Source organism: Nocardia kruczakiae NBRC 101016, assembly GCF_001612965.1.
Classification (GTDB): Bacteria; Actinomycetota; Actinomycetes; order Mycobacteriales; family Mycobacteriaceae; genus Nocardia; species Nocardia kruczakiae.
Map to the genome: position 1 here is coordinate 1 of NZ_BDBL01000052.1, position 52,183 is coordinate 52,183.

The window sequence follows — 52,183 nt, forward strand, 5'->3', positions numbered from 1 at the left end:
GGCGGCGCGCCGTGCCGCGCGGCTGCCGCGCGCGTCCCGGTAACATAGGCTGTGCCGACCGGCGGAGACTGCTCCGCCGACCGGCATTGCGTTTTTGTTCGGCTCGTCCACTTGCGAAAGGAACCAGTTGTCACCCGCGTCCGAGGGCGCCACACAGGAGGGCTCCTCTACCGAGCCGGGTGACCAACCCGGCGCCTCCGTCTCCGCAGATCCTCCGTTACCCGGTGGGCGGTGCCGATCGTGTCCGTAGTGCTCACCATCGTCAGCCTGCTGGGATTCATCGCGCTCACCGCGGGCACGGCGATCTTCGTCGCTGCCGAATTCTCGCTCACCGCACTCGAGCGCAGCACCGTCGAGGCGCACGCGCGCGAGGGTGACCGTCGCGCCCGTCAGGTTCGCCACGCGCATCGCACCCTGTCGTTCCAGCTCTCGGGCTCGCAGCTGGGCATCACCATCACCACCCTGGTCACCGGTTATATCGCCGAACCGGTGCTGGCCCGGCTGATCGAGCCGATCTGCACCGCGCTCGGCGTCGCCCCCGGGACCGCACAGGGCATTTCGCTGGTGATCGCCCTGGTGCTGGCGACCTCGCTGTCGATGACCTACGGCGAGCTCGTCCCCAAGAACATCGCGATCGCCAAACCGCTGACCACCGCGCGGTGGACGGCCGGTCCGATGATCGTGTTCACCACGGTCTTCTCCTGGCTGATCAAACTGCTCAACGGCGCCGCGAACTGGGCGGTGCGCCGGATGGGCATCGAACCGGCCGAGGAGTTGCGGTCGGCACGTTCACCTCAGGAATTGGGTTCGCTGGTGCGCACCTCCGCCATGCGCGGATCGCTCGATCAGCGCACCGCCCTCGTGGTGGACCGCTCGCTGCTGTTCGGTGAGCGCAGCGCCGAAGACCTCATGACGCCCCGGGTGAAGATCGAAACACTGGATCAGAACGACACCATCACCGATCTCATCGCCGCCGCCGGCCGCACCGGACTGTCGCGTTTTCCGGTCGTCGACGGCGATCTGGACAACACCCTCGGCATCGTGCACGTCAAACAGGCGTTCCTGTTTTCGGGCGGGCAGCGCGGCACGATCGCGCTGTCCTCGATCGCGCGGCCGGTGCCGATCGTGCCCGCCAGCCTCGACGGTGACACCGTGCTGGAGCGGGTGCGCGCCGACGGGATGCAGCTCGCGCTGGTCGTCGACGAATACGGCGGCACCGCGGGCCTGGTGACCATGGAGGACATCATCGAGGAGATCCTCGGCGACGTCCGCGACGAGCACGACGAGGAGGAACTCGACGTGCGCCGCACCGCCCTGGGCTGGAACTGTTCCGGCCTGTTGCGCATCGACGAGGTCTCCCGGGCCACCGGCTACGACGCGCCCGAGGGCGAATACGACACCCTCGGCGGACTGGTTCTGACCACCCTGGGCCGGATTCCGGTGGCCGGCGACGAGGTGCTGCTGCCCACCCCCAGCCCCAGCAACGGGCATGCGATGCAACCGCATACCCACGGCGGCTGGCTGGCCCGGGTGGAACGAATGGACGGACGACGCATCGACCGGGTGCTGATGCAGCCGGTGGACGCCGATGCGGTGACGACATGGGAGCTCAGCCATGGGTGATCTGTTCGGACTGCTGCTGACCGTCGTCCTGCTCGGCACCAACGCCTTCTTCGTCGGGGCCGAGTTCGCGCTCATCTCCGCCCGCCGGGACCGGCTGGAAACCCTTGCCGCCCAAGGTAAACGGGGAGCCGGCACGGTGATCCGCGCGGCCGAGCATCTGTCGATGATGCTGGCCGCCGCCCAGCTGGGCATCACCATCTGCTCGCTGCTGCTGGGCCGCATCGGCGAACCGGCGATCGCGCATCTGCTCGAGCGCCCGTTCGATCTGGTCGGCGTGCCGGATCAGCTGCTGCATCCGGTGGGATTCGCACTGGCCCTGGGCCTCGTGGTGATCCTGCACATGCTGATGGGCGAGATGATCCCGAAGAACATCGCCCTGGCCGGGCCGGAGCGGGTGGCGTTGCTGCTGGTTCCGATCATGCTGTGGTGGTTACGCCTGGCCCGCCCGCTGATCGGCCTGTACAACCTGGCCGCCAATCTCACCCTGCGTGCACTGCGTATCGAGCCCAAGGACGAACTCGACGCCACGGTGTCGTCGGTGGAGCTGGCGGAGATGATCGGCGAGTCCCGTTCGGAGGGTCTCATCGACGAGGAGGAGCATCGCCGCCTCACCCAGGCGCTGGGCACCACCGACCGCATCGTCGCCGATGTGATGGTGCCGCTGGCCAAGACGCGGTGTGTGCCGCTGCGCGGTGACGGCACCACCCTCGGCGATATCGAATCCGCGGTCGCCGAAACCGGCTTCTCCCGCTATCCGGTGCGCGCCACCGACGGCTCACTGGTGGGCTATCTGCACGTCAAGGACGTACTGGACAAGGTGGCCGACGATTCGGCCGGACCGTCGACACCGATCCCGCGCACCGATATCCGGCCGCTGCCGACGCTGAGCATGGGCACCACGCTCTACGAGGCGCTGGCCCGGTTGCGCCGCACCAGTAGCCATCTGGGCCGGGTCATCGACACCCGCGGCAATACCGTCGGCATCGTCGCGCTCGAGGATCTGGTGGAAGAGTTCGTGGGCACCGTGCGCGATGCCACCCACCGGGTGGCGGAATGACCGTGGACGCGACACCGGCTGCGGCGCAACGGCTTCGGGTCCTGACGCCGGACCGGTGGCGGGCCCGGGCACGGGCGCATCGGGAACGGGTCGACGAGATGGTCGGCCCGTACCTGCGCCGACGCGCCCATGGCGGCAAACATCCGGTGATCGACTTCCTGTTCACCTACTACGGCCACAAACCGGCCCAGCTGCGCCGCTGGCATCCGGGTTTCGGCGTGGCGCTGGCCGACGCCGAGGAGTACGGGCAGCGCCGCGGCTATCACCGGGTCGAGACGCCCGACGGACCGGTTCACACCGCCGACCCGGCCTTTCTGGACCGCCGCCGCGACACCGTGGAATTCGTCGCGGCCCTGCTGTCGGCGACCGCGGACCGGCCGGCGCACCTGTCCTGCTTCGGATTACACGAGTGGGCGATGGTCTACCGCAGCGACGACGTGCGCCACCGGCAGGTCCCGCTGCGGCTCGGACGTGCCGGAACCGACGCCGTGGTCGATTCGATGTCGTTGCGCTGCACGCACTTCGACGCCTTCCGCTTCTTCACCCCCGAGGCCGCGCCGCGCAATACCGAACGACTCACGCGCGAGGATCAGGTCCGACGGGAACAGCCCGGCTGCCTGCACGCGGGCATGGATCTGTACAAATGGGCGTTCAAACTGGTGCCGCTGATCGATTCGGATCTGCTGCTGGATTGTTTCGCCCTGGCCTGCGCCGCCCGCGAAATCGATATGCGCGCCAGCCCCTACGACCTCACCGACTACGGCTATCAGCCGATCGCCATCGAAACACCCGGCGGCCGTGCGGAATACGTCCGCGCGCAATCCGAGCTGGCCCGGCGAGCGCAGCCCCTGCGCACCGAACTGCTCGGCCGCTGCCGGGCACTGCTCGCGTCGTCCTGATCGTGCGGTGAGCGGCTCAGCTCGCGCGCCGGATACTCAATTCCGCTGTGGCATCGTAGATCCACGACATATCCGCCGCTGCGAAGTCCGCCAGCCAGGTGGACGGCGCGGCCGAGGCGAGCGTCTCGAAGTTCCAGTAGTCCTTCCACAGCGAGACGCGCCCGTCCCGCACGCGGTGCACCGAGACGAAGGGCAGTTCGGCACGCTCGCCGGTCGGCCACACCCAGGTTTCGGAGTGCTCGTAGATCACGTCCGGTCCCTCGGCGACCAGCAGACCGTCGTGATTGGTGTATTCGGCCAGCCCCGCCAGCCCGATGCGCAGGCGTTTGACGGTGTCGGCGGGGCCCTTCGCCGCCAGCGTGGGACCGGTCGGCACGTCGAGGTAGATACAGTCCTCGGTGAGCGATGCGGCCACCGCGTCCCAGTCGCGCCGGGCCAGCGCCGCCCACAGCCGCAGCACTACCACCCGCGGTTCGTCGTTGTCGGACATACTTTTTCCTCGCTCTCCGGTTGCGTTCCGGCGCTTTCCGATCCCACGCCGCGCGCGGTCACACCACCGGGTCGATGGTGGCGTTGATGGTGTGGATGGTGCCGTCGGGAATGACGAAGGTTTCGGTGATGTCGACGGTCATCAACCGCACTCCGGCGACACCGGAGTCGAGCAGATAGCGTGCGGTCACCACATCACCGCATTCGGTCATCCGCAGATCGCGAATATCCTGAATTACCGAATATTGGACGCCGTGATTCAGCTCCTGAGTCAGCTGCGGCCCCGAATAGCCCGTTTTCAGCCCGGCTTCGACACGGGTGGCGTCCGGCGCGAACGGCACGGCACTCGCATCGTGTGAAACCAGAGCGTCGATATATGCGCGGGCGACGGCCTGCCGGGGCGTATCGGCCGGATTCGGTGCTGCCGCAGCCATTCCCACTCCGGCGTTCAACGCGGCAGCCACCGCACCCGATATGACTGCAACGTGTTTCATTCCCATGCGCAGAGTTTGTCTCACGTGTTGCTGCGGCGCAACAGCTCGGAGCACCCGGACCGCTTTCTCCGAAAACCGACCCGATGAGAAGGTGGCTGAGCTACCGTTTCGATGCGTTGCCCGCAACCGGTGGTACCGAGTATCTCGGCGGCGGTGACGCCCAGCCCGTTTCACTGTGGAAAGTGGGGGTCCCGCAATGGCGCGGAGCTCTGGCAGACGCACGCCCAAACCACTCATCGCCGCGGCCGCCGCCGTACTCGCCGCCGCGATCCTGCCGGTCGGCGGCGCGTCGGCGGATCTGCAATCCGATATCGCCACCCAGGTGCAGGAATTCCTCGATATCGGCAAGGTCGCCGTGCCGCCGGCCGACTGCGGTCCGGGCTCGCGGCCGGAAACCGGTATGCAGGGCGATGTTCCGGCCGCAGACCGCGCCTCCGGTCGCAGCACGCAGGGCTACACCTGCAATATGTCGTTCGTCGGCGGATATGCCGGGCACGGCGCCGGCATCACCTCGACCACCTACGATCACTGCTCCTACACCGGCTCGTTCTTCCCCGGCGATCTGCTCGGTCCCGCCCAGGGCGTGCAGGTGATCGATGCCTCCGATCCGGCGCATCCGGTGTTGAGCACCACGCTCGCCGAACCGGCGATGATGGCCGGCACCTGGGAGAGCCTGAAGGTCAACACCGCACGGAAACTACTGGTGGGCACCGGAGTTCCGTTCCTGGAGGGCACGGGATACCTGTCGGTCTACGACATCTCCGACTGTGCGCATCCACGACTGCTCAACCCGGGACCCGGCACCAATCTGGCCATGCCCCTGCCCATCACCACCCATGAGGGCGGCTTCTCCCCCGACGGCCGCACCTACTGGGCCTCGGGCATCGCGCCCGGATTCGTCAGCGCGGTCGACCTCACCGATCCGGCGAACCCCCACGTGATCTGGCAGGGGCTCACCGGCATCGAGGCGCACGGCTTCGGCATCAGCCCCGACGGCAACCGCATGTATCTGTCGGCACTGGGCGGATTCACCGTCCTCGACATCAGCGCGGTGCAGCGTCGCGATCCGAATCCGCAGGTCAACCACATCGGCCGGGTGTTCTGGACCGACGGCTGGGCGACCCAGCACAGTGTGCCGGTCAGCTACGACGGCACACCGTATCTGTTCACCGTCGACGAGGCGGGAGCCGGCGGCGTGAAGCTGGTCGACGTCTCCGACGAGAACAACCCGAAGGTCGTCGAGAAGATCAAGTTGCGGATCGACCTGCCGGAGAATCAGGACAGCATGCTCGCCTCCTCGATGGGCGGGTCGGTGTTCTCCTACGATCCGCACTACTGCGCGGCCGACCGTCCCGAGAATCCGACGGCGCTGGCCTGCGGATGGGAATCGTCCGGCATCCGGGTGTTCGATGTGCGCGATCCATTCCGGGTGCACGAGATCGCCTACTTCAATCCCCCGGCCCGCACCGGACAGAATCTGCAACTGTGGAACTCCCCGCACGCACTGGGTTCCCTGATCGGACCGCCTGCGCTGGAAGGGTTCTCGGTAGCGCGCGCCATTCTGGACGGCAAATTCGATCCCGCACAGGCCTTGTCGCCGCGCACCGGGATGCTGGCCTTCGGTGACGTGTCCTCCGACTGGTGTTTCGCGCCACCGGAATGGCACGGCAGCCAGCTGTGGACCTCCTGCAACGACAACGGATTCATGGTGTTGCAACTGGACAACGACGTGTATTCACCACCCGCCGACCAGCAGTCGATCGTGGGGTCCTAGATGTCGCGGTGGCTACGCTGGGGGTCCTATGCGGCCGCCGCGTTGATCCTGCTGGTGATCGGCGCCGCGTTGCGTCCGGTCGTCCTGCCCGAGAAGCACACCGCCGCACCGGTTCTCGATGCCACCGAGATCGGTTTCGCCCAGGACATGACGGCTCACCACCAGCAGGCGATCCAGATGGTGCAGCGCCTGGATCCCGGGGTGGATCCCCAGGTATCGCGGCTGGCGCAGCAGATCGACCAGTCACAGCGGGTGGAGATCGGCACCATGCTCGGCTGGCTGCGCCTGGCGAACGCCGCCCCGACAACGGACCGGCCGATGGCCTGGATGACCACGGATACGACTGCGGCTCATCATCATTCGATGAGCGCGGCGCCCACAGCCGCCTCGCCCGCCATGCCGGGAATGGCGTCCATGGCCGAACTGGATCGGCTCTCGGCCGCTCGCGGCCGTGATGCGGAAGTCTTATTCCTGCAATTGATGTACCGCCACCACCAGGGTGGTATCGCGATGGCTCGCGCCGCCGATCAGCAGATAACCTCCGGTCCGGTGAAGGAGCAGGCCCGGGCCATGCTCGTCGCCCAGAGTCAGGAGACCGGGTTGATCGCGCTGATGCTGAACCAGCGCGGGGCACAACCGCTGCCGTAGGCCCCTTCTGCGCGGCGCAGGGCACACCACTGCGGTGTCCGCCGGCCGTCGATCCTACGAGACGGCCGGTGGGCCGAAGTGACTTCCCCGGCCGGCGCAGGTTTGTCGGTGGGTGCCGCTATGGTCGCTGGGGCGGCACACAATCGAGAGGTTCGGACGCGAATGACTGTCGGTACGGCGATCACCATTCCCCCGCATATCCACGGTTATCCGGATCTGGCGTTCGGCGGTTACGTGGCGGGCATGCTCGCCGATCGTGTCGGAGGTGAGGTGCGCGTCGACTTCCGGCGCGGTGTTCCGGTGCGGACGCCGGTACAGGTCACCGATACCGAATCGGGCTGTGTACTCACCGATTCCGACGGCACGGTCCTCGCCGAGGCGAGTCCGGGTTCGGTGGAATTGGCCGTCACGCCGCCACCGACATGGGAGGACGCGGTCGTCGCGTCGCGCGATTCGTTCGCCGCGGGCCGTGCCATACCCGACTGCTACGGCTGCGGCACCGCGAACACACCGGGCCGGGGCCTGCGGCTGTATCCGTGGCGGCTGCGCGATCAGGACCTCGTCGCGGCCGCCTGGGTTCCCGATGCCGAATTGGCCGGGCCCGGCGGACATCTGACCACGGAGAACATTTGGTCGGCCGTCGACTGCCCCGGCGGCTGGGCCGCCATCGAACTGTCCGGAATGTCGCCCGGGGGCCTCACGGCCGCCCTCACCACCCGTCGCATCGGACCGGTGCGCGCGGGCGAGAAATACCTCGTGTGGTCCTGGCCGATCGCCGCCTCCGGCCGCAAACACACCGTCGGCGTGGCCATTTCCACCCCGAAAGGCGACCTGCGCGTCCTGGCCGAAGCGCTGTGGGTCGAGCCCCGGCAGTAGCGTCCTCCGGTTCCGGTCAGGGATGGTCGTCGAGTTTGTCGAGATCGGCGAGAACCTTCTCGTGCCATGTATCTGCACCGCCTCATCGGCCGCAATCACCGCGCGGCCCGCCGCATGATCCGAGACCGCGGATGGAATCAGCCGGGCAACTCCTGGCTGCCGGACGGCACCGAACAGCGCCCCGCCTGACCCGAAACGCATTGCGGAACAGCACATCCCACATATCGTCATGACAGATCGCGAGTCCGGGACGCGCATTCCGCGACGAATCTCGCGGTCGTTCCGCTACTCTCGGGCGCCCGCGAGACTGCGGTAGGCGGCAGCGTAGGAATCCGGGCGAACGTCGCCCATGAGCAGGTACTGCTGCAGGAACCCCATCATCGCGCCGAGCATGATCTGGGCCAGCGCATCGATATCGGTTGCCGCGGAAAGTATCCCGGCCTCGCGGGCGCGCAGGAGCAGCTCCCGCCAGGCGGCCCGGACTTGCGTCAGCCGTTCGCGGACGATTCCGGCCACCGCCTCGTCCCGCCCCGCCTCCGCCCACGCCTGCACCGCGACGCGCGGAATATCGCCGTCCCGGGCCAGATCCGCTATCTGCCCGAGAACCGATTCCAGCGCGTCGATCGGCGCCACCGGCGTTTCCCCTTCGGTGAGCCGCGCCAGATTCGCGGTCATCCGGCCGAGCACGGAATCGGCGATCGCGCGGATGATGTCGTTTTTGGATGCGAAGTAGCCGTAGACCGCGCCGGCCGACATTCCCGATTCGGCGATGACCGCGGACATCGTCGTCTTGTGGAACCCTTCGCGGGCCACACACCGCACGGCGGCGGCGATGAGCTGGTCGCGCCGGGCGGTACGACGCTCTTCGGTCAGTCGCGGCATCACCGCATCATAAAAAGAACGTTCGTTCTTGACAATCTCGACGCGTCCGGCGCATGCTCGAACCACAAAAAGAACGTTCCTTCTCTTTGGAGTTGCGATGCGACCGTCGCCCGCCACCGTTCTCGGACCGGTTCTGGCCCTGTCCGCCCTGATCACCGTGCTGGTCACCGCCTTCGCCTGGCCGACCAGCAACCTGGCCCCACGCCATCTCCCGGTCGGCGTGGCCGGCCCGGCGCCCGCCGTCGAACAGGTGCGCCAGGGGCTCGGCGCCCTCGGCGACTCGGCGATCGACGCCACGACGTATCCCGACCGCCCCGCGGCCGTTCGGGCCATCGAGCATCGCGACATCTACGGCGCCATCGTGATCGGCGCGAACGGGCCGGAGGTGCTGACAGCCTCCGCAGCCGGTCCCGCGGTCGCCCAGGCCTTGAGCGACGCCGCCCGGAGCATGAGCCAACGGATGCAAAACTCAGCGCCGCAACAGCTTTCGCCAACTCCGGCGATCACCGATGTGGTCGCGGCACCCGCCGCCGATCCGCACGGCGCGGTCTTCGGCCTCACCCTGGTTCCGATGGTCATCGGCGGCCTGCTGACCGGCGCCGCCCTCTCACTGCTGACGCTGGGCCGAGCGGCCCGGATCGGCGCGGCCGTGGCCGTCGCACTCGTCGCCGGATTCGCGGTCACCGCCGTCCTGCACACCTGGCTCGACGTGCTGACCGGGAATTATCTCGCCAACGCGGGAGTGGTCGCCCTGGCGATCGGCGCGACCGCACTGACACTGCTCGGCCTGCGCGCCGCGATCGGCCTCGCCGGACTGGGAGTGGGCGCGGCAACCTTTGTCGCACTGGGCATTCCGCTTTCCGGTGCGATGTCCGCACCGGAACTACTGCCCACCGGGTGGGGCACCCTCGGGAGCCTGCTTCCACCCGGCGCGGCGGCTACCGCGCTGCGCTCGACCGCCTTCTTCGGCGGCTCCGGCTCGGCCGCGGCGCTGGTGGTGCTGAGCTGCTGGGCCGTGGGCGGATTGTTGCTGGCAACTCTCCCCTGGCGCACCCGCCACGTTCCCGATCAGGCGCACGACACCGCACCCGCACAACTCGCCCCGACGGCGTGATTGCCCCGTTGCCGGCAGTTGAACCCGGCGGTGGGGGCATCTCGGTCTGGGCGAGGTCAGGGCTCGAAGGTGACTTCGGTGAGTCGTTCGCTGTCGGCCCACAATCGCGCGCCCAGTTCGGTATCGACGATGCCTTTCGGGAGTTTCACGGACCTGGGGCTGCCGGAGGTCTGGTCGCGTCCGGCCGGACCGATGAATTCTCCGCTGATGACATCGGGGCTGGTGGCGGCGTAGAGCGAGGGCCAGGCGGCCCCGGCGGCGGACCCCATCAGCAAGCGCGCTGCGAGCGGAGTGAACAGGCGCGTCAGCGGTCCCGTGCCGTGTTGCTGGAGACCGGTCATCGCCGCACCGGGGTGAACGACGACGGCGTCGACGGGGATGTGGGCGGTACGACGGGCGAGTTCGAGCGAAGATCGAGGCGATCGAAGAGGCTCAACAACGCGGGACGGTGACCACCGCACACCCCGCCGCGCACATCCTGGCCTTGGTGTTGACGGTCGCGAACATGTGGCATCACCCCGCGGAAGACATCGCGCGATTGGTACCCGAGCCCCAACGCCGTAGCCTCGTGCTCGACGCGGTCACAACCTTGATCTCACCCACGATGCCGGGATAAGAGCCGGAAGTGGCCGGTACCGCATCCCAGGCCGCGCGGCACACGCACCGACACCTCCGACGGGAAAGCGCACATCGCCGTCCCTCGACGCCTCCGCGTCCTGCCGGATTCGGCGACTGGATGCCGACCCGAGGCACCCGACCGCAGTTGTGGCCCAGGATACAATCGGGCCTGCTCAATCGATGCCGACGGCGACCGCGCAACTACCCACGGGTAACATGACAGGCGTACTTTTTCCATCCGGCTTTCTCGAAATGAGGCAGTAGATGACAGAGCGGATTCAGGTCGGCGGGCTCCAGGTGGCCAAGGTTCTTCACGATTTCGTGGAGAACGAGGCGCTCCCCGGCTCCGGCGTAGATTCCGCCGCGTTCTGGACCGGTGCGGAGAGCGTCATCAACGACCTCGCTCCCCGCAACCGCGCCCTGCTGGCCGAACGCGACGAGATCCAGGGCAAGTTGGACGCCTGGCACGCCGAGAACCCCGGCGCCGGCTACGACAAGGCCGCATACAAGCAGTTCCTCACCGAGATCGGTTACCTGCGCGAGCAGCCCGCCCCCTTCGCCATCGACACCCAGAACGTCGACGACGAGATCGCCACCACCGCCGGCCCGCAGCTGGTCGTGCCCGTGAGCAACGCGCGCTTCGCCATCAACGCCGCCAACGCGCGCTGGGGCTCGCTCTACGACGCGCTCTACGGCACCGACGCCATCTCCGAAGCGAACGGCGCGGAGAAGGGCACCGGCTACAACAAGGTCCGCGGCGACAAGGTCATCGAGTGGGCGCGCAACTTCCTCGACGACGCCGTGCCGCTGATCACCGGTTCGCACGTCGGCTCCAAGGCCTACAAGATCGTCGACGGTGAACTCGAGGTCACCCTCGAGGACGGCACCGACATCGGCCTGGCCGATTCCTCGGCCCTGGTGGGCTACCTGGGCGATCCGTCCGCGCCGAGCTCGATCCTGCTGCGCCACAACGGTTTGCACATCGACATCCAGATCGACCCCGAGTCGCCGATCGGCAAGACCGACGACGCCGGCGTCAAGGACGTCGTGCTCGAGTCCGCGGTCACCACCATCATGGACTTCGAGGACTCGGTCGCCGCGGTCGACGCCGAGGACAAGGTGCTCTGCTACCACAACTGGCTGGGCCTGATGAAGGGTGATCTGGCCGAAGAGGTCAGCAAGGGCGGCAAGACCTTCACCCGCACCATGAACCCTGACCGCGTCTACACCGGCCTCGACGGCAAGGACGTGACGCTGCACGGCCGCTCGCTGCTGTTCGTGCGCAATGTGGGCCACCTGATGACCTCCGACGCGATCCTCGACGCCGAGGGCAACGAGGTGCCCGAGGGCATCCTCGACGGCCTGATCACCTCGCTGATCGCGGTGCACTCGCTCAACGGCAACGCCAAGGTCAGCAACTCGCGCACCGGCTCGGTCTACATCGTGAAGCCGAAGATGCACGGCCCCGACGAGGTCGCCTTCGCCAACGAGCTGTTCGGCCGTGTCGAGGATGTACTGGGCCTGCCCCGCAACACCCTCAAGGTCGGCATCATGGACGAGGAGCGCCGCACCACGGTCAACCTCGCGGCCTGCATCGCCGCCGCGAAGGACCGCGTGGTCTTCATCAACACCGGCTTCCTGGACCGCACCGGCGACGAGATCCACACCTCCATGGAGGCCGGCGCGATGATCCGCAAGGCCGAGATGAAGAAGCAGCAGTGGATCCTCGCCTACGAGGACTGGAACGTCGACAACGGCTTGGCCGACGGACTGCAGCACAAGGCGCAGATCGGCAAGGGCATGTGGGCCATGCCGGATCTGATGCACGACATGCTCGAGCAGAAGATCGGCCACCCGCGCGCCGGCGCCACCACCGCGTGGGTCCCCTCCCCGACCGCCGCCACCCTGCACGCCACCCACTACCACCTGGTGGACGTGTTCAAGCGGCAGGCCGAGATCGCCAAGGGCGGCCCCCGCGCCACCGTCGACCAGATCCTGGAGATCCCCCTCGCCACCGACACCAACTGGTCGGCCGAGGAGATCCGCAACGAACTGGACAACAACTCGCAGTCCATCCTGGGCTACGTGGTCCGCTGGATCGATCACGGCGTCGGCTGCTCCAAGGTGCCCGACATCAATGACGTCGCGCTCATGGAAGACCGTGCGACCCTGCGTATTTCGAGCCAGCTGATGGCGAACTGGCTGCGCCACGGCATCGTCACCGAGCAGCAGATCGTCGAGAGCCTGGAGCGGATGGCGCCCGTCGTGGACCGGCAGAACGCCGGCGACCCGGCCTACAAGCCGATGGCCCCCGACTTCGCCGGCAGCATCGCCTTCCAGGCCGCCAAGGAACTGATCCTCGAGGGCACCCGCCAGCCCAACGGCTACACCGAGCCCATCCTGCACCGCCGCCGCCGTGAGGCGAAGGCGCTCGCCGCGAAGGGCTGATCCGGAGACTCGTCGCGACTCTGTCGCGGCGAACTCGCCGTACATCGCAACCCCGGTCGTCGTCGGCGACCGGGGTTGCGCCGTATCCGGGATCGGGTCGTGTCGAGGTCGGTCTTCGCCGACGCCGACCGTTCAACTCGGGAATGCGTGCCGGCATCGAGCCGTTGTCGGCACATATGCGGATTCTGATCGTGTACGCGCATCCCGAACCCGATTCGCTCACCGGCGCTCTCAAAGATGTTGCGGTGCAACACCTCCGCAGCATCGGTCACGAGGTGGTGGTCAGTGACCTGTATGCGATGGGGTGGAAGGCGCAGGCCGATGCCGCCGATTTCGGCGAGACCGGCGCGGGCACCTTCATGCAGGCCTCCGGCGAGGCGTACAGCAACGGCACGCTGACAGCCGATATCACGGCCGAACAGGACAAACTGCGCTGGGCAGAGGTCGTGCTGATGCACTTTCCGCTGTGGTGGTACTCGATGCCGGCCATCCTCAAGGGCTGGGTGGACCGGGTGTTCACCAACGGCTTCGCCTACGGGTCGGGCAGCACGGCGCTGCCCCGATACGGCGCCGGCGCGCTGAGCGGGCGTCGAGCCATGCTGGTGGTATCCATCGGCGGACGCGAGCCGGCCTATTCCGAGCGCGGCATCAACGGCCACATCGACGACCTGCTCTTTCCCATCCACCACGGCATCCTCTACTACCCCGGCATGGATGTGCTGCCGCCGTTCCTCGTCCACGGCACCATCCGGGTCGACTCCGAACGCTTCGCGGATATCGCCGCCGACCTGCGCGAACGGCTGAGCCGGATCGAGACGATCGAACCGATTCCCTACCGCACCCAGGCCGGTGGCGACTACGACCGCAGCCTGCGACTGCGCGACGGTCTGGGCCACGACGAGACCGGGTTCGGGCTGCATCGCGCGAGCTGATTCGGGTCGCCGCCGTGGTCGAGCGCACACTGGCCGTTCGCGAGATCGGGAATAGTTCGCATACCGCCGGTGCTGTAATCACCGCACCAGGGGGTTGACGCGCCGCCGGATCGCCTGCGGTGGCAAAAAAATGAGCCGACAACGGCGGTAACGCTGTGTCACCATGACAACGATGATCAACCGGTCCCGCCGGCACAGCGGGACCACTCGACGAGTAACGGGAAGGAGGAGGTGGCCGATGTATCCGAAGAGTATGCGCGACGAGATGAACAGTGCTGCCGGGCAGCGACTTTCGACCGGCGTCGAGCAGTCGCAGCCCATGCTGCGGCACGCCGACCGGGAATCCGGCCCCCTCTTCCAGCACGCCTGACCGGCTCCCGCCTTCCTTCTCGTTCCGCCTTTTCACGAAACATGGTGACTCCCATGCTGTCTCGTCACGCCGAAAGACCCCTCACTCCCGACAACTGGATACACGCCCAAGTGCTGGTCCTCAACGCCTCCTACGAGGCGCTGACCGACATCGGCGCCGACCGCGCGGTAGTGCTGGTGACCAGCGGGACCGCCGAGACCGTGGCCGAGCGGCAACCTCATTTCCCGATTCGTTCCAAGCATCTGGAAATCGCTCTGCCGCAGACGATTCGGCTGCTGCGCTACGTCTACCTCGAGCACAGCGTGCTCGTACACGACGAGAGCCGGGCCACCCTCGCGGGCGTGCTGCGGCGCGACGACCACCGGTGCGGATACTGCGCCGGCTGGGCGCGCACCGTCGACCACATCCGCCCGCGCAGCCGGGGCGGACCCAACACCTGGAACAACCTGATCGCGGCGTGCGGACCGTGCAACACCCGCAAGGCCGACCGCACCCCGGACGAGGCCGGGATGCGGTTGCTCTGGGAACCCAAGGCGCCCACCGACATGCAGCGGCGGCAGCGACGGATCTGGAAGGACCTCGTCGCCACCGGCGCACAGTGAACGGCCACCGGCGCACAGTGAACACCCCCATATCCCGAGAAAGGAGGGATCCGATATGACAACTACGACTCCGGCACTCACACTGGTGGATCTGCTCCCGGTCTCGGATACGCAGAGCTGGGAACAGGCGGCCTGCAAGGGCGACCCGAACCACGATGCGTGGTTCCCGTACCCGTCGCAGGACTTCGGCTACGCGCGCGGAATCTGCGCCGGCTGCCCCATTCGCCGGCAGTGCGCGGAATTCGCGGCCACCACCGGCCAGTCCGGTGTGTGGGGCGGTCACGAATTCGACCGCGGCAAGCTGATCCGCGACTGACACCGACACCGTGTGAGTGGTCCACGCCACTCACCCGATCCGCGAGCCGGCGCCCGACCGATCCTGGTCGAGCGCCGGTTTTCGCGTGACCATACACTGGAAAATCGTGGGCACACATCGCAGCGCGGACGGATCACGGGGCGTCAGCAAAGGTTTGGTTATCACCGTGGTAGCGGTCCTGCTGCTGATCGCGGCGGTCGCCGGTTGGTTCTGGCTCAGCAATCGCTCGGCATCGGAGAACCGCAGCGCCGCCGGTCAGTGCATCGAGGGTCCGGTCACTCTCGCCGTCACCGTCGATCCCGATATCGCCGCTCCGGTGCGCGCCGCCGCCGACCGCTACAACGCCACGCACCCCCAGGTGCGCGACCACTGCGCGAAGGTCTCCGTCACCGAACGCACCAGCGCCGCGATGGTGACCGGGCTCACCGCCCCGAACTGGGACGCCAAACTGGGCCCGCAACCCGCTCTCTGGATTCCGAGTTCGTCGCGCGCGGTCGAGCAGATGCGGGTGCCGGGACTGGTCCAGGGCACGCCGGCGTCGATCGCCGTCAGCCCGATCGCGGTGGCCGCCCCCGGCCCACTGGCCCAGGCGATGGAGAAGGCCAACCTCAGCTGGTCGGATCTGGCCCGCCTGCAGCGCGGGTCGCTCGGTGATATCGGCCTCGGCAGCTGGGGTCCGCTGCGGATGGCGATGCCTCCTGGTGACGATTCGCTGGCCGCCGCGGTGGCGGTCGGGTCGGCCGTCTCCGGCTCCGATCCGCTGACCGATGAGGCCGCCGCGTCCGGTCAGGTCGTCGCCGCCATCTCCGGATTGGCCGCCGACGCACCGGAATCCGGCGACACCGCCTCCGCGCTGGCCGCGGTCGCCGATTCCGCACAAGGCCCCAACTCCCCCGTCCACGCCGTAGCAGTTACCGAGCAGCAAGCCAAAACGCGGCCGAACGTCGCTCTGTTCCATCCGACCGGCGCCGCGCCAGTCGCCGATCACCCCGCGGCGATGCTCACCGGAAGCTGGGTGGACAAGACCCAGAACCTCGTCGCCGGCGTGTTCGCCGACTTCCTGCGTGCTCCCGATCAACAGAAGCTGTTCACCGACAACGGTTTCGGCGCCGCGGCCGCCACACCCGTCGCGGTGCCGGCGAAATCGGTGCTCGATCGCGTGCAGTCGGTCCTCGCCCATCCGGTGCTGGGCGTGCAGGCCACGATTCTCATCGACACCTCGGCATCGATGGCCGCCAACGACGGTTCGATGTCGCGACTGAACAACGCGCTCGCCGCGGTGCAGTCGACCCTCGACACGATGCCGCCGGATTTCGGGGCCGGCGCCTGGATCTACGCCAACCAATTGACCGACGGCAACCCCTATCGCATGGTCGCGCCCACCCAGGCTCTCACCCCGCAGCATCGCAGCGAATTGTCCACGGCCCTGGGCAATGTCACGCTCGCCGGTTCCAGTACCGACCGCACCTATCCCTCGCTCGAGGCCGCCTATCGCAGTGCGGTGAAGAACTACTCCTCGGGTAAGACGAATTCGGTTCTGCTCATCACCGGCGGCCCCAACGACAATTCCTCGGTGACCGGGGATCAGCTGATCTCCGATCTCACCGGCGCCACCGACCCCGCGCATCCGGTGCGGGTGGACGTGATCGTCATCGGCGGTCAGGGCGCGCAGACCCTGCAGAATCTGGCCCAGAAGACCGGCGGCACCTACACCAAGGTCACCACCTCCGACGACATGACCTTCGGCACCGCCGTCAACCGTGCGCTGACCACGCCGTAGCGCTCCAGCGCGTCGAGTGCTTGCCATTCACTAGCGCCCGGCGGCAGCAGCCGCTAGTGCTAGTAGGATGCAAGCAGTTGACGAGGAGGTGCGGTGTCCGAGGAACAGCGGCCGGGAGAACAGCTGCCGGCGCAACAGCGGTCGGGCTGCCCGATCAACGCCGCCATCGAGGTGGTCGGCGATCGGTGGACGATGCTGGTCGTGCGCGACATCATGTTCGGCGACCGCCGCCATTTCCGGCAGCTGCAATCACAGTCGGAAGAGGGCATCGCCTCCAACATCCTCGCCGACCGGCTCAAAACCCTCGTCGACGCCGGACTGCTGACCCGCGACGAGGTCCGCCGCGGCCAGCGAGCCACCTACAGCCTCACCGAACCCGCCATCCAGCTCGTTCCGGTACTGGTCGCCCTCGCCTCCTGGGGGCTGCGACACCGTCCGACAACCCACGAACTGCGGGTCCGCGCGGAACTGCTCGAGGCGGGCGGCCCGCAGCTGTGGGCGGAATTCATGGACGAACTGCGCGAACGCCATCTCGGCATCGCACGCCCGGACACCGGCCGGCCGACCGCCACCCAACGCCTTGCCGAGGCATACGCGCAGGCGGTCGCCGCCGGCGAGTGACCGCCCCGCGCTCGGCAGGTACTCAGTCGGTGTACGCCTCGAGCGGCGGGCACGAGCACACCAGGTTGCGATCACCGAACGCTCCGTCGATGCGCCGGACCGCCGGCCACACCTTGGCCCGCCCGGAGTGCACACCCAACGGGTAGACGGCGGTTTCCCGGCTGTACGGATAGTTCCAGTCGCCGACGAGGGCGGCCGCGGTATGCGGGGCGCCGCGCAACGGGCTCTGCTCGACCGGCCAGGTTCCGGCGGCAACCTCGTCGATCTCGCCCTTGATCGCGATCATCGCGTCGGCGAAAGCGTCCAGCTCGTCGAGGTTTTCGCTCTCGGTGGGCTCGACCATCAGCGTGCCGGCGACCGGGAAGCTCATGGTCGGGGCGTGGAATCCGTAGTCGGCCAGGCGTTTCGCCACATCGTCGACGGTCACGCCGGTGCGCTTGGTGATCTCGCGCAGATCCAGGATGCACTCGTGGGCGACCATGCCGTTCTCGCCGGTGTAGAGCACCGGGAAATGCGGATCCAGCCGTCGCGCAAGGTAATTGGCCGAGGCGATCGCGGTCAGGGTGGCCCGGCGCAGGCCGTCGGCGCCCATCATCCGGATATAGGCCCAGGTGATCGGCAGGATCGAGGCCGACCCGTACCGCGCCGCCGACACCGCGTGCGAATCCAGCTGCAGCGGATCGCCCGGCAGATACGGCGCCAGATGTTCGCGCACCGCGACCGGACCGACACCGGGACCGCCGCCGCCGTGCGGAATGCAGAAGGTCTTGTGCAGGTTCAGATGCGACACGTCACCGCCGAACCGTCCCGGACGGGCAAGTCCCACAAGGGCGTTCAGATTCGCGCCGTCGACGTACACCTGCCCGCCCGCATCGTGCACGAGCGCGCACAACTCGGCCACCTCGTGCTCGTACACGCCGTGGGTGGACGGATAGGTGATCATGATGCAGGCCAGCCGATCGGCGTGATCGGCGATCTTGGCTCGCAGATCGTCCAGATCGACGTCGCCGTTGTCCCGGCATTTCACGACCTCCACCCGCAGTCCGGCCATGGCCGCCGAGGCGGCGTTGGTGCCGTGCGCGCTGGAGGGAATCAAGCAGGTGTCGCGGTGGGTGTCGCCACGGTCGAGGTGATAACGGCGGATCGCGAGCAATCCCGCGTACTCACCCTGACTGCCGGCATTGGGCTGCAGACTCACCCGGTCGTAACCGGTCACCGCGGCCAGCCAATGCTCCAGATCCTCGATCACGCGCAGCATCCCGGGCGTGTCCTCCACCGGCGCGTACGGATGCAGCCGCGCGAAACCGGGCCAGGTGATGGGTTCCATCTCGGCGGTGGCGTTGAGCTTCATGGTGCACGAACCGAGCGGAATCATGCTGCGGTCCAAGGCGATATCCTTGTCCGACAGCTGCCGCAGATACCGCAACATCGCGGTTTCGGTGTGATAACGGGTGAACGCCGGATGGGTCAGATAGGCCGAGGTCCGGGTCTCGATCGAGGGCAGCACGGCCGTCTCCGGCACACCGTCGGCGCCGAAGCACTCCAGCACGATCGCGACCTGCGCCTCGGTCGTCGCCTCGTCGCAGGCCACCGAGACGTGATCGGCGTCGACCAGGCGCAGATTGATCCCGCGTCCCTTCGCCTTGGCGACCACGGCCTCGGCTCCGCCGGGCACCGAGACCAGCACGGTGTCGAAGAAGCGTTCGTGCACGACCGCGTCGCCGAGCCCGGTGGCGAGCCGCTCGGCATGGCCGTGCACCCGCCGCGCGATCGCGCGCAGCCCGTCGGCGCCGTGATAGGAGGCGTACATCGCGGCCACGATCGCCAGCAGCACCTGCGCGGTGCAGATGTTCGAGGTCGCCTTCTCACGGCGGATGTGCTGTTCGCGGGTCTGCAGTGCGAGCCGGTAGGCGCGGTCGCCGTCGGCGTCCACCGAGACGCCGACCAGGCGGCCGGGCAGTTGCCGCGCATGCGCTGTGCGCACCGCGAGATATCCAGCGTGCGGACCGCCGAAGCCGAGCGGGACACCGAATCGCTGCGTGGTGCCGAAGCAGACATCGGCGCCCTGTTCCCCGGGCGGGGTGATCAGCGTCAGCGCCAGCAGGTCGGCGCCGACCGCGACCAGCGCACCCCGATCGTGCGCCGCGGCGATCACCGCGGCCGGATCCGCGATGCGACCGGACGCGCCCGGCGTCTGCAGGACGACCCCGAAGAAGTCGCCCTCCGGCAGCTCGCCGGAACTCAGATCCGCCTCGACCAGGGTGATGCCGAGCGGTTCGGCCCGGGTGGTCAGCACGGTGCGGGTCTGCGGGAAGAGGTCCGCATCGACGAGCAGTCGCTGCGAGGTGCTCTTGCGGTTGGCGCGCTGCAGCAGCGTCATCGCCTCGGCGGCGGCGGTCGCCTCGTCCAGCATGGAGGCGTTGGCCACCTCCATCCCGGTCAGATCGGAGACCATGGTCTGGAAGTTCAGCAGCGCCTCGAGCCGGCCCTGGCTGATCTCGGGCTGATACGGCGTGTAGGCGGTGTACCAGGCAGGGTTTTCCAGCAGATTGCGGACCAGCACCGGCGGGGTCAGGGTGTCGTAGTAACCGAGGCCGATCATCGACGTGGCGACGGTGTTCGAATGTGCCAGCGCCGCAAGCTCGGTCAGCGCGTCGTGTTCGGAGACCGCGGGCGGCAGCACGTCCAGCCCGGTCTCGCCGGCGGCGTCCAGAATGCTCGCGGGAACGGCGCGGGCGGCGAGTTCGTCCATCGACCCGACGCCGACGGTATCGAGGATCCGATCGAGTTCGGTGGTGTCGGGTCCGATGTGGCGGTCGGCGAAACTACGGGTCACGGCAGCTCCAAGGCTCGGGCGGGTCGACCGGCACCCCGGGTGCCACCGTCGACGACTGTCGGCCCTCCCCCTCTGTCGTGGCGCCTGAGAGATTCGGGGTCGCGCGCGATCCCTTTCCCCATGGGCGGGCGGCCCGCATTGTGTGCGGCCGCCGCTTTCCAGAGGCGTCGAACTCCGTACGGTCCCTGATGCCTGAGAGATTGACGGGGAGGTGCTGCTCCTTCGGCGTCCGGGACGAACCCGGAACTCTCCCGCACGGCGGCGACGCACCCTCAGTCTAAGCGGTGCGCGGTGAACGCCATGTTTCCGACCCAGCTCAGCGCGCAGTCGGCTCCGTCACATTCGGCGCGAGACGCTTATCCGGTCTTGCGGTTCTCGCGGGCCTTGCGGCGGTAGGCCAGTTCGTCCTCGGGCCGGTCACTCGCCTCATGCGTTTCGGCGCGTTCGGCCGGGAAGTTGGCGATCGCGCCGGTCAGCTCGCGCATGGCTCCGCTGACGGCGATACCGAACACACCCTGCCCGCCCTGCAGTAAATCGACGACCTCTTCCGGGGAGGAACATTCGTAGACGGTGGTGCCGTCGGAGAACAGCGTGATCCCGGCCAGATCCTCGACCCCCCGGCTGCGCAGATGATCGACGGCGATACGGATGTTCTGCAGGGAGATGCCGGCGTCGAGCAGCCGCTTCACGATCTTGAGGACCAGGATGTCCTTGAAGGAGTACAGACGCTGGCTGCCGGAACCGGTGGCGCTGCGGATCGAGGGGACGACGAGCCCGGTGCGGGCCCAGTAGTCGAGCTGCCGGTAGGTGATACCGGCCACCTGGCATGCGCTGGGAACGCGGTAACCGACCAGCTCGTCGGGCACCGTGTCGTCAGGGAACAGCCCTGGCTGCACGACCGCGGTGGGCCGCGGGTCGGGTGCTGGTTGCTGCGGTCGGTCTCCCACTGCTACTCCCTCACTGCATCGCCGAAGAAGAACAACGGCCTAACTGTCGAGGCTACTCTGTCGATTGTCTCGGCAGCACGGGCATGGAGCCAAACTCCGCGTGCGGCGTGTTTCTCACCCTCTACGTGAGGTATAGAGCACAGTCCAAGATCATCTCACCCCCCCACAAGGCGGCCGATGATCCAGCCGGACGCTTCCGAACAACTCAGCTGTCGGTGGCCTCGAAACAGCTCAGCTGTCGGTGGCCTTGAAATCGTCCGGTGACACCGACTCGAGGAACTCCTTGAACTTCTCCACCTCGTCCTCGCGTTCGTCGGGCATCACCAGCCCGGCTTCCTCGAGGACCGGCTCCTCCGCGTAGATCGGGCAACCGACCCGCAAGGCGATAGCTATCGAATCCGACGGACGTGCGGAGATCCGCACGTCGTTGTCGAAGACGAGGTCGGCGTAGAAGGTTCCCTCCTGCAAATCCACGATTCGCACCTCTTTCAAGGTGTGGCCGAGGTCGTGGATCAAGATCTTGATCAGGTCGTGGGTCAGGGGCCGGATCGGGGTCACCCCCTCCTGCTCTAGCACGATGGCGGTCGCCTCGGCCTGACCGATCCAAATGGGCAGATAACGGTCGCCCGACTCTTCACGCAGCAGCAACACGGGCTGGTTCTGGGGCTGCTCGACCCGGATGCCGATCACACGCATTTCACTCATCGCACTGGCCTCCCATACTCGCCGGCCGCCCGCACGAGCCCAGCTGGGCAGGCCGTATCACCGAGTCTAGGCGAAGAATTCAGCCGCCGAGGGAAGCCCGCACCGACGTCTTCACCAAGCTGGTATGCAGCGTCAGCGACAGCGCCGCCAACTCGCGTACCGTCTCCTCCGCGCGGGCCCGGGCGTCGGCGTCGCGACTCTTGGCTATCGGCGCGGCGATCTGCGCGATCATCGCCGCCTCCCGGTCCGCTGCCAGCTTGAACGCCCGCAGATGCCGTGCCTCCAAACCGAATTCGCTCATCGCCTGGGCGGTGCGAGCCAAGGTGACGGCCTCGGCGTCGAAGAATCCGGCAGCGCCGGGCGTGATGAGCCCGGCGCGAATCAGTTCGGTGAGAAATTTCTCATCTATCCCCGCCTGCTCCAGCAGATCGGCACGCGTGACCCGGATTTCGTGATCGAGACGCAATTCGTCCGGCGACACCTCACCGGGCACCACGCCCAGCCGCCGGGGCGCCGCGGGGGTGCCCACCGTGCGGGTGGTCTCGGGCGCACGCCCCGAGCCGTCCACACCGGCGCCGTCGGCCCGGGCCCGCGCTTCACGCACACCCAGGGTCGCCGCGCCGCGGTCGATCGCTTCGAGTTGCTCCTTGATCACCTTCAGCGGCAGATACTGATCCCGCTGCGCGGTCAGCACGAATTTCAGCCGCTCGACATCGGCGACCGAGAATCTGCGGTATCCCGAAGGCGTGCGCTCCGGGCGGATCAGCCCCTCGGATTCGAGGAAGCGGATCTTGGAAATGGTGATGTCCGGAAAATCCGGACGCAGCAGGTCCAGCACGGAGCCGATCGACATTCCTCCGCGTGTCCATTGCGCTGCGCCAGTCATCAGTTGGAATCCGCCTCGGCCGTTATGCGCTCGGCTCGTTGACCTGCGGCCGCGGTCCGGTCAGGAAGACCAGCCGGAACTTGCCGATCTGCACCTCGTCACCATTCTGCAGCTCCGAGGAATCCACCGGCTCGCGGTTGACGTAGGTGCCGTTCAGGCTGCCCACGTCGACGACCTGGAAGGTGTCCTCGTCCTGCCGGAACTCCGCGTGCCGACGGGACACGGTGACATCGTCGAGAAAGATGTCGCTGTCGGGGTGACGGCCCGCCGACGTGGTGGGCTGATCCAACAGGAACCGCGACCCCGCGTTGGGACCGCGCTTGACCACCAGCAGGGCGGCACCCGCGGGCAGCCCCTCGACCCCTTGCACCGGCTGTTCGCCGGTCTGCTCACCGGAGCGCGACGCGTCGACCTCGTTGAGGAAGTCAGCGCGGAACACCGAAGTCGTTTCGGCCGCGCTCTCCCCGTATCCCGGGTCTTTGTTCTCGCTCACCCTTGCTCTCCTCCTCGAACCGATTTTCCGTACCGGTATCCGGCGCCAATTCCGAGCGCACTGCCCTCGACCGTCGCCACCCATCGCGACCGGCTGTCGCGCTGTCAGGTGTCACCGGCAAGTTCCGGCAGAGTTCCCGGCACCGGCCGCCGGCACATCTGTTGGCATTGACCGTACCCTGCTGGGCCGCACCCGTGCAGGTAGAACTGGGAAGGCTGACTCAGCCCTCGATAACTCCTTGGTAACCTGCGGCATCGAGCAATGCACCGAGGGCGGTTTCGAGTGCCTCGGCGTCATCGATCTGCAGCTCGAACATCCAGCCGTCACCGTAGGGGTCGGTATTCAACGACTCCGGCTCGGAGTCGAGATTCTCGTTCGCCGCAACGACTTTCGCGTTCAGCGGGGCGTAGATCTCCGAGACGCTCTTGGTCGATTCGACCTCGGCGATCGCCTCGCCGGCAGACACCACGGTGTCGACCGCCGGCAGCTGCACGAACACCACATCACCGAGCTGCGACTGGGCGTAGTCGGTGATACCGACCCGGACACGATTGGGCGCGATGCGCTGCACCCATTCGTGTTCCTCGGTGTAGCGAAGGTCCTCGGGAAGGTTGGTCACAGGCTGATTCCTCTCACGGGGCGTCCTTTCACGGGCGTCGGCCAACCGGCGTTCGGCACAACTCTATCGACCCGGACCGACACGGCGGATCGCCACACCCGCTACGAAGTTGCTCGCGGCGCAACAGGTATGGTTCGTGCGACCGCGAAGGCCTTGCGCAGATACAGCAGACCCGTCCACACGTAGACCGCGGTTCCCCACCACAGCAGCGCCCAGCCGAACGCCCGGCCGAAACCGGCGGCCGCCCAATCCATCTGGCCCGCCAGCAACCACGGCAGCGCCGACATCAGCGCGAAAGTGGCGGCCTTGCCGAGGTAGATGACCTCCGGCGGATCGAGGTTGCGGCGGCGATAGATCGGCAGCGTCGCGCTCAGGATCAGGTCGCGTCCGATCAGCACGACCACGAACGGCCACGGCAGGATCCCGCGCACCAGCAGACCGAGCACGGTCGCGATGAGGTACAACCGGTCCACCAACGGGTCCAGCAGGGCGCCCAGCCGCGAGTACTGGTCGAGCAGCCGGGCCAGTTTGCCGTCGAGGTAGTCGGTGACGCCGCTGGCGACCAGGAGCGCGAACGCCCAGCCGTCGGCATGCAGGACCAGCAACAGCCACAGGAAGACCGGCACACCGATCAGCCGCAGCACACTCAGCACGTTCGGCACGGTGAGAATGCGATCGGTCTCCGTGCCGGCCGCGACGGGTGCGGGTTCGCGCGCGGGCCCCGAACGCTCGGAGGCCTGATGGTCGGGGCCGGACCCGCCGGCCGGTCGGTTGCTCACGCCTGTTGCTTACCCGAACCGATCGCGCCGCGCCATTCGGGCACGCCGCGACGGGTGCGGCGGCACGATAGGTTTATCAGTCGCATCCGGCCGGGTGGCACACTAGCGACTGACACAATGAGTCGTAAATCGTTTCATTGTGAATGCGGTGACGAGAGGAAGACATGCCCGACTTCGACTACGACGTGGTAGTGATCGGCTCCGGTTTCGGTGGCAGCGTCAGTGCGCTGCGCCTCACCGAGAAGGGCTATCGGGTGGCCGTGCTGGAATCCGGCCGGCGCTGGCCCGCCGAGTCCATTCCGAAGTCGAATTGGAATGTGCGCAAGTCGATCTGGGCGCCGCGCCTGGGCCTGACCGGCCCGCAGCGGATCAGCCTGCTCGGCAAGTGCGCGGTGTTCTCCGCCGCGGGCGTCGGCGGCGGCTCGCTGATCTACGGCAACACCCTCTACGAACCGCTGCCGAACTTCTACACCGACAAGCAGTGGGCTCATATCGCCGACTGGCGCAGCGAACTGGCACCCTATTACGACCAGGCCAAGCGGATGCTGGGCGTGGCGCCCAATCCGCGCGTGACGCCCGCCGACGAGGTGATCCGTTCCATCGCAGACGATCTCGGCGTGGGTGATACCTATCACCCCACCAATGTCGGCGTCTTCTTCAACGAGGAACAGCCCGGTGTCGAGGTCGACGACCCGTACTTCGGCGGCGCCGGCCCGCGCCGCAGCGGCTGCATCCACTGCGCGCGCTGCTTCACCGGCTGCCCGCACAATGCCAAGAACACCACCCCCACCAACTACCTGTACCTCGCCGAACAGGCCGGCGCCAAGGTCTTCGAGCTGACCACCGTGACCAGCGTCCGGCCGATGGTGGGCGGCGGCTACGCGATCGAGACGCAACGTGCGGACCGCTGGATTCGCAAGGGCCGCAAGACCTTCACCGCCGAACAGGTCGTCTTCGCCGCCGCGGCGCTGGGCACCCAGAAGCTGTTGCACAAGATGCGCGACGACAAGGTGCTGCCGAATCTCTCGCCCCGGCTGGGTGAGCTCACCCGCAGTAATTCCGAGGCCATCCTCAATGTGGTCAGCCGGCAGCGGCGCGACTTCGCCGAGGGCATCGCCATCACCTCCTCGATCCACCCCGAGCCCGACACCCACATCGAGGTCTGCCACTACGGCAAGGGACAGAACGCGCTGTTCCCGATGTCGGTGCCGATCGTCGACGGCGGCGCGTTCCGATTCCTGCGCTTCCTGCTGGCCATCGCGCTGCACCCGCTGGTGTTCGCGCGCAGCCTCAACGCCCGCCATGCCTCGGAGAAGTCGGTGATCCTGCTGGTGATGCAGTCACTGGACAATTCGCTGACCTCGTTCCGCCGCTGGGGGCAGCTGAAGACCAGGCAGGGCACCGGACAACCGAATCCGACCTGGATTCCGCTCGCGCACGAGGTGGGCCGTCGATTCGGCGAGAAGGTCGACGGCGACGTACACGGCCTCGTCATGGATGTGTTCGACATCCCCGCCACCGCGCACTACATCGGCGGCTGCGTGATCGGCGAAGGTCCCGAAAGCGGTGTGGTGGACCCGTACCAGCGCGTCTTCGGCCACCCCGGACTGCATATCGCCGACGGATCCGCGGTCACCGCGAACCTCGGGGTGAACCCGTCGCTGACGATCACCGCGCAGGCCGAACGCGCGATGGCGTTCTGGCCCAACAAGGGTGAGGCCGATCCGCGGCCGGAACTCGGCGCGGCCTACCGCCGTATCGACCCGGTCGCCCCGTACTACGCCACCGTGCCGGACAGCGCGCCCGGCGCGCTGCGACTGCCCATCGCGCCGATCGATCCCGCGCCCGCCGAACGCTGACCGCCGACACCGGCGCGTCGAAGTCTCCCCCGGACCCGTAGTGCCCCTTATGCTTTCCGATATCGAGTGTCGACGGAAGGGCGGTCGCCAATGCTCGTGCGAGTGCAGAACGCGGCCGGAACCCTGGCCGAGCGCAACCTCATCGACTGGCTGCGCACCTGGAAGGGTCCGGGCGACCCGCAGGGTGTGGCAACGGTCAACTGCAGTCTGTTCTACGCCGACCGGTTGCATCAGTTCGATGCGGTGATCTGGACGCCGACCACCTGCGTGGTGATCGAGGCAGAGGCCTTGGTCGAGCGGGTGAGCGGCGACCTCGAGGTCCCGTTGAACGGGCCGTGGCGGGTCGGCGGGCACGTGGTGAGTTTCGAGGGCGGCGACCGCGGCACGCCGCTGGACCGCTCCCGCGAGCACACCCACGCGCTGCAGAATTGGCTGGCCGAACGTGGACTGGGCCAGCGCGTGGTGCAGGGTGTGGTCGTCGTGGTGCCGCCGCACGGCGCGAACCCGACGATCCGCCAACTGTGGAACGATCCCAGCCTCCAAGTGGTGCTCGGCGACGACCCCAGGCGGCTGGCCGACTGCCTGAGAGCGCTCACCTCGCAGGGCCGGGCGCAGTGGACGGTGAACGAGGTCGCACTGACCTTCCGCGGATTGGGCATCCTGCCGTATCTGCCCGCCCCGCAGGATCTCGTCGCCGAGGGTTTCGGCGGACCGGTGGACACCACCCTGTGGTACGGCGGACCGCAGCAGGCGCAGGCGGAAGCGTTCATGGAGGAACAGGCCCATGCCGAGCAGCCCTACGGGCTCCCGGCCGCGATCACGATGCCCTGGTACAGCCCGTGGAACCTGTATCCCAAGGAGGCCGACCGGATCGACCCCGGCCGGGCGGTGCTGCGCATCCTGCTCGCGATCGGCATGCTCGTCGGGGCTGCCTGGGTGGTGTGGTTCGTGATCTCGCTGGTCCTGAACTTCGGGCCCGGCTGAGCCGAACGGCTGCGCCCGCCTGCTCAGGCCGCGGGCGTGCCCGCCGTGCGATCGGTGTCCCCGCTAGCCGATTCCGCCTGTGGACCGGTTCCGGTCTGGTCGGCAACCTCTGCCCGAAACCGCCGGCTCTCGTACCGCAGGCGCAGTGTCGTCGTCACCGTCCAGCACGCGGTCACCGCCGCGATGGCGAAGGCGGTGCCGCCCACGACATCGGTCGGATAGTGATAGCCGCGCCCGACCATGCCCACCGCCACGGCCGCCAGCGCGAGCGCGGCGAGCACGCCGATGACGATGCGCCAGCGCACGGTGGCGGCGACGAGCAGCACACCCGTCGCGATGGCGACGAATTGGACGGTGTGCCCGCTCGGATAGGCGAGGTAGTGCTGTAAATGCCTGTCCCACAGCGGTTTCAGCACCCAGGTGTTGATCGCGACCACCAGCTCGGGGGCGACCACCAGAAATCCGGCACCCCACCAGTCGCGCCGCCGGACGCAGTAGAGCACGCCGATCAGCAACAGCGGCAACACGATATAGGCGTTGCTCGGCACCACCAGCGCGTCGTAGACACCCGGATGCGCGTCCAAGCCCTCGTGCACCTCATCACCGATCGCGCTGTCGAACGTGGTCGGACCCCGGCCGGCGGGAAAGCTGAGGGGGACCGTCACGGTGATCAGCAGGCCGATCAGGGTGACGGCGGCGGCGACGAGACGCGCTCGATATCGAGCGACCGGCGGTGGAGCGGACACCTGTCGACCATAGCCGCGTCCGGCTACTGCCCCACCCTCACCGGCCGCCGATATCGAGCACGGGTTCACCCGCCCTGGTGCACGCTCGCATCGTCGAGCATCGCCGCGCGCAGCATGGCCTCGGGCACGCCGAGCGCCTCGACCAGTGTGGCCGACTCCGGGCGCAACCGGTCCACGAGTTCATTGACACCGCGGCGCACCGACTTGGCCCGATCCACCGACATGAAGCGGTGCATGATGTACCAGGCCTGATTCTGTTCGATGGTGGAGTACACGAACAGATCGCAGACCGTGTCGGCCAGCGCTCGCGCCTCCGGATCCTCGATATCGGCGATGCCCTCGATGAACGCCTCCAGCACCAGCCGGTCGATATGCGCCTCGCCGGCGGCGAGGATGTGGTCCTGCGCGTTGTTGAACGCCTCGAACGGGCCGGTCTCCTCGGCCCGCGCGCGCAGCCGGTGCGCGGCGGTACGGGTCAGATAGTCCTCGCGGTCGGCGAACAGCTGCAGCTGCACCGAGCGCCGGGCCAGATCGCCCTCGTCGACGCCGTCGTCGGAGCGGTCGCGCAGACGCTGGATGAGCTGGCGCACACCCGAGGTCTCGCGCACCACGTCGCGGGCCATGGTGGCCGCGAACTTCACCCAGCCGAGGGCATCGAGATCACGCACCTCGTCGGAGTAGGCGGTGAGCAGTTCCTTGGCCACCAGCTGGGTCAAGACCACGTTGTCACCTTCGAAGGTGGTGAACACGTCGGTGTCGGCCTTCAGGGTGACCAGCCGGTTCTCGGTGAGATAGCCTGCGCCGCCGCAGCATTCGCGGCATTCCTGGATGGATCGGGTGGCGTGGCGGGTCTGCGCGACCTTCAGGCCGGCGGCCCGCTTCTCCAGCGCGCGCTGCGCTTCCGGATCCAGATTCTGCCCGGTCTGTACCAGGTGCATGCGCCGCACCAGATCGTTCTGGGCGAACGACAGCGCGAACGCGCGCGCCACATGCGGAAACAGCCGGCGCTGATGGCTGCGATAGTCCAGCAGCAGGGTTTCGCTGCCGTCGTCCGGATCGGAGAACTGGCGGCGCTTGTCGGCGTAGCGCAGCGCGATACTCAACGCCACCCGTGCGCCGGCGGCGGCCGCACCACCGACACTGACCCGCCCGCGCACCAGCGTGCCCAGGGTGGTGAAGAACCGGCGGCTCGGGTTCTCGATATCGGAGCGGTAGGTCCCGTCGGGCTCGACGTCGGCGTAGCGGTTGAGCAGGTTCTCCCGCGGGATCCGGACGTGGTCGAATTCGATGCGGCCGTTGTCGACGCCGGGCAGACCGCCCTTGAGACCGCAATCCGAGGTGGTCACGCCGGGCAGGTCGTTGCCCTCCTCGTCGCGGATGGGCACCAGGAAGCAGTGCACGCCCTTGCTTTCACCCCCGGTGATCAGCTGAGCGAAGACCGCCGCCATCCGGGCGTGTTCGGCGGCGCCGCCGATGTAGTCCTTACGGGCGGAGGCCGTAGGACTGTGCACCACGAATTCGCCGGTCGCGGGGTCGTAAGTGGCGGTGGTCTCCAGATTCGCCACATCGCTGCCGTGCCCGGATTCGGTCATCGCGAAACAGCCGAGCAGATCCAGCGACAGCAGTCGTTTGACGACGTCGGTGTGGCGGTCGGTGCCGAGATTTTCCACCGCGCCGCCGAACAGACCCCACTGCACACCGGCCTTCACCCACAGTGACAGATCGGTGTAGGCGAGCATTTCCAGGCCGGTGACAGCACCGCCGGGATCGCCGGTTCCGCCGTGTTCCAGGCTGAATCCCTTTTCCGCATAACCGAATTCGGCGATCAGGCGCATCTGTTCCAGCACCCGCGCACGGGCCTGGCGGTAGTCGAGATAGGGATCGCCGAACAACCGGTCGTCGGCCAGCTGCCGGCGCGCCTGCTCCCTGACCTCACGCCACGGGCCGTCGAGCGCGGCCCGCAAATGGTCGGCGGTCGACTTCCCGGTCTTCGATGGTCCGGTGTTCGATGGTCCGGTGTTCGATGTCCCGGCCTCCGGCTGCGCGGAGTTCGATCTCACGGAATCTGCTGCTTCGGTACCCGTAGCCGTATCGGTGCCCATGGTTATCGACTGTAGCGGGAGTGCGGACACACCGGTGATAACCAGCAGATTGCCCAGCCCGCCACCCCCGCCGAGCAGAGGGAGCTGATCCGCGACCGCTCATCGACGCCGACTACCGTGTGTCGTGTGACAGATGAGTTGGAGCCCGAACTCGTCCGCACGGGGCCGGAGACCCAGCCCAGTTCGTTGTGGCATCGGGCGATGGGAGCGGTAACCGATCGGCTGGTCGCGCAGCGGCGCGCCACGGTGGACTCGGTGGTCGAGGCACCGGCCCCGCTGAAGCCGATCGATCTCACCGACGACGCCGCGGTAACCGAGGTACTCGACCTGGCCGAACGGGTCGGCGAGGTGGTGCTCGCCTCGGGCACCGCCGTGACCGACACCAGCACACAGGTCGAATTCATCGCCGCGACATACGGTTTGGCGCAATGCGATATCGACGTGACCTACAACTCGATTCGCATCTCCGCGGACCGGGGTCCGTCCCTGCCACCCGCCAGCACCATGCGGGTGGTGCAGTACCGCTCGCTGGACTTCACTCGCCTGACCGCCGTCGACCGTCTCACCCGGCGGATTCGCCGCGAGGTGGTGCCGCCCCAGGAGGCGCACGCCGCGCTCGACGCGATCACCACCGCGCCGCACCCCTACAACCGGTGGGTCGCCACTTTCGGCTGGTCGCTGCTGGCGGCGTCCATCGCGCTGTTGCTGGGTGGTGGCGTGCTGGTCGCGGTCGTGAGTTTCGCCACGACGTTGCTGATCGACCGCTGCAACCGCGAACTGAACAAGCGCGGCCTGCCCTTCTTCTTCCAGAACATGATGGGCGGCATCATCGCCACCCTGCCGGCGATCCTGCTGCAAACCTTCGGCGAGGGGTTGGAAACCAATCCCAGCCTGATCGTCGCGGCCGGAATCACCGTGCTGCTCAGTGGTTTACAGCTGGTCGGCGCGGTCGAGGACGCGATCACCGGCGCACCGATCACCGCCGCGGCCCGTATGTTGGAAGTACTGGTCATGACCGGCGCGATCATCGGCGGCGTCGGTTTGGCGCTGCGCGGAGCCCAAGCCTTCGGCGCCCAGGTACCGCCGATCGACATGTCGCCGTCCTACGACATCACCAATCTGCCGTTGAAGATCACCGCCGGTGCGGTGGCGGCGGCGGCATTCGCCCTGGCCTGTTATGCCGAGCGCCGGGCCCTCGCCGTCGCCGCACTCAGCGGTGCGGGGATCACCGTGTGCTACCTGTTCGTGCAGCACGCCGGTTTCGGTCCGGTGATCGCCGCCGCGGTCTCGGCGACCGCGATCGGTCTCGCCGGTGGTCTGCTCGCCCGCCGTGCGGTGACACCCCCGCTGGTCGTCGCCATCGCTGGCATCACTCCACTGCTTCCCGGTCTCAAGGTCTACCGGGGCCTGTTCGCGCTGATCAACGACGATCTGCTGGTCGGGCTGAACCAGATGTTCGCCGCGCTGGTGGTCGGCTGTGCCCTCGGCGGCGGTATCACGCTCGGTGAGTGGTTCGCCCGGTGGCTGCGCCGGCCGCGGATCCTGCGGCGGGTCACCGGGGTGCGCCCCGACGACTTCACCTGAGACCGCCGGGTTCGCGGCCCGGGGTGTCCTCAGGCCGCGAATCCGATGGAGCGGGCCAGATCGGCCAGCGTCGCATCGAACAGGGCGTCCGGATTTCCCACCGGCATCGGGTAGTTGCCGAACACCTCGAGCGTGACGTGCCCGTACAGCCGCGCCCAGAACTGGATCATCAGATAGGTGACGCCCAGGTCCAGCTTCTCGGCGGGGAATTTCTGCCCCGATTCGGCGAGCACGGCGAGCAGTTCGGTCTGGAATCCGACGAGGTCTTCGCGCAGCGCGTGCGGGATCACGTCGGTCGGCGGGGTGACGATGTCGTAGGTGGTCAGCAGCCGTCCCGCGGCCTCGAGGAAGATGCGGCCGAACGGTTCGTCGAATTGCCGCATGGCGCTGGCGGAACCACCGGCGGGCGAGGCGAAGACGAGCGTGAACTCGTGGGCGTGGGCCAGGGCCCACTGCCGGAAACCCTTGCAGATGGCGAACAGCTGGACCATGCCGTCCTCGGGCAACTCGGCCACCTGCTCGGCGAGCTCCTGGGCCAGGTCGGCGCAGATATCGCTGCGCAGCGCACCCACCAGATCGTCGCGCGAGGCGTAGTACCGATACAACGCGGGTGCGGTGATACCCAGCTCACGCGCGATGGCGCGCAGGGTCACCGCCTCGGGGCCCTGCTCCACCAGGAGCGTGCGGGCCACGCGCCGGATATCGGCGTCGCTGACCGCGGGCATCCGGCCCCGTCGTGCGGCTGTCATGCGTCGTCCTTCGTCGTATGCGCACCGGCCCCGACGTCACGGGTACGTCGAGGCCGGTGCGCACACTGTGTCCTGGGCCGCCGGAGACCGGGGTCGCCGAGGGCGCTGCCCCGGCGGCCGCGGCGCTCACTCGTAGGCGACCTGCCAGCTCTTGATTCCGTTCAACCAGCCCGAGCGTAGCCGGACCGGCTCGGAAACCTCACGCAGGTTGGGCATCACGTCGGCGATGGCGTTGAAGATCAGATCCAGCTGCAGCCGGGCCAGGTTGGCGCCGACGCAGTAGTGGGTGCCGGTGCCGCCGAATCCCACGTGCGGGTTCGGGTTTCGCATGATGTCGAATTCGAACGGCTTGTCGAAACGTTCCTCGTCGAAGTTCGCCGAGGAGTAGAACAGGCCGATCCGCTGGCCCTTCTTGATGGCCTGGCCGCCGATTTCGGTGTCCGACAACGCGGTTCGCTGGAACGCGATCACCGGGGTCGCCCAGCGCACGATCTCGTCGGGCGCGGTGCGCGGCCGCTCCGCCTTGTAGAGCTCCCACTGCGCCGGGTTGTCCACGAACGCCTTCATGCCGTGGGTGGTGGCGTTGCGGGTGGTCTCGTTACCTGCCACGGCCAGCAGGATGACGAACCACGCGAACTCCTCCGAGCCCAGCGCCTCGCCCTCGATATCGGCGTTGAGCAGCTGGGAGACGATGTCGTCGGCCGGGCATTTGCGCTTCTCCTCGGCGAGGTTCCACGCGTAGCCCATGACCTGGGCGTTGGCCATCTTGTAGCTGTCGGCGTACTCGGGGTCGTCGTAGCCCATCATCTGGTTGGACCACTCGAACAGCTTGCCGCGATCCTCCTGCGGCACGCCGAGCAGTTCGGCGATGGCCTGCAGCGGCAGCTCACAGGCCACCTGCTGAACGAAGTCGCCGCCGCCGGTCTTCTTCGCCTCGTGCACGATCCGCTCGGCGCGCTCGCGCAGCGCGGCCCGCAGACTCTCCACCGCACGCGGGGTGAAGCCGCGCGAGATGATGCGGCGCAGCTTGTCGTGCGCCGGCGGATCGGTATTGACCAGCATGGCCCGCTGGATCTCGATCTCCTCGCGGGTGATCTCGCCGTTGAAGCGGATCACCGCGGTGTTCTCCTGCGTGGAGAAGACCTCGGAGTTCTTCGAGATCTCCTTGATGTCGTCGAGCCGGCTCACCACCCAGTAGCCGCCGTCGTCGAAGCCACTTACTCCGTTGGGCTGGTCGACCCACCACACCGGAGCGGTGCGGCGCAGTTCGGCCCATTCGGCCACGGGCAGGCGCTGCGAGAGCAGATCGGGGTCGGTGAAATCGAAATCGTGACTGATGGACGGCAGAGACGGCGCGGACACGGTACCTCCTTTGGAACACGTTCCTAGGAGTGAACCACACCACATCCGTTTTGTGAACACCTATTAGTAAATAATGTTCACGAGCTTGTTCCGGCACCAGAGCAAATCTCCGGCACCATCTCTGAGCTGCGCGGACAGCGTCCGGGCCGGCCCCCGACGCGAGGTCGGGACCGGCCCCGGTAGAGCGCTCAATCCAGCTGCAGTTGCGGAGAATACAGCTCCAGCCAGTTGTGCAGATCGATGATGCGGTCCAGTCCGGCGCGCACCGCGCTGTCGATGCCTGCCGGGTCGAGCGCAACCGCCCGCTGCAGCCACTGCCGGTCGATGAGCTCGAACAGCCGTGGATCACTCTCGGCGAGAACGTGTTTCGCCTGCTGCTGCAGCACCGCCGCATAGCCCGGATCCTGCGTCGACGGGTATGGGCTCTTGACCCGCCGCACGACCGATTCCGGCAGCACATGCTCGGTCGCGTGCCGCAGCAGGCTCTTCTCCCGGCCGTCGAACGTCTTCAGCGACCACGGGGTGTTGTAGACGTATTCGACCAGGCGGTGGTCGCAGAACGGGACCCGCACTTCGAGGCCGACCGCCATCGACGCGCGGTCCTTGCGGTCGAGCAACGTGCGCACGAATCGGGTCAGGTGCAGGTGGCAGACGGTCCGCATCCGGTGTTCGACCTCGGATTCGCCGTCGAGGTGCTCGACCTCGGCCACCGCCGCGCTGTACTGGTCGGCGACGAACTCCTCGAGCCGCAGCCGTTCACGCAGGGCCGGGTTCAGGATCTGCCAGCGTGCGTCGCCGGTGAGGGCGCTGTTGAACGCGAGCCACGGAAAGTTGTCCTCCTTCAGCGCCACCTCGTCGTGGAACCAGCGATACCCGCCGAACACCTCGTCGGCGGACTCCCCCGACAGCGCCACGGTCGACTGCTGCCGGATGGCCGCGAACAGCAGATACAGCGAAGTGTCCATATCGCCGAAACCGACGGGGATGTCGCGGGCGGTGACCACCGCGCGTCGCGCCGCCGCATCGGCCAGATCGGCCGGATTCAGCATCACGTCGCGATGGGCCGAGCGCACCAGCGCCGCCACCTCCCGCACGAACGGTGAATCCGGGGTGTCGCGCATCTCGTCGGGAACGAAGTTCTGCTCCTGGTTGGCGAAATCCACCGAGAACGTGCGCAACTGTTCGCCGTCGCGTGCGAGCCGTGCGGCGGCCAGTCCGGTGATCGCGCTCGAGTCCAGTCCGCCCGACAGCAGCACGCAGCGCGGCACATCGGAGATCAGCTGACGATCGACGATATCGGTCAGCAGCTCGCGTACGCGAGCTACGGTCCGCTCCTGACTGTCGGTGTGCTCGACGGCATGCAGCCGCCAATAGGTGCGCGTGTGAATTCCGTTGCGGTCCACCGTGACCAGCGTGCCGGGCAGCACCTCCGCCATGCCCTTCCACAGCGACCAGCCGGGCTGTTTGGTCATGGCGAACAGCTCGCGCAGGCCGTCGAGGTCGACCGTCTTCGCCGCGAGCGGGTTGGCGAGGATGGCCTTGGGCTCGGAGCCGAACAGCACGCCGTCGGGTGTCGGGTAGTAGTAGAACGGTTTGATTCCCATCCGGTCGCGCACCATGACCAGCTTCTGGTCGCGCTCGTCCCAGATCGCGAAGGCGTACATGCCGTTGAGACGGTCGACGACCGACTCACCCCACTGCAGGTAGCCGTGCAGGACCACTTCGGTGTCGCTGTCGGTGTCGAAGGTGTGCCCGAGAGCGCGCAGTTCGTCGCGCAGTTCCCGGAAGTTGTAGGCCTCACCCGAGTAGACCATCCCGACATCGCCCGCCGGGGTCGGCACGGTCATCGGCTGCGCGCCGCCGGGCAGATCGATGATGGCCAGTCGCCGGTGCCCCAGTGCCGCGTGTTCACGAACGAAGGTGCCTCGCCCGTCCGGCCCGCGACAGGCCATGGTTTCGGTCATCGCATCGATAACCCCCTGCTGCCGGGTGAGGTCGTCCGAGAACGCCACCCAGCCCGCGATTCCGCACATTCCGCCGCCTCTCAAAGTAGTTAGCTTAGTGAACGATGCGTAAAACCGTTGTAACACAAGGAGTCTCGCGTGCGCCACCACGCGCCCGACTTGTCCGAGCTTGTCCGAACTCGCCGCTTTCGCCCGAATAGTTCCGTTCGCCCGCGGCGAGCGAACGCCCGGAAATCACCGGTCACGCCAGACCGGAGTGCCCCGACCGAACGCGCCACCACCCCTATCGTCACTCCGCGCCTACTTCCGTAGCCGGCCGGGTTGCCCTCCAGCAGCCCGATCCCGGCGACACACTCGCGACGGTGCTGAACTTTTCGTGCAAACCTCCTCGAAAATGGCGGAAAACTCGCAACATCGGTGAGGTTTGCACGATTTGTTCAGCCCCACCGCCGGCGACAAACCAGCACTTCGTCACCCCTGACTGCTTCTGCGCACGCACCCGCGCGTGGGTTTCTCGTCCGAAAGTTTGATTCCGTCGCGGCCGCTGGCCGGTATCGTCGGAGGCGAAGTTAGGTAACCCATACTTGCCGTCCTACGAAGCGAGGAAATCTCCGATCATGCCGGACGCCACCTCTACCGAGCAGCCCGTGCCGTTCTCCGCGCAGATCCGCTCCGCCACCGCCGAACAGCACGAGCGCGCCGAGAATTCCACCTTCATGAGCGACATGCTGGGCGGCGCACTGGACGTCAGCGCGTTCTATCGCTACACCGGCCAGCTCTGGCACATCTATCAGGCGCTCGAGGCGCACTGGGACGCACTCGCCGCCAATCCGGTCGCCGGCCCGTTCATCCGGCCCGAACTCGCACGCCTTGCCCATCTCGAGGACGACCTGGCACATCTGGGCGGGCCGCAGTGGCGCGACGACATCACCGCCCTCCCCGCCACTGCCGAGTACGCCGCCCGGATCACCGAGTGTGCGCTGCACTGGCCCCCGGGGTACGTGGCCCACCACTACACCCGCTATCTGGGCGATCTGTCGGGCGGTCAGGTCATTCGCGGCACCGCGGCGAAGCTGTGGCAGCTGCCCAAGCGCGGCGACGGGGTGCGCTTCTACGTCTTCGACCAGATCGCGAATCCGGCCGCCTTCAAGCGCGGCTACCGCACCCTGCTCGACGAACTGGCCGTCGACGATCTGGAGAAGCAGCGGGTGCTCGGCGAGTGCCGGCACGCCTTCGATCTCAACAGTGCCGTATTCGCCGATCTGGCAAGCGAATTCCCGGTCCGCCGCGAAGGCTGAACCCACCCCAGGCGTTCTTGGACAGCCGACCGGAAGGTTGCCATTCGATAGCCAGGTGCGTCTCCGAGTTACATCAAAATCGTTGTTACACATACCGATCGGCGCTCCCACGTGGTGACCAGTCCCACACCACCCGGGGGCGCCGTTTGGTTGCGGGCACAAGTCGCCGCCAGCTAAAGTTACTCACCAGTTAGGCACGCAGGGGTTCCTACAGCGCCCTCGATTCTGATAGAGGCCGCTTCGTTCAGTCCGCATCCACCGACGCATGTCGGACGAACAACGTTGTGCGACAACATGTTCGACATGCAAGGAGGGGTAATGGCTACCTATATCGTGACCGGTGGGACGGGTTTTCTGGGACGGCGCGTGGTGGAAGGACTCCTCTCCGCCGATACCGACGCCGTGGTGCACGTGCTCGTCCGTGAGGCGTCGGCGGCCAAACTGGCTGAGCTCGCGGCCCGATGGAATGCCACCGACCGAGTGTTTCCGCTGGTCGGGGACCTGACGGCCGAGGGCCTGGGGCTGGCGGACGAACCGCCGGCCGCGCAGCACGTGGTACATCTGGGCGCGGTCTACGACATGACCGCCGATGAGGAATCCGCCTATGCGGCGAATGTGAACGGCACCCGCGCGGTGATCGCACTCGCCACAGAACTGGGTGCGATGCTCCACCACGTCTCGTCGGTGGCGGTGGCCGGTGACCATCACGGAAAATTCTTCGAAGACGATTTCGATCTCGGCCAGAACCTCGAATCTCCTTATCATCGAACGAAATTCGCGGCCGAGCGCCTGGTTCGCGAGAGCACGGGACTGCGCTGGCGGGTCTATCGCCCGGCGATCGTGGTCGGCGATTCGCGCACCGGTGAGATGGACAAGATCGACGGTCCGTACTACTTCTTCCCCGCCATCGCGCGGCTGGCCGCACTGCCGGGCGGGCTGCCGCTGCCGCTGCCGGATCTGGGCGCCACCAATATCGTCCCGGTCGACTACGTCGCCCAGGCGATGGTCGAACTGATCGGCCGCCCGGGTCTGAACAAGCGCACCTTCCACCTGGTCAATCCGCGTCCGCAGCCGTTCACCGAGATCTACAGCGCGCTCTCGCGGGCCGCCGGCGCACCCGGTGGCGTGGGCCCGGTTCCGGGCAGTCACACCGCACTGGCGACGTTGAACCGCCTGCCCGGTGTCACCGCGGCCCGTGATTTCCTGTTGAGCCAGTTCGGCATTCCCGCCGAGGTCGCCCCGCACACGTCGTTCGCGTCGGAATTCGTCTCCGATTCCACCCGGGCGTTGCTGCGCCGCACCGACCTCGAGGTCCCCGCCTTCGACACCTACGCCGAGAATCTGTGGCGGTACTGGCGCGCACATCTGGATCCCGACCGGGCACGCCGGCACGGCGGCGGCGACCGGCTGCGCGACCGGATCGTGCTCATCACCGGCGCCTCCTCCGGTATCGGCCTGGCGACCGCGCACGCGGTGGCGCGCCGCGGTGCGACGGTGCTGATGGTCGCGCGCGGGATCGACGAACTCGAGGCAGCGGCCGCCCAGGTGCGCGAGCAGGGCGGCGACGCCTACAGCTATTCGTGCGACATCACCGACGAGAAGGCGGTCGAGCTGCTGGTCAAGCAGGTGCTCGCCGACCATCACCACGTCGACTACGTGGTGAACAACGCCGGCCGTTCCATCCGTCGCTCCGTGCTGAACTCCACCGATCGCATGCACGATTTCGAGCGGACGATGGCCGTCAACTACTTCGGCGCGGTGCGGCTGATCCTGGCCCTGCTGCCGGCCATGCGGGAACGCCGCTTCGGCCACGTCGTCAACATCTCCTCGATCGCGGTGCAGACCAAACAGCCGCGTTTCGCCGCCTACGTGGCGAGCAAATCGGCGCTGGACACCTTCAGCGAGATCGCGGCGGTCGAGAACGCCGACGCCGGCATCACCTTCACCTCGGTGCGGATGCCGCTGGTGCGCACCCCGATGATCGCGCCGACCGAGATGTACCGATCACTGCCGGTGCACAGCCCCGAACAGGCGGCGGCGATCGTGGTGCGCGCCCTCGAGGAGCGGCCCGCGCGCATCGACACACCGATCGGCACCTTCGCCCAGGTCGTCGACACGGTGATGCCCTCGGTGAAGAAGGCCATTCTGCACCAGGGCTTCCGGCGGACCGGCGAATCCGCAGCGGCCCGGCACGGCCGCACCGCATCGAGGGATACGGCCGAGACCGGCGGCCGCAGCCCGCTGCTGGCGCTCGCACCGGTGGTGCAGCCGCTGATGGGATTGCCCACCCCCGCGGCTCGGATCATCAACCGGTTGCCCGGCCTGCACTGGTGAATCCGCACCTACCACCGGACCCGGTGTCCGGTGGTAGGTTTCGCCGGTGATACGCAGGCTTCTGCTCGGCGGCGCGCTCGTCGTCGTCCTCGCGGCCGTGCTGTCGATCGGCACCTACGTCCTGATGAATTCGCGGACCTTCCAGGTCGCCGGCCGCCTGGTCCACCGCGTCGACACGGCCGGAAAGGTCGTCGCGCTGACCATCGACGACGGCCCCACCGACCGCACCCCGGCGATCCTGGAAACACTTGCCGCCGAACACATTCCGGCCACCTTCTATCTCGTCGGCCGCGACCTGGCCGCCCATCGCGACTACGGTGCGCAGATCGCGGCGGCTGGACACGAGCTCGGTAATCACAGCTACACCCATCGACGGCTCGTGTTCGTCACTCCCGCCACGGTCCGCGACGAGGTCGAGCGCACCGATGCCGAAATCGAGCGCACCGGGTACCACGGCCCGGTGACCTTCCGCCCGCCCCACGGCAAGAAGCTGGTCGCGCTGCCCTGGTATCTGTCCCGCCACGATCGCACGACCGTGATGTGGGATGTCGAATCCGATTCCACGGGTGGCGCGAGCACCGATGCCATAGTCTCGGACACGGTGAACCGCGCCCGGCCGGGATCGATAATCTTGTTGCATGCGATGTACCAACCGGCCGCAGCGGCGGCGATTCCGCGCATCGTCGCGGAACTCCGTTCGCGCGGTTACGGTTTCGTGACCGTCTCGCAACTGATCGCTGGCACGAAACCCACCGGAATGTGACCGAACTCCCCGGCTGTTTCGCCCAAAACTAGAACGTGTTCTAATAGTCTATAGGTATGGAGCGATTGACCGGGCTGGATGCCAGCTTTCTGTACCTGGAGACCGACACCCAACTGCTGCACGTGTGCGCGCTGCTGATTCTCGACCCGCCCGCCGACGGGACGGACTACGAATTCACCGCATTGAAGGAGGAACTGGGGCGCCGCCTGCACCTGGTGCCCTCCATGCGCCGCCGCGTCCATCGGGTCCCGTTCGACCTCGACCACCCGGTCTGGGTCACCGACACCGGCTTCGACCTCGACCGGCATATGCACCGCCTCGGCCTGCCTTCCCCCGGCGGACCGAAGGAACTCGCCGAACTGGTCGGCGATCTCGCCGGACAGCCCATGGATCGCACCCGGCCGCTGTGGGAGATGTGGGTGATCGAGGGCTTGGCCGACGGCAAGGTCGCCGTCGTCTCGAAATACCATCACGCCGCCGTCGACGGGGTCACCGGCGCCGACATGATGGCGTATCTGTGCGATGCCGAACCGGGCGTGCGCTATCCCGATCCGCCGGCCGAAGTCCACGACAAGTCGAACGAGCCCAACGATCTCGCCCTCGCCGCCGAGGGGCTGATCCGCATGCCGGTGAAACTCGGCGTGGTCGGCATGGTCCCGAAAACACTGGGCAAGCTGGGCGGGATGGTGCAGCGCCGCCGCGCCGACAAACAGGGCATGGCCCTGCCGTTCACCGCGCCGCGCACGCCGTTCAACCGCACCATCACCCGCCATCGCAGCGTCGCCTTCACCACCGCGCCGCTCGCCGATATCAAGGAGATTCGGGCGGCGTTCGGTGTGAAGATCAACGACGTGGTCCTCACCGTCATCGCGGGGGCGCTTCGGCAATATCTGAGCGAACACGACGAACTGCCGGAGACCTCGCTGATCGCCTCGGTGCCCGTCTCCACCCACGAGACCTCACGGCACGAACGCGGCGTCAACAAGGTGTCGACCCTGTTCGCCCAGCTCTACACCGACGTCGACGATCCGGTGGAGCGGCTGCGGCTGATTGCGCAGGCCAACGTCGGCGCGAAGGAGGAACACGAGGTGCTGGGCGCGGACTTCCTGCAGGACTGGGCCGAATACGCCCCGCCGAACACATTCCGGATCGCGGTGCGCGCCTATTCGTCGTTCAAACTCGCCGAACGCCATCCGGTGGTGCACAACCTGGTGATCTCCAATGTGCCCGGACCGCAGCAGCCGCTGTATTTCCTCGGCCACCGCATCGACTCGTTGTTCCCGTTCGGCCCGGTGTTCCACGGCGCCGGCCTCAACGTCACGGTGCTGTCGGCCAACGGCGACCTCGATTTCGGCTTCATCGCCTGTCGTGAGCTCGTCCCCGATCCGGACCGGATGGCCGAGGCCGTGCACGACAGCATCTGCGCGCTCCAGAAGGCGGCAAACGCGCAGCGCTGAGCGCGTCAGCTCGCCCGCCGAGCGGCCACCGCCGCGCAGGCCTCGAGGAGTACAGGGACAAAGGCGTCCGCCTCGAGTACACAGGCCGCATGTCCGGCCGGTACGAGGAAAATCTCCGCTCCGGCAATCATTTTCGCCATTTCCAGCTGCCGGTAGACCGGCAGCGCGTGGTCGTGTGTCGTGATCACCACGCCCGTGGGCACATCCAGGCTCGACAGCCACGGCGAGGAATCGAAGCGCCCCAGTTCGGCGATCGCCTGAGTCATCGCCCACCCGCTGGTGGTGCGCAGCTCGGCCAGCGCCCACCGATCCATTCGCCCTGTCTCCCAGGATATTTCGGGCATATGCGGCAGTTTGTTCGCCGCCTGCGCCACACGGCGACCGGCCGTCTCGGTCATCACCCCGGCCACCAGCGCCATACCGCCGTGGAACAGCCGCTCACGCCACTTCTCCCGGAATCGGTAGGTCGTCGCGCACAACACCAGGCCGCCGACGAGGTCCGGCCGCCGGTGCGCCACCGATTGGGCGACGATACCGCCCATGGAGTACCCGGCCAGGATCGGCCGTTCCACGCCGGTCACCTCCGCCACCGCGACGACGTCGTCGGCGAGATCGTTCAGATCGAAACGCGGCGAACGGATTCCGTGCCCATGCCAGCGCTGGTCGAACAGCACCACCCGATAGTGTTCGGACAACTCCGCCAGAGCCGGGAACCAGTTCAACATCGCGGTGGTCACCAGGCCGTGCAACAGGATCACCGCCGGCGCGCCCTCGGGCCCGGGAATATCGACCAGATAGGTCCGCCCGCGCCCGGGCAGATCCACCATCCGGCCCGCCGGCACCGAGTTCGTGCGCGATACGCGCGTACCGAATCGCCCGCCGGCCGCTCCGCGACCATTGCCCGCCGTCTGCCGCTCTGCCGCCATCGCATCCTCCCGCATCGCCGGCCCGGTCATGAATTAGAACACGTTCCAATTCGATGGTACCGGGTGCCGATGCGGTCACCGGCCTCCGGGAAGCAACACCGCCGCACCGGCGAACCGGCCGTGTGCCAGATCGGCCAGCGCCCGGTCGGCGGATTCGAGCGGATAGGGGTTGATGCGAACCTGCATCCGGTGCTGGGCGCAGAACTCCAGGAACTCGCGTCCGTCCGCGCGGGTATTGGCGGTGACCGAACGAATCTCGCGCTCCTGGAACAGATGGCGCTGATAATTCAGCACCGGAATATCGGTGAGGTGGATGCCTGCGATCGACAGCACCCCGCCGCGATCCAGCCCCGCCAGCGCGGGCAGGACGAGATCGCCGACCGGCGCGAACAGAATCGCCGAATCCAGCGGCACCGGCGGCGGATCGGCCGCACCCTGCGCCGACGCCGCGCCCAGCGCCAGCGCCAGCTCCCGCGCGGCGGCATCGCGGGTCATCACATGCACCTCGGCGCCCTGAGCCAGGGCGACCTGCGCGGCCAGATGCGCGCTGCCGCCGAACCCGTAGATGCCGAGCCGTCCCCCTTTCGGCAGCGATGCCCGCCGCAGCGCCCGGTAGCCGATGATGCCGGCACAGAGCAGCGGGGCCAGCTCCGCATCCGCGTATCCGGAGGGCAGCGGATACACGTAATCGGCAGGGGCCGTGGCATATTCGGCATAACCACCGTCGGCATCCCATCCGGTGTACTGCGAATTCGGGCACAGATTCTCCGCGCCGCGCCGGCAGTACGCGCACACCCCGCACGTGCTGCGCAACCACGCGATACCGACCCGGTCACCGGGCACGACGGCCGTCGCCCCGGCGCCCACCGCGACCACCTCCCCGACGACCTCGTGGCCGGGCACCACCCGCTGCCGGCGCACCGGCAGATCACCCTCTGCCACATGCAGATCGGTGCGGCACACCCCGCAGGCCAGCACCCGCACCAGCACCTCGCCCGCGGCCGGCTCCGGAATGGGGATCCGGGTGCGGACCGGCGGGGATTCGTCGATCGGGCCGGGCCGCACCACCTGCCAGGCGGCCATCGTCGCAGGATTCATCGCACTCCTTCCGACACCGGAACGCCCGCGCCACGGCGGGAAGATCGATGGTAGTCGCGCACACCGACGAACCCGGCGTATCCGGCCGCCGAGGCGGTCACGACCACCGGAACGCGGCGTTGATAGCGTCGCTGCGTGCCCGCGCCGTCGACCGCCTTCACCCTGCCCATCGGGCGTGTGCACGCGATCGTCGACCTCGCGCGCCGACGCGGCTGGGACACCGGGGAACTGCTCGCCGAAGCCGGGATCGCGCCGCAACTGCTGGATCAGGGACGCGCCCGCGTCACCGTCGGACAGGCCGTGCACCTGGTGCAGCGACTGTGGCGCAGCACCGACGACGAACTACTCGGACTGGGCCGCCATCCGATGCCGCGCGGCACCTTCCGTCTGGTGTGCTTCGCCCTGCTCGGTTCCCGCGATATCGCCGCCGCACTGCACCGGTTCCGGATGTTCCAGAAGGCCCTGCCCGGATTTCCGCCGCTGCGAGTGAGCACCGACGCCGGGGAGGCGCGAATCTCGTTCGACCTCAGTGGTATTCGCCATCCGCACAGCCTGATCATCGACACCATGTTGATGGTCGTCTACCGCTTCCTGGACTGGTCGGTCGGCGGCTCGCTGCGACTGCTGCGCGTCGAAGTCCCCTATCCGCCCAACGATCTCGACGACTACGATCTGATCTTCGGTGCGCCGGTATGTTTTTCGGCACCGGATCCGGCCCTGGTCTTCGATGCCGCCGTCCTCACCGCGCCCCTCGTGCGCGACGAGGACGATCTGCTGCGCTTCCTGCGCAACGCACCCGAGGCCGTGATCGGCCGCGGTGACGATTCGGTGTCCACCGCGGCGCAGGTACGCCGGATCCTGGAACGCGGCGGACCACGACATTGGCCCGGCGTCGAGCAGATCGCCGCCGAACTGGCCGTCAGCCCCGCGACACTGCGCCGCAAATTGAGCGACGAACACACCTCACCCAGTCGCATCCGCGAGCAGATCCTGCGCGATGCCGCGATCGCGGCCCTGGTGCGCGGCGAGACGGTGACGGCGATCTCGCGCCGGCTCGGCTTCTCCGAACCCAGCGCCTTCTCCCGCGCGTTCCGGCGCTGGACCGGCAGTTCCCCCGGCTCCTATCGCGGCCCCGCCGCACCCTGAGCGATCCGGTCACAAGATCGAGCGCTGCGGTCATTGGCTGCCGCGCGGCACCCTCCTACCTTGGCGAACGAACACTGTATTCGACCAGAGGAGTTCCCCCGTGCCGGTGCATCGGTCCCCGTGGATGGACGAAGATCTCGACGCGCTCACCGATTTGGCGCGCCGATTCTTCGAGAAGGAATGCGCACCGAACGAGGATCGCTGGGGTCGCCAGCACCACGTCGACCGCGAAATCTGGAATCGCGCAGGCGAACTGGGCCTGCTGTGCATCTCCATCCCCGAGGAGTACGGCGGTGGCGGCGGTACCTTCGCCCACGAGGCCGTGATCGCGATCGAGCAGACCCGCGCCATGGCACCCAGCCTGGGCAACCCGGTGCATTCCACGATCGTCGCGCACTACATCAACGCCTACGGCACCGAGGAACAGAAGCAGGCATGGCTGCCGAAGATGGCCTCCGGCGAGATCGTCGCCGCGATCGCCATGACCGAACCGGGCACCGGCTCCGACCTGCAGGGCATCCGCACCCGGGCCGTCGCCGACGGTGACCACTACGTCATCGACGGCGCCAAGACCTTCATCTCCAACGGCCTGCTCGCCGATCTGGTGATCGTCGCCGCCAAGACCTCCGAAGGCAAAGGCGCGGAATCGGTTTCGCTGATCGCCGTGGAGACCGACCGCGACGGCTTCCGGCGCGGCCGCAACCTCGAGAAGGTCGGCCAGCACGGCCAGGACACCTGCGAACTGTTCTTCGACGGCGTGCGTGTCCCGAAAACCAACCTCCTCGGCGCCACCGAAGGCGCCGGCTTCATCCAGCTCATGCAGCAACTCCCCCAGGAACGCCTCATCCTGGCCGTCGCCGCCGCGGCGGCGGTCGAGAAGACCGTCGAGATGACCGTCGCCTACACCAAGGAACGCCAGGCCTTCGGCAAACCCATCTTCAACTTCCAGAACACCCAGTTCACCCTCGCCGAATGCGACACCATCGCTTCGGTCGCCTGGGCCTTCCTCGACGACTGCGTCACCAAACACCTCCGCGCCGAGCTCGACATCCCCACCGCCGCCAAAGCCAAATGGTGGCTGACCGAACAACAGTGCCGCGTCGCCGACGAATGCCTGCAGCTGTTCGGCGGATACGGGTATATGGCGGAATATCCGATCTCGCGGGTGTTCACGGATGCTCGGATTCAGAAGATCTATGGGGGGACGAACGAGATCATGAAGCTGATTATCGGGCGTAGCTTGTAGATCGGGTGGTGAGAGGCGGTTTCGGGGTCAGGATGTGGCGGCGCTCCCGTCTTCCTCCCGTCCGTCGTCGAAGTCCGCCTCGGATTTCTCCCGTACCCCTGGGGGGTTACTTCCAGACTGATGGAAGATGTCGTCGATCGCGGAGACCGTATGAGAGTCATGGTCGGGCCACAGATGCGTGTACACCTGCAAGGTGACGTTCGCGCTCGCGTGGCCCAACCGTGCCTGCACGGTCTTCACCGAGGCACCCTTCGCGATCAGCGCGGAGGCATAGAAGTGCCGCAAGTCGTGCCACGTGAACCCCCGCGGCACGCCCGCCTTCACACCGATCTCGCGGAACCTCTGCCCCATCCCATCGGCAGACCATGGGCGACCCACCTTGGTATAGAACAGCAAGTCGCTTCTCCCACGATCGACGGTCGCGAGGAAGGCGCTGAGTTCGCGATGGGCTTCCGCCGGTAGCGGCACGGTCCGCTTGCTTCGCGGCGTCTTCAGCCGCGCCGTCGGAGCTTTCCCGCGAAAGTGGTTGGCCTGCTGCACCACAAAGATCTTCCTGCGAAGAAAATCGACATCGCACACCCGCAAACCGGCAACCTCGCTCGGACGAAGACCGGTCTGCGCCGTCAGCAGCATCATGCAGCCGGTCTGCCTGTTCGAGTGGCGGATCAAAGAACGGATCTGCTCAACGGTCAGCAACTCCGCAGGCGACTTCTCGGCCTCCGGACGACTCGGCCGTTCCACCTTCCGGCACGGATTCGCCACCAAGACACCGTCTTCCGTAGCGATATTCAACACCGTGAACAGGAACTGAAACTGCAGGGCGACCGAGTTCTCCCCCAACGCGCGCCCCTGACACCACGGCCGGCCCAATCGAAGGTGGTCCAGCCAGTCCCGGATATCCGAAGGACGGATCGCGCCGATCGCCATCGAAGCTAGTTCGCCGAGATTGTTGGCGAAGTTCTGCCGCTGGTAGCGAGTCGTCTCGGTTCGCGCCCGCCGAACCCACTTGTCCACCTCAACTTTCAGAAGAACCTTCGCCAGATCCGGGTCGACGTACGTGCCACGAGCCATACGCGTCTCCAGCTGATGCTTGTAATGCTCGGCCGTCCCTGGTTGGTCGTATCGGCCACGCTTTGCGAACGACTCTGAGCGCTCGCTGCCGTCAGGATCCACCCAACGGACCACGTAGCTGACAGTTCGCCCCCAAACACGTCTCTGAATGTGTGCCATATCCTTCCGTCCTTTCGCAATTACGGGCTACGAGTGTTGGACGCTTTTAACCAAGCCTGCCCGGCGATAGATTTCAAGATCATTGGTGTTGCAGAGAAATAGCTATGGTCGGCGGGCGGGGGTGTGCCGACCGCCTGGGGGATCAGGATCTGCCTTCGAGTTGCGCCTGCTCCCACGCGACGAGATCCACGAGTCTGTAGCGGCGATGTTTTCCCATCCGCACATAGCGCGGGCCCCGCCCCATCGACGCCCAGACCGCGAGGGTCTTTCGTGGGATCTTCAAGCGCGCAGCTACTTCGTCTGTCGTGAGCCAGACGTCATCTGTAATCATCCCGAGATCCCCACTAAGCCCGCAGTTCGCCGTGCCGACTCATGCCCCAGTCGCGCTGCGATACAAGTCTTTTGGCGTGACAACCGGTCGGGCGTACAGCCGAGATTCCCAGAGAATTCAGGGACCGGGATTGAAGGCGCGGGACGAACTTGCCCGCCGCAAGGACAAAAGGCGGTCACAACATGCCTCCGACATGTCAGGAGACCAGTCAATCCCTCGCGTTCGCCACCATACGCTCGACGCGCGTTCCGAGCAGCGATGAGACGCACTTGTTATTCGCATCGAGCACGTAGCCGGACGTCGGCCGAAGCACCTCACCGCGACAGACAACGGATGTTCGATGTTTCGATCAGCATTGGCCTCTCCGCTGCGGCCGGGGCAGTGAACCGCGACCGTCGCGCACCTGGCCACCCTGATTCCTGTCGGCGCACTACCTTGTGCGCCCTCGCGTACCTCCACAACCACTGATTTCACTTCTTGGTGCCGGATGCCATTGAAGGAGCGGATAAGAGGTGAGCCGGCGAGACCCGGTGCCGGTCTGGGGGCGGAACCGGGCTCCCCCAAGCAGCGTGCCACGAAAGCGTCTCTGCGCCACGCGCTTAACACTCTATCGATTTGCCGGCAAGCTCGCCGTACGCGGAACCAAAGCTGGCAAATTTGCCGAATATCAATCCTCGCCAATCACCCAGCAGAGGACGCTCGTCCGTTTCGCGCGCTCCACTTCATGCAGATGAGCAGACACCCTCCATCAGCGTCGTGTGCTGTGCGCGGGACTGTCGGTGCTCCGGCTCTGGCTCACTTCCGGTGGCGGCTCGTCTATGCGAGCAGGATCCGGTGTCGGAGTAGTTCGAAGCTGGCCCGTCCGTACATTTGTCGTTTGATTAGCTTGGTTTTCGTGTTGACGCCTTCTATCGGGCCGTTGCTGTAGGGCACGGTCAGGCCGGCGACCGCGGCGTCGTGGTCCTGGTGGAGGCCGCGCAGGAACGGGTCGAGTTCGGTCAGCCCGGCCTCGCGGACCTGCTTCATCCACCCGTTCAGGTCGCTGCCGCGGCGTTCGGCCAGGATCGACGCGAACTCGCCGACGAGCCGGGCCAGGTCTGTCATCTCGGGGCAGGCGGCGACCAGTTCGTCCAGATGAGCGCGGCGCCCGGCGGGAAGATCGGTGGGCCGGCTCATGATCCACGAAGTCAACCGCCGCGGCGAGGGAATGATCCGGTCGTTCTCGGCGCGGCCCTGGTTGAGGTATTTGTGCAGCAGGTTCAGGCTGCCGGTGTAGCCGAGGGCCTTGATCTCGTGGAACAGGTGCAGGACCGGAACCCCAGGCTGTTCGGTGCGGCGCTGCCGCAGGTGGTCGCGGTAGGGGTCGACCAGGCAGGCCCGGTAATACGGTGGGCGGCGCAGCTGGTCCGGCTCGGATGCGCGAGCGTAGCGTTTTACGGTGTTCAACGCCAGACCGAGGCGGCGGGCGCAGTCCAACAGGCCGACACCTTGATCGAGCAGATCGTGCACCGCATGCCACCGTTCGAGCGTGGTGGTCTCGCGGGTGAGGGTTTGCCGTTTCGGGCCGGCTGCGGCCCAGCATCGGCCGTGCGCGGCGACGACCTCTCTCACCGATCGGGCCAGGCCGTGCCACAGGTGCCAGCGGTCACTGACCTGCAACGCGCCGGGCCGTGCGCGCCGGATCGCTTCGGCGTAGGTGGCTGATCCATCGCGGACGACGACCTCTACACCGGGGTTGTCACGGAGCCACGCTTCGAGCGTGTCGGATTTGCGGTCGGCCAGGACATCGATCCGTTCGTGGGTGACCGCGTCGATAACCGCAGTGCCGTAACGGTTCCGGCGCCGCAGCGCGAAGTCGTCCACGCTGATGACCGGTGGAATCGGTCGGTGCGGGAGCGGAATCCGCAACAACACTCGCACCGCGGTATGGCGAGACATCCGAACCGGCAACGCGGCCAGCACACGGACCGCGGCCCGGCCGGCGAGTTCTCTCACGAGCGCCCGCACCTGACCGGTCAGCCGGGCAGTGCGGCGCTGGTAGCGTTCGAGCAGGCCAGGCACCTGTTCACGAAAGGTCCGGCAGCACAGCGGCGTCGGACAGAGCAGCCGCCGAACCCGCACCCGCAGGACCACCACACGACCGTCGATCGGCAGATCCGCAACTGTCCGGTGGTGGTAGCTATGGATCTTCGCTGACGCCGCGCCGCAACGTGAGCACACCGCCGGACCGGGCGCTGTCCTGGCCCGCACCACGATCCGCGAACCCTCATCGCCAACAGCGTCTATCACCAGCGCCGACAGGCCCGAGAATGCAAGCCCGACAGCAACATTCACCACACCCACCAAAGCATCGTGCCGTCAGACCGTCACATCACACCACCGGAAGTGAGCCAGAGCCGGTAATCCGACACTCCCCACGGCCCCCGCGCGTTGTTGAGTCGACCTCGCGGTGGCCGCTGACCCCGCCACCACATATGACGACAGCCAGTTGGCGAGAAGCGACTCCTTGCGACAGCCTTCGCCGAAACGACGGCGAACTACCAGGTCGCTGATGCTCGTGGACGCCCGAGGGCGCGGGAGTGTGGCGGATCAGTGTCCGACGTCGTCGGCCACCGTGGAGGTCGCGGTGTTGAGTACGGCGTCGAAGGCGTCGAGGACAGGGATATGGAGGTAAGCGCTCTGTAGTCGTGTGCGGTCGGGGCCGGGGCCGCCGGTGCTTTCGTGGCGTGCGCGGCGAAGATCGACGAGGGCGGGTCCGATACCGGCGTCGGTGAACGAGGCCTCGATGCTTCCTTGTTCGGGCTGCTGCAGTGGTGTTGGTTCGACGGTGAAGCCGAAGGGCGCGTTTTCGTCGGGACGCATATCCGCGGTATGTCCTTCGGTGCTGGTCAGGCCGAGTGCGAAGTAGTCGTCGCCCAGGGCGCGGTGCAGGTAGTGCCCCATAGGGAATCCGGTCAGGTGCCCGCCGAAGGAGACCGGCTCCTTCTGGATGTGGGCGTTGTGGGCGGCCAGGACGATGCGGGTCCCGGGTGCACAGCGTCGCAAATGCCACAGGACCGACTCGGCCATATAGCTGTCCCGGGCCGAAGTGTCGGCGGCGAGGCCGGTCCCGGCGAAGAGATCGGCCATCGCGCGGAAGCCGTAATCGGCGCTGCCGGCAGCCTCGAGGTGACGGCGGGCGATGTCATAGCGGCGCTGATCGCTGCGGGACACATACAGCGATTCGACGGCTCGGAAGCGGATGAGCAGGCGAGCCAGGATCGCGCTGAGCGCGTCCTGATCGGGGGCAGGGAGGCGGGTCCACGCCGGGGCGGCCGAGGCTGCGGAGGCGCCGGCGAAGGACGCGGCGATCCGTGTCGCAGTCTCGACTGCCGGCAGCGTCTGCGGGTCGACCTCGCGCAGGTAGTCGGCGACCGGGCCCAGCGCGGGGAGCAAGGACCCGCCGGCGGCCGGGATGTCGATGCCGGCGAAGCGCACGGGCGTGGCTGCCGTGGCATTGTGCCGGCGGATCCAGCGCAACGGCTCGTCGACTCCGACCGGGATCGTCCCGGCCAGGTGGGTCGCCAGCTCGTCATCGGTGCCCGCACCCTGTGCCCAGGCGTCGAGGGGGAACCCCTCGCTGAAGCCGTACTCGAATGCCAGGACGGTGAAATCGCAGCGTTCGACCAGGAAGCGCAGGATGCGCTGCCTCATCTGTTTGAACTCGGTGATGAAGTGAGAGTTCTCGCCGATCGCGACGACGCGGGCATCACCGATGACCTCGCGCAGTGGTTCGAGGTCGTCGACCGGGTCGTCGGGATCGAGATGCGTCAGTGGCACGGCGTGGTTGCGAAGCCAGCCGGATAGCGGGGCGCGATGAGGTGATACGGGCATGCAGTCACTCGATTCTGGGACAGCGCCGACTGGCGAAGGGTCAACGGTGTGGAACGCGGGCTGTGTGGTGGCTGTACCGCCTATGCGGGTGCCGCTTTCTCCAGGTCGTCGACGGTGCCGGACATGATCGTGCGGACGTGCTCGTCGATGTGCGCGATCGGCCAGTCCCACCAGCCGAGGGCCAGCAGACGGTCGATATCCGCCGCGCTGTAGCGGTGACGGATGAGCCGGGCCGGATTGCCGCCGACGATGCCGTAGTCCGGGACGTCGGAGGTCACCACGGAACCGGCGCCGACGATGGCGCCGTGGCCGATGCGCACGCC

The 52,183-nt window shown here is 67.3% G+C and carries 48 protein-coding genes and 1 riboswitch; of the genes, 25 read left to right on the forward strand and 23 right to left on the reverse strand.

From position 1 onward, the window contains the following. The first annotated feature begins 240 nt into the window (after window positions 1-240). Genes NK1_RS28865 through NK1_RS28875 form a run of 3 tightly spaced genes read left to right on the forward strand, consistent with a single transcriptional unit; the run spans window position 241 to window position 3,579 of the window. Window positions 241-1,623, forward strand: a complete 1,383-nt coding sequence (locus NK1_RS28865) for a hemolysin family protein (protein WP_063013839.1) — start codon at window positions 241-243, stop codon at window positions 1,621-1,623. Further along, window positions 1,616-2,680, forward strand: coding sequence for a hemolysin family protein (locus NK1_RS28870; RefSeq protein ID WP_063013789.1), 1,065 nt, complete (start codon window positions 1,616-1,618; stop codon window positions 2,678-2,680). The genes NK1_RS28865 and NK1_RS28870 overlap by 8 nt, the downstream gene beginning before the upstream one ends. Continuing rightward, entirely contained in the window at window positions 2,677-3,579 is a 903-nt protein-coding gene (locus tag NK1_RS28875) for a 3-methyladenine DNA glycosylase (RefSeq protein WP_245660902.1), read from the forward strand. Before NK1_RS28870 ends, NK1_RS28875 begins: the two co-directional genes overlap by 4 nt. A 16-nt stretch (window positions 3,580-3,595) precedes the next feature. On the opposite strand, the gene NK1_RS28880 is transcribed toward NK1_RS28875, so the two are convergent. Beyond that, on the reverse strand, window positions 3,596-4,069 hold the full coding sequence (locus NK1_RS28880) for a nuclear transport factor 2 family protein (RefSeq protein ID WP_063013791.1): 474 nt from the start codon (window positions 4,067-4,069) through the stop codon (window positions 3,596-3,598). Between the two features lie 58 nt (window positions 4,070-4,127). Then, window positions 4,128-4,502: a DUF8021 domain-containing protein gene (locus NK1_RS28885; RefSeq protein ID WP_227463122.1), complete on the reverse strand. Its 375-nt coding sequence runs from the start codon at window positions 4,500-4,502 to the stop codon at window positions 4,128-4,130. 256 nt (window positions 4,503-4,758) lie between these two features. Here NK1_RS28885 and NK1_RS28890 point away from each other — a divergent pair, with 256 nt between their 5' ends. The 4 genes from NK1_RS28890 (at window position 4,759) to NK1_RS36095 (ending at window position 8,049) form a co-directional block, all read left to right on the forward strand. Then, window positions 4,759-6,336: an LVIVD repeat-containing protein gene (locus NK1_RS28890; RefSeq protein ID WP_063013793.1), complete on the forward strand. Its 1,578-nt coding sequence runs from the start codon at window positions 4,759-4,761 to the stop codon at window positions 6,334-6,336. Further along, window positions 6,337-6,984, forward strand: a complete 648-nt coding sequence (locus tag NK1_RS28895; protein WP_063013795.1) for a DUF305 domain-containing protein — start codon at window positions 6,337-6,339, stop codon at window positions 6,982-6,984. It abuts the gene before it with no gap. 162 nt (window positions 6,985-7,146) lie between these two features. After that, a complete protein-coding gene (locus tag NK1_RS28900) occupies window positions 7,147-7,860 on the forward strand; it encodes a hypothetical protein (protein ID WP_063013797.1) in 714 nt (237 codons plus the stop codon). 66 nt (window positions 7,861-7,926) lie between these two features. Then, window positions 7,927-8,049 carry a hypothetical protein gene (locus NK1_RS36095; RefSeq protein WP_281189198.1) on the forward strand — a complete coding sequence of 41 codons (123 nt, stop codon included), beginning with the start codon at window positions 7,927-7,929 and terminating at the stop codon, window positions 8,047-8,049. Window positions 8,050-8,145: 96 nt separating this feature from the next. Here the strand turns inward: NK1_RS36095 and NK1_RS28905 are convergent, their stop codons facing one another. Beyond that, the gene (locus NK1_RS28905) at window positions 8,146-8,742 is read right to left on the reverse strand and encodes a TetR/AcrR family transcriptional regulator (protein ID WP_063013799.1); all 597 of its coding nucleotides are present in this window, start codon (window positions 8,740-8,742) and stop codon (window positions 8,146-8,148) included. A gap of 97 nt (window positions 8,743-8,839) precedes the next feature. On the opposite strand from NK1_RS28905, the gene NK1_RS28910 reads away from it, so the two are divergent. Continuing rightward, window positions 8,840-9,856, forward strand: coding sequence for a hypothetical protein (locus NK1_RS28910; protein ID WP_063013801.1), 1,017 nt, complete (start codon window positions 8,840-8,842; stop codon window positions 9,854-9,856). 56 nt (window positions 9,857-9,912) lie between these two features. On the opposite strand, the gene NK1_RS28915 is transcribed toward NK1_RS28910, so the two are convergent. Continuing rightward, a complete protein-coding gene (locus tag NK1_RS28915; protein ID WP_218023188.1) occupies window positions 9,913-10,197 on the reverse strand; it encodes an SDR family NAD(P)-dependent oxidoreductase in 285 nt (94 codons plus the stop codon). 107 nt (window positions 10,198-10,304) lie between these two features. On the opposite strand from NK1_RS28915, the gene NK1_RS35165 reads away from it, so the two are divergent. The 8 genes from NK1_RS35165 (at window position 10,305) to NK1_RS28950 (ending at window position 17,543) form a co-directional block, all read left to right on the forward strand. Beyond that, entirely contained in the window at window positions 10,305-10,472 is a 168-nt protein-coding gene (locus tag NK1_RS35165; protein ID WP_245660903.1) for a hypothetical protein, read from the forward strand. Window positions 10,473-10,738: 266 nt separating this feature from the next. Next, complete coding sequence (locus tag NK1_RS28925; protein ID WP_063013803.1) at window positions 10,739-12,922, forward strand: malate synthase G; 2,184 nt, start codon at window positions 10,739-10,741, stop codon at window positions 12,920-12,922. A 176-nt stretch (window positions 12,923-13,098) separates the two neighbouring features. Next, the gene (locus NK1_RS28930) at window positions 13,099-13,854 is read left to right on the forward strand and encodes an NAD(P)H-dependent oxidoreductase (protein WP_063013843.1); all 756 of its coding nucleotides are present in this window, start codon (window positions 13,099-13,101) and stop codon (window positions 13,852-13,854) included. A 238-nt stretch (window positions 13,855-14,092) separates the two neighbouring features. Next, on the forward strand, window positions 14,093-14,224 hold the full coding sequence (locus tag NK1_RS36100) for a hypothetical protein (protein WP_281189199.1): 132 nt from the start codon (window positions 14,093-14,095) through the stop codon (window positions 14,222-14,224). A 53-nt stretch (window positions 14,225-14,277) separates the two neighbouring features. Beyond that, the gene (locus NK1_RS28935) at window positions 14,278-14,826 is read left to right on the forward strand and encodes an HNH endonuclease (RefSeq protein ID WP_063013805.1); all 549 of its coding nucleotides are present in this window, start codon (window positions 14,278-14,280) and stop codon (window positions 14,824-14,826) included. Window positions 14,827-14,881: 55 nt separating this feature from the next. Next, window positions 14,882-15,142 (forward strand): WhiB family transcriptional regulator, encoded by a 261-nt coding sequence (locus NK1_RS28940; RefSeq protein WP_063013807.1) that lies wholly within the window; start codon window positions 14,882-14,884, stop codon window positions 15,140-15,142. A gap of 106 nt (window positions 15,143-15,248) precedes the next feature. After that, window positions 15,249-16,922, forward strand: a complete 1,674-nt coding sequence (locus NK1_RS28945) for a VWA domain-containing protein (protein WP_218023189.1) — start codon at window positions 15,249-15,251, stop codon at window positions 16,920-16,922. Window positions 16,923-17,015: 93 nt separating this feature from the next. Beyond that, window positions 17,016-17,543, forward strand: coding sequence for a winged helix-turn-helix transcriptional regulator (locus tag NK1_RS28950; RefSeq protein WP_245660905.1), 528 nt, complete (start codon window positions 17,016-17,018; stop codon window positions 17,541-17,543). Between the two features lie 22 nt (window positions 17,544-17,565). On the opposite strand, the gene gcvP is transcribed toward NK1_RS28950, so the two are convergent. From gcvP to NK1_RS28985, 7 genes are all read right to left on the reverse strand, one after another. Then, the gene (gcvP, locus tag NK1_RS28955) at window positions 17,566-20,379 is read right to left on the reverse strand and encodes an aminomethyl-transferring glycine dehydrogenase (protein WP_063013809.1); all 2,814 of its coding nucleotides are present in this window, start codon (window positions 20,377-20,379) and stop codon (window positions 17,566-17,568) included. A 169-nt stretch (window positions 20,380-20,548) separates the two neighbouring features. Further along, window positions 20,549-20,643: riboswitch (glycine riboswitch) on the reverse strand. Between the two features lie 92 nt (window positions 20,644-20,735). Then, on the reverse strand, window positions 20,736-21,326 hold the full coding sequence (locus tag NK1_RS28960; RefSeq protein WP_051024556.1) for a MerR family transcriptional regulator: 591 nt from the start codon (window positions 21,324-21,326) through the stop codon (window positions 20,736-20,738). 231 nt (window positions 21,327-21,557) lie between these two features. Continuing rightward, window positions 21,558-22,031, reverse strand: coding sequence for a bifunctional nuclease family protein (locus tag NK1_RS28965; RefSeq protein WP_030517724.1), 474 nt, complete (start codon window positions 22,029-22,031; stop codon window positions 21,558-21,560). 79 nt (window positions 22,032-22,110) lie between these two features. After that, window positions 22,111-22,884, reverse strand: a complete 774-nt coding sequence (gene ftsR, locus NK1_RS28970; protein ID WP_157104488.1) for a transcriptional regulator FtsR — start codon at window positions 22,882-22,884, stop codon at window positions 22,111-22,113. Between the two features lie 55 nt (window positions 22,885-22,939). Continuing rightward, window positions 22,940-23,410 (reverse strand): oxoglutarate dehydrogenase inhibitor Odhl, encoded by a 471-nt coding sequence (odhI, locus tag NK1_RS28975; protein WP_036500944.1) that lies wholly within the window; start codon window positions 23,408-23,410, stop codon window positions 22,940-22,942. Window positions 23,411-23,630: 220 nt separating this feature from the next. Then, window positions 23,631-24,029, reverse strand: coding sequence for a glycine cleavage system protein GcvH (gene gcvH, locus NK1_RS28980; RefSeq protein WP_063013813.1), 399 nt, complete (start codon window positions 24,027-24,029; stop codon window positions 23,631-23,633). 101 nt (window positions 24,030-24,130) lie between these two features. Further along, on the reverse strand, window positions 24,131-24,700 hold the full coding sequence (locus NK1_RS28985; protein WP_036500985.1) for a CDP-alcohol phosphatidyltransferase family protein: 570 nt from the start codon (window positions 24,698-24,700) through the stop codon (window positions 24,131-24,133). Between the two features lie 272 nt (window positions 24,701-24,972). Between NK1_RS28985 and NK1_RS28990 the strand changes: the two genes are divergently transcribed. Beyond that, window positions 24,973-26,667 (forward strand): GMC oxidoreductase, encoded by a 1,695-nt coding sequence (locus NK1_RS28990; protein ID WP_063013815.1) that lies wholly within the window; start codon window positions 24,973-24,975, stop codon window positions 26,665-26,667. Between the two features lie 90 nt (window positions 26,668-26,757). Further along, a complete protein-coding gene (locus NK1_RS28995; RefSeq protein WP_063013817.1) occupies window positions 26,758-27,651 on the forward strand; it encodes a nuclease-related domain-containing protein in 894 nt (297 codons plus the stop codon). 23 nt (window positions 27,652-27,674) lie between these two features. Here the strand turns inward: NK1_RS28995 and NK1_RS29000 are convergent, their stop codons facing one another. Both NK1_RS29000 and NK1_RS29005 read right to left on the reverse strand, forming a co-directional pair. After that, complete coding sequence (locus NK1_RS29000) at window positions 27,675-28,397, reverse strand: phosphatase PAP2 family protein (RefSeq protein WP_063906136.1); 723 nt, start codon at window positions 28,395-28,397, stop codon at window positions 27,675-27,677. 65 nt (window positions 28,398-28,462) lie between these two features. Next, window positions 28,463-30,499 (reverse strand): acyl-CoA dehydrogenase family protein, encoded by a 2,037-nt coding sequence (locus tag NK1_RS29005; protein ID WP_084461719.1) that lies wholly within the window; start codon window positions 30,497-30,499, stop codon window positions 28,463-28,465. A 201-nt stretch (window positions 30,500-30,700) separates the two neighbouring features. Here NK1_RS29005 and NK1_RS29010 point away from each other — a divergent pair, with 201 nt between their 5' ends. Next, window positions 30,701-32,083 (forward strand): threonine/serine exporter family protein, encoded by a 1,383-nt coding sequence (locus NK1_RS29010; RefSeq protein ID WP_063013851.1) that lies wholly within the window; start codon window positions 30,701-30,703, stop codon window positions 32,081-32,083. A 29-nt stretch (window positions 32,084-32,112) separates the two neighbouring features. On the opposite strand, the gene NK1_RS29015 is transcribed toward NK1_RS29010, so the two are convergent. From NK1_RS29015 to asnB, 3 genes are all read right to left on the reverse strand, one after another. After that, window positions 32,113-32,832, reverse strand: a complete 720-nt coding sequence (locus NK1_RS29015) for a TetR/AcrR family transcriptional regulator (RefSeq protein ID WP_063013819.1) — start codon at window positions 32,830-32,832, stop codon at window positions 32,113-32,115. 126 nt (window positions 32,833-32,958) lie between these two features. After that, the gene (locus NK1_RS29020; protein WP_063013821.1) at window positions 32,959-34,194 is read right to left on the reverse strand and encodes a cytochrome P450; all 1,236 of its coding nucleotides are present in this window, start codon (window positions 34,192-34,194) and stop codon (window positions 32,959-32,961) included. Between the two features lie 188 nt (window positions 34,195-34,382). Beyond that, entirely contained in the window at window positions 34,383-36,227 is a 1,845-nt protein-coding gene (gene asnB, locus NK1_RS29025; RefSeq protein WP_063013823.1) for an asparagine synthase (glutamine-hydrolyzing), read from the reverse strand. A gap of 548 nt (window positions 36,228-36,775) precedes the next feature. Here asnB and NK1_RS29030 point away from each other — a divergent pair. From NK1_RS29030 to NK1_RS29045, 4 genes are all read left to right on the forward strand, one after another. Continuing rightward, complete coding sequence (locus NK1_RS29030; protein WP_063013825.1) at window positions 36,776-37,456, forward strand: biliverdin-producing heme oxygenase; 681 nt, start codon at window positions 36,776-36,778, stop codon at window positions 37,454-37,456. A 318-nt stretch (window positions 37,457-37,774) separates the two neighbouring features. Continuing rightward, complete coding sequence (locus NK1_RS29035) at window positions 37,775-39,790, forward strand: SDR family oxidoreductase (protein ID WP_063013827.1); 2,016 nt, start codon at window positions 37,775-37,777, stop codon at window positions 39,788-39,790. A gap of 49 nt (window positions 39,791-39,839) precedes the next feature. After that, on the forward strand, window positions 39,840-40,553 hold the full coding sequence (locus NK1_RS29040; protein ID WP_063013853.1) for a polysaccharide deacetylase family protein: 714 nt from the start codon (window positions 39,840-39,842) through the stop codon (window positions 40,551-40,553). A gap of 56 nt (window positions 40,554-40,609) precedes the next feature. Further along, window positions 40,610-42,010 (forward strand): WS/DGAT/MGAT family O-acyltransferase, encoded by a 1,401-nt coding sequence (locus NK1_RS29045; RefSeq protein WP_063013829.1) that lies wholly within the window; start codon window positions 40,610-40,612, stop codon window positions 42,008-42,010. Between the two features lie 5 nt (window positions 42,011-42,015). Here the strand turns inward: NK1_RS29045 and NK1_RS29050 are convergent, their stop codons facing one another. Beyond that, on the reverse strand, window positions 42,016-42,936 hold the full coding sequence (locus NK1_RS29050; protein ID WP_084461725.1) for an alpha/beta fold hydrolase: 921 nt from the start codon (window positions 42,934-42,936) through the stop codon (window positions 42,016-42,018). A 75-nt stretch (window positions 42,937-43,011) separates the two neighbouring features. After that, on the reverse strand, window positions 43,012-44,019 hold the full coding sequence (locus tag NK1_RS29055) for a zinc-binding alcohol dehydrogenase family protein (RefSeq protein ID WP_063013831.1): 1,008 nt from the start codon (window positions 44,017-44,019) through the stop codon (window positions 43,012-43,014). Window positions 44,020-44,169: 150 nt separating this feature from the next. Here NK1_RS29055 and NK1_RS29060 point away from each other — a divergent pair, with 150 nt between their 5' ends. Next, window positions 44,170-45,180 (forward strand): AraC family transcriptional regulator, encoded by a 1,011-nt coding sequence (locus tag NK1_RS29060; protein WP_063013833.1) that lies wholly within the window; start codon window positions 44,170-44,172, stop codon window positions 45,178-45,180. Between the two features lie 124 nt (window positions 45,181-45,304). Further along, on the forward strand, window positions 45,305-46,426 hold the full coding sequence (locus NK1_RS29065; protein ID WP_063013857.1) for an acyl-CoA dehydrogenase family protein: 1,122 nt from the start codon (window positions 45,305-45,307) through the stop codon (window positions 46,424-46,426). 27 nt (window positions 46,427-46,453) lie between these two features. Here the strand turns inward: NK1_RS29065 and NK1_RS29070 are convergent, their stop codons facing one another. The 5 genes from NK1_RS29070 to NK1_RS35170 all read right to left on the reverse strand — a co-directional run. Then, entirely contained in the window at window positions 46,454-47,497 is a 1,044-nt protein-coding gene (locus NK1_RS29070; protein ID WP_167354313.1) for a tyrosine-type recombinase/integrase, read from the reverse strand. Between the two features lie 301 nt (window positions 47,498-47,798). After that, entirely contained in the window at window positions 47,799-47,987 is a 189-nt protein-coding gene (locus NK1_RS34050; protein ID WP_084461723.1) for a helix-turn-helix transcriptional regulator, read from the reverse strand. Window positions 47,988-48,803: 816 nt separating this feature from the next. Continuing rightward, window positions 48,804-50,330 carry an ISL3 family transposase gene (locus tag NK1_RS29075; protein WP_157104489.1) on the reverse strand — a complete coding sequence of 509 codons (1,527 nt, stop codon included), beginning with the start codon at window positions 50,328-50,330 and terminating at the stop codon, window positions 48,804-48,806. 246 nt (window positions 50,331-50,576) lie between these two features. After that, entirely contained in the window at window positions 50,577-51,860 is a 1,284-nt protein-coding gene (locus tag NK1_RS29080) for an erythromycin esterase family protein (protein WP_063013837.1), read from the reverse strand. A gap of 80 nt (window positions 51,861-51,940) precedes the next feature. Further along, window positions 51,941-52,183, reverse strand: a 243-nt coding sequence (locus tag NK1_RS35170; RefSeq protein WP_501193608.1) for an LbetaH domain-containing protein, incomplete at its 5' end; no start/stop codon positions are given.

What these genes read in the sequence shown, in the direction of transcription:
- NK1_RS28870 (WP_063013789.1), top strand. Translation starts at nt 1,616, where the DNA reads ATGGGTGATCTGTTCGGACTGCTGCTGACCGTCGTCCTGCTCGGCACC.
- NK1_RS28875 (WP_245660902.1), top strand. Translation starts at nt 2,677, where the DNA reads ATGACCGTGGACGCGACACCGGCTGCGGCGCAACGGCTTCGGGTCCTG.
- NK1_RS28880 (WP_063013791.1), bottom strand. Translation starts at nt 4,069, where the DNA reads ATGTCCGACAACGACGAACCGCGGGTGGTAGTGCTGCGGCTGTGGGCG.
- NK1_RS28885 (WP_227463122.1), bottom strand. Translation starts at nt 4,502, where the DNA reads ATGGCTGCGGCAGCACCGAATCCGGCCGATACGCCCCGGCAGGCCGTC.
- NK1_RS28890 (WP_063013793.1), top strand. Translation starts at nt 4,759, where the DNA reads ATGGCGCGGAGCTCTGGCAGACGCACGCCCAAACCACTCATCGCCGCG.
- NK1_RS28895 (WP_063013795.1), top strand. Translation starts at nt 6,337, where the DNA reads ATGTCGCGGTGGCTACGCTGGGGGTCCTATGCGGCCGCCGCGTTGATC.
- NK1_RS28900 (WP_063013797.1), top strand. Translation starts at nt 7,147, where the DNA reads ATGACTGTCGGTACGGCGATCACCATTCCCCCGCATATCCACGGTTAT.
- NK1_RS36095 (WP_281189198.1), top strand. Translation starts at nt 7,927, where the DNA reads ATGTATCTGCACCGCCTCATCGGCCGCAATCACCGCGCGGCCCGCCGC.
- NK1_RS28905 (WP_063013799.1), bottom strand. Translation starts at nt 8,742, where the DNA reads ATGCCGCGACTGACCGAAGAGCGTCGTACCGCCCGGCGCGACCAGCTC.
- NK1_RS28910 (WP_063013801.1), top strand. Translation starts at nt 8,840, where the DNA reads ATGCGACCGTCGCCCGCCACCGTTCTCGGACCGGTTCTGGCCCTGTCC.
- NK1_RS28915 (WP_218023188.1), bottom strand. Translation starts at nt 10,197, where the DNA reads ATGACCGGTCTCCAGCAACACGGCACGGGACCGCTGACGCGCCTGTTC.
- NK1_RS28925 (WP_063013803.1), top strand. Translation starts at nt 10,739, where the DNA reads ATGACAGAGCGGATTCAGGTCGGCGGGCTCCAGGTGGCCAAGGTTCTT.
- NK1_RS28930 (WP_063013843.1), top strand. Translation starts at nt 13,099, where the DNA reads ATGCGGATTCTGATCGTGTACGCGCATCCCGAACCCGATTCGCTCACC.
- NK1_RS36100 (WP_281189199.1), top strand. Translation starts at nt 14,093, where the DNA reads ATGTATCCGAAGAGTATGCGCGACGAGATGAACAGTGCTGCCGGGCAG.
- NK1_RS28935 (WP_063013805.1), top strand. Translation starts at nt 14,278, where the DNA reads ATGCTGTCTCGTCACGCCGAAAGACCCCTCACTCCCGACAACTGGATA.
- NK1_RS28940 (WP_063013807.1), top strand. Translation starts at nt 14,882, where the DNA reads ATGACAACTACGACTCCGGCACTCACACTGGTGGATCTGCTCCCGGTC.
- NK1_RS28965 (WP_030517724.1), bottom strand. Translation starts at nt 22,031, where the DNA reads ATGAGTGAAATGCGTGTGATCGGCATCCGGGTCGAGCAGCCCCAGAAC.
- ftsR (WP_157104488.1), bottom strand. Translation starts at nt 22,884, where the DNA reads ATGTCGATCGGCTCCGTGCTGGACCTGCTGCGTCCGGATTTTCCGGAC.
- NK1_RS28990 (WP_063013815.1), top strand. Translation starts at nt 24,973, where the DNA reads ATGCCCGACTTCGACTACGACGTGGTAGTGATCGGCTCCGGTTTCGGT.
- NK1_RS28995 (WP_063013817.1), top strand. Translation starts at nt 26,758, where the DNA reads ATGCTCGTGCGAGTGCAGAACGCGGCCGGAACCCTGGCCGAGCGCAAC.
- NK1_RS29005 (WP_084461719.1), bottom strand. Translation starts at nt 30,499, where the DNA reads ATGGGCACCGATACGGCTACGGGTACCGAAGCAGCAGATTCCGTGAGA.
- NK1_RS29010 (WP_063013851.1), top strand. Translation starts at nt 30,701, where the DNA reads ATGGGAGCGGTAACCGATCGGCTGGTCGCGCAGCGGCGCGCCACGGTG.
- NK1_RS29015 (WP_063013819.1), bottom strand. Translation starts at nt 32,832, where the DNA reads ATGACAGCCGCACGACGGGGCCGGATGCCCGCGGTCAGCGACGCCGAT.
- asnB (WP_063013823.1), bottom strand. Translation starts at nt 36,227, where the DNA reads ATGTGCGGAATCGCGGGCTGGGTGGCGTTCTCGGACGACCTCACCCGG.
- NK1_RS29030 (WP_063013825.1), top strand. Translation starts at nt 36,776, where the DNA reads ATGCCGGACGCCACCTCTACCGAGCAGCCCGTGCCGTTCTCCGCGCAG.
- NK1_RS29035 (WP_063013827.1), top strand. Translation starts at nt 37,775, where the DNA reads ATGGCTACCTATATCGTGACCGGTGGGACGGGTTTTCTGGGACGGCGC.
- NK1_RS29045 (WP_063013829.1), top strand. Translation starts at nt 40,610, where the DNA reads ATGGAGCGATTGACCGGGCTGGATGCCAGCTTTCTGTACCTGGAGACC.
- NK1_RS29050 (WP_084461725.1), bottom strand. Translation starts at nt 42,936, where the DNA reads ATGGCGGCAGAGCGGCAGACGGCGGGCAATGGTCGCGGAGCGGCCGGC.
- NK1_RS29055 (WP_063013831.1), bottom strand. Translation starts at nt 44,019, where the DNA reads ATGGCCGCCTGGCAGGTGGTGCGGCCCGGCCCGATCGACGAATCCCCG.
- NK1_RS29065 (WP_063013857.1), top strand. Translation starts at nt 45,305, where the DNA reads ATGGACGAAGATCTCGACGCGCTCACCGATTTGGCGCGCCGATTCTTC.
- NK1_RS29070 (WP_167354313.1), bottom strand. Translation starts at nt 47,497, where the DNA reads ATGGCTCGTGGCACGTACGTCGACCCGGATCTGGCGAAGGTTCTTCTG.
- NK1_RS34050 (WP_084461723.1), bottom strand. Translation starts at nt 47,987, where the DNA reads ATGATTACAGATGACGTCTGGCTCACGACAGACGAAGTAGCTGCGCGC.
- NK1_RS29080 (WP_063013837.1), bottom strand. Translation starts at nt 51,860, where the DNA reads ATGCCCGTATCACCTCATCGCGCCCCGCTATCCGGCTGGCTTCGCAAC.